Source organism: Sphingomonas sp. DG1-23 (assembly GCF_030730875.1).
GTDB lineage: Bacteria > Pseudomonadota > Alphaproteobacteria > Sphingomonadales > Sphingomonadaceae > Sphingomonas.
Map to the genome: position 1 here is coordinate 171,432 of NZ_JAVAMA010000009.1, position 57,259 is coordinate 228,690.

Genomic DNA, 57,259 nt, shown 5'->3' on the forward strand with positions numbered 1-57,259 from the left:
CGCCGGCTGGATGGCCGCGGCGGCGCTGTCGGCGCATCTCGCCGGCACGGGTGTCTCGATCACCCTGATCGAGAGTTCGGACATCGGCACGATCGGCGTCGGCGAGGCGACGATTCCCACCATCCGCCGCTTCTACGGCCAGCTCGGCATGTCCGATGCCGAAGTGATGCAGGCGTGTCAGGCGACCGCCAAGTTCGGCATCCGCTTCGTCGACTGGCTCCGTCCCGGGCATGATTTCGTCCATCCCTTCGGCCGCTTCGGGCAGGATCTGAAGGGCGTCGACTTCCATCATTATTGGCTCGCGGCGCACGCGGCGGGCGATCCTGCGCCACTCGGCGACTATTCGCTCGGGAGCCTGCTCGCGGGCGAGGGGCATGCCACCCTGCCGGTGCCCGACCCCGGCTCGCAGCTCGGCATCTTCGATTGGGCGCTGCATTTCGACGCCGCATTGTTCGCGCAGCATATGCGCCGCTTTGCCGAGCGGATGGGCGTGGCGCGCGTCGATGCGCGGATCACCGATGTGGCGCTGCGTGGCGAAGACGGCTTCATCGAAGCGCTGGCGCTCGACAGCGGCGCGCGCGTCGAGGGCGACCTGTTCGTCGATTGTTCGGGCTTTCGTTCGCTGTTGCTCGGCGAGGCGCTGGGCGTCGGCTATGCGGATTGGTCGCACTGGCTGCTCTGCGACGGCGCCTTCGCGCTGCAGAGCGAGCGCGTGGGGCCGCCGCCTTCGTGCACCACCGTGACGGCGCGCAGCGCCGGCTGGCAATGGCGCATCCCGCTGCGCGTCCGCGAGGGTAACGGCCTAGTCTTTTCGAGCCGCTTCCAGAGCGATGATGAAGCGCGGGAAGAGTTGCTCGCACAGGTGCCGGGCAAGCCGGTGATGGAGCCGCGCCGCCTGCGCTTCGCCCCCGGCCGGCGCCAGGTCGCCTGGGCGAAGAACTGTGTCGCGCTCGGGCTCGCCTCGGGCTTTCTCGAACCCCTCGAATCGACCAGCATCGCGCTGATCGAGACCGGCATCGAACGGCTCAAGCAGCTGTTCCCGGACAAGGATTTCGATCCCGCCGTGATCGCCGAATATAACGCGCAATCGGCGGAGGAGATCGAGCGCGTCCGCGACTTCCTCATCCTCCACTACAAGCTCAACGGCCGATCGGGCGCGTTCTGGCAGGCCTGCCGCGAGATGGCCGTGCCCGACACGCTGAACGCCAAACTGGCGCTCTGGCGCGCCCGCGGCGCGTTCGTTCGCTATCGCTGGGAAATGTTCTCGCCCGCCAGCTGGCTCGCAATCTATGCCGGCTTCGAGAATCTGCCACACCGTATCGATCCCGCGGCCGCCGCAGTCGCACCCGATCAACTCGCTCGCTCGCTGGCGGCGATGCGCCGTTCGCTCCGCGAGACCGTCGCCGACACTCCGATGCATCAGGAATTCCTCGAGATCATGGACGCCGCGGCCGCGGAAGGAAGGGCAGCATGAGAGCAGCCGACGCGCTCCGCAAAGTCTGCATCGTCGGCGGCGGCACCGCCGGGTGGATCGCCGCGGCGGTGATGGCGCACCATTTCAAGGGCAAATTGTTCGAAATCGAACTGGTCGAGAGCGACGATATCGGAACGATCGGCGTCGGCGAATCGACCATCCCGCCTTTCATGGAGCTGATCGCGAGGCTCGACATCAACGAACAGGATTTCGTCCGCGCGACGCAGGCCAGCTTCAAGCTCGGCATCGAATTCGAGGACTGGCACCGCAAGGGCGAGCGCTATTTCCATCCGTTCGGTTCGATCGGTCAGCAAGTCGAGCTCAGCGAATTCTATCAATGCTGGCTCAAGGCGCGGAAGGCCGGGCAGCCCTTCGAGCTGATGGACTTCGCGCCAGCTGCGGCAATGGCGCGCGAAGGGCGGTTCATGCTGCCGTTCAAGGCGCAGAAGACGCCGATCGGCGGCGCTGCCTATGCGCTCCACGTCGACGCGAAGCGGGTCGCCCGGTTTCTCCGCGCCCATGCCGAGGAGCGGGGCGTGAAGCGCACCGAAGGCATCGTCGGCGACGTGCGGCTCGACGATCGCGGTTTCGTCGAGACCTTGGTGCTCAAGGACGGTCGCGAAGTCGCCGCCGACTTTTTCATCGATTGCTCGGGCTTTCGCGCGCTGTTGATCGAGAAGGCGCTCGGTGTGGGCTATGAGGATTGGTCCGAATGGCTGTTCTGCGACCGCGCTATCGCCGCGCAGACGCAGAATGTCGGCCCGCCGCGGCCTTACACGCTGGCCCAGGCGCAGGATTTTGGCTGGCGCTGGCGCATTCCGCTCCAGCACCGCACCGGCAACGGTCACGTCTTTTGCAGCGAGTTCCTGTCCGACGAGGAGGCGACCCGGGGCCTGCTCGATCAGGTCGAAGGCGAAGTGGTTGCAGGGCCGATGGTGGTGCCGTTCAAGACCGGCATGCGCGACAAGATCTGGCACAGGAACGTGCTGTCGCTCGGGCTCGCCTCGGGGTTCATCGAACCGCTCGAATCGACGGCGATCCATCTCGTCTATCGCGGCATGGACTTCTTCTTCCGCTATCTGCCCGACCGGAATTGCGATCCGCGCCTCGCGGCGGAATATAATCGCCGCATGGCTGCGGATTATGTCGAGATCCGCGACTTCATCGTTCTGCACTACGCCGCGACGCAGCGCGACGACACGCCGTTCTGGCGCAAATGCCGCGACATGAAATTGCCCGACAGCCTGCACGAGCGGATCGAGCTGTTTCGCGCCAATGGCGTGCTGCGCGAAGGCCATGACGAGCTGTTCCGCGCGGTCAGCTGGCATTCGGTGCTCGAGGGTATGGGAATCCATCCTGCGACGTACCACCCGCTGGTCGATCGTATCGACGAGGCGTGGCTGTTCGAGGGAATGGGTCAGGTGCGTGCGCAGCTGGCGCAGGTCGCGGCCACCTTGCCGACCCATCAGGAATTCATCGACGCGCATTGCCGCGCCGACGCGGTCGATCTCGGCAATCCGGTCCGCTGATGCAGAAGAAAGGCGCGATCACGATCAAGCACGTCGCGGCCGAGGCGGGAGTCTCGTTCCAGACGGTGTCGCGCGTGATCAACGACGGCCCAAACGTCACGCCGGCGATGCGCGAGCGGGTGATGAACGCTGTCAACAAGCTCGGCTATGTCCCGAGCCTCGCCGCGCGGCGGCTGGGAGGGTCGCGTTCCTATCTGATCCTCGCCTTCAACGATCGCCGTCCGACTCTCGATGGCTGGCAGTCGCGGCGCGGCAACGACTGGGTCGATCAGATGCTGTATGGCGGCATGCTCAAATGCGCCGAGCATGGCTATCGCATGCTGTTCGAATTGGTCGATTCGCATTCGGACCAGCTCGAGGCGCAGGTCCAGGCGGCGCTCTCGGCGCTGCATCCCGACGGGGTGATCCTGACTCCGCCGCACAGCGACGACGAGCGGATCACCCAGTTGCTCCATCGCAATGGACTGATCTTCGCCCGGCTTGGCTCGCGCCGCGAAGGCGAGGGGTGCGCGGTCTATATGGACGATGAGGCCGCGGCGCGGGCGGCGACCAAATATCTTCTGGACCAGGGCCATACCCGCATCGCCTATGTCGAGGGGCATCCCGAATATGCGATCAGCGGCGATCGCCTGCGCGGCTTCCGCGGCGCTATGGAGAGCAGGAGCCTCGCGGTGCGCCCGGAATATCTTCAGCCCGGCGACTTCACCTACGAAGCCGGCACGCGCGCGATGACAGCGTTGGCGCGGCTCGATCAGCCGCCCAGCGCGATCCTGGCGAGCAGCGACGAGATGGCGCTGGGGGTGCTCCACGCCGCCGCGCCGCTCGGCCTGTCGGTCCCGCGGGATTTGTCGATCGTCAGCTTCGACGATACGCCGACGGTGCGGATGAGCGTACCTTCGCTAACCGCGATCCGCCAGCCGATCGCGGAGATGACCGCCAAGGCCGCCGACCTGCTGATCGAGGCCAAGGCCAAGAGCCTCGACGGCAATAGCCGGCACCTGCTGCCGTTCGATTTCATCGTCCGCGATTCGACCGCGCCGCCGCGTTGACTCGGCGCAAGGGCGCGACGATGCTCGCGCGTCCATGCATTTCACCTCGCCCGGCCGCGGCTTCATCCTGCTCTATGCACTTGCGTATGCGGGGCTTTTCGTCAGCTTCATTCCGTTCGTCTCGGTGCTGCTGCCGCTCAAGGTCACTGCGGTCGCCGACCCCGAGCACCGCGTCGCACTGCTCAGCGCGGCGGCTCTGGGCGGCGCGGCAATGGCGAGCGTCGCCAATCTGATCTTCGGCGCGCTCAGTGACCGGACCTATCGTATGCGCGGCACCAGGCGCCCGTGGATCCTCGCCGGGCTCGCCTTGCTGGTCCTTGCCTATGCGCTGTTCCACTGGAGCGAGGACGGGGCATCGATGCTCGTGGCGGTGGGCTTGCTGCAAATCGCGATCAACATGATGTTCGCGCCCGTCGGGGCGATCATGGCGGATGAAATCCCCGACGCGCAGAAGGGGCTCGTAGCCGGTCTGATCGGCGCGGCGCATCCGTTTTCCTCGCTCGTCGCTGTCGGCGTGACGCTTCACGCGCTCGGATCCGAGGGGATGCGCTACACTCTGCTTTGCGCAGTCATCGCCATCCTCGTTTTTCCGCTATTGCTATTCATTAGCGAGCGTCGCGACCCGCTTCCCGAGCCGCCGGCGGAATTGCGCGTGCGTCGCCGTGCTGATTTCGCGCGGATCTGGATCGCGCGGATGCTCGTCCAGATCGCCGGCAACGGGCTGTCGACCTATGGGCTGTTCTACTTCCTCGCGGTGCTGGGCCAGAAGATCCCCGACAAGCATCATGCCGAGGCGGCGAGCGAAGGCGTCGCAACCATCTTCGCAGGGGTGACGATCATCGCCTTGCTGCTGACGATCGCGGCGGGGCGGCTGTCGGACCTGACGATGCGGCGCAAGCCTTTCCTCGCGGCGGCGGCGCTGGTGATGGCGGCGGGACTCGCGATCATGGCCGCAGCGCCGAACTGGGCGGTGGCGGCGCTCGGCTTCGGCGCCGCGACCTCGGGGATGTCGGTGTTCCTCGCGCTGCAATCGGCACTGGCGATGCAATTGTTGCCCTCGCCGCAACATCGCGGGCGCGACCTGGGGATCCTCAACCTCACCAATACGCTGCCAGCGATGGTCGCGCCTTTGCTCGCGCTGGCGCTCAGTCCCGACAAAGCGGGCTATGCCACGTGGCTGCTGATCCTCGCGCTCGGCGTACTCGCGGGCGGTGGCGCCGCGATGACGATCAGGACCCAGAATTGAGCGTGCGGCCCTTGTCGGAAAGGCTGCGGAAGGTGATCGACCAGCGCGGCACCTCCATCGGCGCGATGCTGTGCTCCCATTGGTGCCGCGCCTCGCCCGAGAGATGATAGATCGAGCGCGGGGCCAGCGGCGCGGCGAAGCGATCGAACCCGCCGGGCCGCCGCTTGCGGAAGCGCATCGTCGTGGGGCTGCCCAGCGAGATGCCGATCACATGCTCGAACACCGGGCGATCTCTGTGCCAGCCGATCCCAGCGCCGGGATCGTAGCGGATCAGCAGCGCATGTTCGAGATCGCCGGGCACGAGGCCGGCGAAGGTCGCGGCCCTGTCGCGAGTCGGGAGCAGCCAGTCGGGGAGCGGCATTCCCTGCGTGAAGCTGGCGTCGTCGAAATCGTAGCGCCAGCCGAAGCTGGTGGTCAGGCGCTTGCCGAGCCATCCCTGAAACCGGAACGGACGTAGTTCGAGGCCATCGATCGCGGCGATCAGCCGAAGCTCCTCCTCGGGCGTGACGATCGCCTCGCGATAAGCGAGACCGGGAAGCGCGGGAGCGCCGAACAGGTCAGGAGCGGAGAGCGGAGGGGGCACGATTGTCTCGGAGTGGGCCGACGAAATTGGGGACTGCCGGAGCGCTTTCCAACCCCTGCGGCGCAGCGGTTGCGTTTCATGCAACAGCGATTTCTTGTTAAAATCCGTTCCGATTCCGCCTCATAGCGGTTGCAACGAACGCATTACCGGCATAGCGGTGCGCGCCGTGAAAGACCAAATGATTGCCGAAATCGACCGCGCGTCGTTGTTCCTGAAAGCACTGTCCGGTCGTAGCCGCCTGTTGCTGTTGTGCCATTTATGGGACGGCGAGAAGTCCGTCGGCGAGCTGGCGAGGCTCACCGGCGCGCGCGACACTGCCGTGTCGCAGCAACTCGCCTTGCTCCGCCGCGAGGGGATGGTCGCTGCACGCCGCGCCGGCCAGATGATTTTCTATTCGCTGGCGAGCCCCGAAGCGAAGCGCATGCTCGAATCGCTTCACGACCTGTTCTGCTCCGAGCCCCTCGCCAAGGCCGCCGAGTAGAGTCGCTCGACGTCCTCGCGGCGTGCCAGCTCGCTGCCGGGGGTGATCAAGGCCGCGGCGCCAGCGGCAATTCCATAGCGCAGGGCTTCTTCGAGGCTCTTGTCGGCTGCAAGCGCCAGAGTGAGCCCGGCGACCATCGAATCGCCCGCACCGACCGCGCTGCCGGCGGGAACTTCGATCGCGGGCATGCGCAGTTCGGTCTCCTGGGCGACCAACAGTGCGCCGCGTTCGGCGAGCGAGACCACCACCACTTCGGCGAACCCACGATCGCGCAATTCGCGCGCGGCGGCGCATTCATCGGCTTCGCTGGCGAGATCGCGGCCGACCAGCTCCTGCACTTCGCGCAGGCTGGGCTTGATCAGCCACGCGCAGCCGCCCTCCAGCGCGGCGAGCGCCGGGCCGGAAGTATCGACCACCAGCCGCGCGCCGATCTTTCCGCACAGTCCGCACAATTTGTGGAAGATCGCGGGATCGCATCCCGGCGGCAGGCTTCCGCTCGCCACGACATAAGCAGGCGGCCCCTCCATGCCGATCACGGTCTGCAGGAGTTCTTCGATCTCGGCCTCGGCGAGCGTCGGGCCCGGGAGGACGAAGCGATATTGCTCGCCGCTATCGCTCTCATCGACGGTGAAGCTCTCGCGCGTCGCGCCGGCGATCGGCACCGGCGCGATCGGCACGCCAGTGTCGCGCAGCAGCTTTTCGAAGGTCGCGCCTGTGGGGCCGCCGCAAGGAAAGACCGCAATGACCTCGCCGCCAAGAGCATGGGCTACGCGTGCCACGTTGATCCCGCCGCCGCCAGGTTCGAGGCGGGGCTCGGCGCAGCGCAATTTGTGCGTCGGGCGAACCTTGTCAGTGCTGGTCGACAGATCGAGCGCAGGATTGAGAGTCAGCGTGGCGATCCTCGCCATCAGCGCCGCCGTTCGAGCACGGCGCGTGCAGCAGGAACGATGAGGTCGAGCGGGCGATTCACCCGCATCCGGTGCCAGCCGGCAAGTTCGCCCACCGACAGCCGAGATTGCTCGCGGACCACCTCCGGCGTGGCATCCGAAGCGTCGTCGTTGCGCGCGCCGACCCGGGCGATCCGGTCGCGCTCGGGCGCTTCGAGCCAGATCCCGGTGAACGGCACGTTGATGCGAAAGGCGATCGCCTCTGCGACGTCGCGTTCGCTGCGGCTCATGAAGACCGCGTCGAGGATCACCGCGCCGCCGCAGGCGAGATGGTCGTAGGCCGATTCGAACAATGCCTCATAAGTCTCCTCGTCGCTGTGCCGTGTGTAATGCGCGGGTGGCAGCCGGGTTTCCGGCGCGAGCCCGGCGAGGCGCTTGCGGAACACGTCGGAACGCAGCACCCGCGCGCCGGCGCCGCGGCCCAGCCGCGCCCCGAGCAAGCGGGCGAGCGTCGATTTGCCGGTGCCGGACAGGCCGCCGATCACGACGAGGCGGGACGGGGCGGGGGCGAGCACGGCGTCGGCGAGCGCCGCATCGCCGGCTTCGGCGGCGTGCAGCGACAGGAACAGGGGCAAAGTCGCCCAGCCGGTAGCGCCCTGCGGCGCCACGTCGAGATAGCGATTGGCGACGATATTGGCTTCGGCCGCGCGGCCGTGCCGCAACATTGCGATCAGATGCGCGGCGAGATCGAACAATATGTCCTGGTCGCCGCCGGGCAGCCGCCGCAAGCGGTGCGCCCGGCTCCTGCGCTCGAGATGCGGCAGCTGGCGCGACCATTCGCGGCGCTGCTTCTCTCCGGTCGCCAAACGCTCGATCCGGGCGAGAAAGGCCGCACCGTCGCCGATCGGAGCGGCGGCATGGCTGGAGACGATGCTGTCGGTGAAGCGGTGGAGAGCGGATGCGTCCAGCCCGCCCTGTTCGAGCAGCACCTCCGGCGAATCATTTCCCGTTGCAGCCACCGCAGCCATTACCGGCTCTCCCTGGCGCTCCCCTTACTGGCGCTTCGCCGGGCTAGCACCGCTTTTCTGAACGGTAGCCGACAATTGCGAATTTTGCCGGGGCTATCGGGCAGCTCGTCGGGCCGGCCGCGCCGCTGCCGCGGCGAAACGGCGCGCGAAGACTTCGCGGAGCGGCTTGGGCCGGAATGTCGCATCATACGGCGTGGCGCGCTTGATGCTGCCGTCGGCGCGCGGGCTGAAGCCATTGAGCCAGCCATATTTGTCGCACATTCCCCAGACCAGTACGTCCTCGAGCTGCGGATAGTCGAACAGGATCGAGAGATAGGCGTCGGCATAGGCGGCGACAGCGGCGTCGCGAACCTTGGCATCGCTGGGCAGGTCCCGGTCGTTGACGTCGAACTCGGTGATCAGCAATTTATAGCCCATCGCGACCACCTGATCGAGGAAGCTCCGCCATTCGGCTTCCTGGCGTGCCGCCGTCTGCCCTGGATCGCCATAAACGCCGATGTGGGACTGGACGCCGAGCGCGTCGACGGGGACGCCGCGCTTACGGAAGCCCTCGAGCAATTTGAGCACGCCGGCGCGGTGCTTCTCGTTGCCGGGCTCGCAGCTCATATAATCGTTGTAGACGAGTTCGGCCTTGGGTGCGTGCTCGCGCGCGGTGTGGAAGGCGAAATCGACCATCGCATCGGCGTCGCCGAACGCCTTCGAAAGCGAGGTCTCGCGCTGGAGGCCGGTCTTCTCGTCGATCGTCTCGTTGACCACGTCGAAACTCCGGACCCGATCACCATAGCGGCGGCAGAGGGTGCGGATATGGTCGGTGAGCAGCGTTTCGGCTCTGGCGCGCGGCTTCGGCCCGAAATCATAGCTGTTCAGCCATTTGGGGAAATATTGCGCCTTGTGCCAAAGCAAGGTGTGGCCGCGCATCGCCATGTCCTTGGCCTCGGCATAATCCAGAATATCGGCGAAGCGGCTGACGTCGAACCTGACCGGATCGGGGCGCAGCCGCTGCCATTTGAACTCGTTCTCGGGGACGAGGATGCCGCATTCGCGCTCGAGGAGCGCGGCGTAGGTGGGGTTGGCGAAGGAGCCGGCGTCGGCGCCGGGCGCGCTCCATGCGACGCACGAGCCGAAGCGCATGCCTTTGGCTTTGGCGAGCGCGTTGAGCGAGGACCCGTCCGTGGCGAAGGCGGGGCCAGCGGCCGCGCAGGCCGCAGCGGCTGCGAGCATTTCGCGGCGGGTCAGTCGCGTCATTTCCGTCTCCTCACCAGTTGAAGACCGTGCCGTCTTCGAGCCGCGCGACAGGGAGATAGGCGCGCTTATATTCGTAGCGGGCGGCGAGCGTCTCATCGATCTCGACCCCGAGCCCCGGCGCGTCGCCCGGATGCATCGTCCCGTCGGCGAAGCGATAGGCGTGGGGGAAGACGGCGTCGGTTTCCGCGGTGTGCGGCATGAGCTCCTGGATCCCGAAATTGGGCACCGACAGGCCGAAATGGAGCGCCGCGGCCATCGTGATCGGCGAAAGATCGGTGGCGCCGTGGCAACCGGTACGGATCTGATGGAGGTCGGCGAGCGCAGCGATCCGGCGGACATGCGTGAGACCGCCGGCATGGACGATCGTCGCGCGGACATAATCGATCAGTTGCTCCTCGATCAGCTGCTTGGCGTCCCAGATCGAATTGAAGATCTCGCCGACCGCGAGCGGGGTGGTGGTGTGCTGACGGATCAGCCGGAAGCCCGCCTGGTTCTCGGCCGGAGTGGGATCCTCGAGCCAGAAGGGGCGGAAGGGCTCGAGTTCCTTGCCGAGCCGGCCGGCCTCGATCGGGGTCAGGCGGTGGTGGACGTCGTGAAGCAGATGCATGTCCCAGCCGAGCGCGTCGCGCGCCTTCTCGAACAGGGGCGCGACCGAGCGGAGATATTTCTCGGTCGACCACAGGCTTTCCTTGGGGAGCGCACCGTCGGCGGGCTCGTAACGCTCGCCGGGCTTCGCCACACCATAGGTCGCGTTGAGGCCAGGGACGCCCGACTGAAGGCGGATCGCCTTATAGCCCCGCTCGCGATGTTCGATCGCGCGTTCGATCGTCTCCTCGATCGTCGCGCCATTGGCGTGGCCATAGACCATACAGCCTTCGCGGCTGGCGCCACCGAGCAATTGATAGACCGGCAGGCCCGCGATCTTGCCCTTGATGTCCCAGAGCGCGGTATCGACGGCCGAGATGGCGCTCATCGTCACCGGGCCGCGTCGCCAATAGGCCCCCTTGTAGAGATATTGCCAAATGTCCTCGATACGGTGCGCATCGCGGCCGATCAGGCAAGGGATGACATGGTCCGTGAGATAGCTCGCCACCGCCAGCTCGCGGCCGTTGAGCGTCGCATCGCCCAAGCCGTATACGCCGTCGCGGGTCTCGATGCGAAGGGTGACGAAATTGCGGCCGGGGCAAGTGACGATCACGCGCGCGGAAACGATCTCGGCGCGTTGCGCACCCATTTGGCTCTCCTGCTTGTGCGCGTCGGGCGCGCGGTGTCTGGTAGCGCTACCATGAACAAGCTGCTATCGACTTGTCAACGCACGGCGTGAGACCGGGTGCACGAGAGGATCAAAATGCGTCGTTTGCTTGCTTTTCTGATATTGGTGTTGAGCCTCGCGCTGCCGCCGGGCGCTCGCGCGGAGACGGGCTACGACCTGTGGTTGCGCTACCGCCCGGTCGAAGCGCCTTGGCAGGAGCGCTACGCGGCGCGGGTGACGCACTATACCGTCGCTGCGCGTCCCACGGTGATAGCGGCCGCCAACGAGCTGCGGCGTGGCGTCGAGGGCATGCTCGGCTATGATCCGGTGTGGCGCGAAACGGTGATGGGCGACGGCGCGGTGGTGCTGGGCACGGGGACGTCGCCGCTGATCGCGCCGCTGGGGCTGCCGCTCACGCAGCTCGGGCCCGAGGGCTACCTGATCCGTAGTGCGACGATTCAGGGCAAGCAGGTCACGGTGATCGCGGCCAATGGCGATGTCGGCGTGCTCTACGGGGTGTTCCGCTTCCTGAAGCTGATGCAGATGCGCCAGCCGATCGACAATCTCGACATTTCCGAGGCGCCGAAGCTCAAGCTGCGCGTGCTCAACCATTGGGACAATCTCGATCGCTATGTCGAGCGCGGCTATGCCGGGGAGTCGATCTGGGACTGGCAGAAACTGCCGGGCTACAAGGACCCGCGCTACGTGGATTACGCGCGAGCGAACGCCTCGATCGGGATCAACGGCACGGTGCTGACCAACGTCAATGCCAATGCCGATGCGCTGCGGCCCGAATGGCTGGCCAAGGTCAAGGCACTGGCTGAGATATTCCGGCCGTACGGGATCCGGGTCTATCTGACCGCGCGTTTCTCGGCGCCGATCGAATTGGGCGGGCTCAAGACCGCCGATCCGCTCGATCCGCAGGTAGCCGGCTGGTGGAAGGCCAAGGTCGACGAGATTTACCGGGTGATCCCTGATTTTGGCGGATTCCTCGTCAAGGCCAATTCGGAAGGGCAGCCGGGGCCGTCGGACTACAAGCGCAGCCATGCCGAGGGCGCCAACATGCTCGCCGATGCGCTGGCGCCGCATAATGGCACGCTGATGTGGCGGGCGTTCGTCTATGCCGCGGAGAATCCGGACGATCGGCACAAGCAGGCCTATGCCGAGTTCCACCCGCTGGACGGCAAGTTCCGCGACAACGTGCTGGTCCAGGTCAAGAACGGCGCGATCGACTTCCAGCCGCGCGAGCCATTCCATCCGCTGTTCGGCGCGATGCCCAAAACGCCGCTGATGATGGAATTCCAGATCACCAAGGAATATCTCGGCTTCGCGACCCACCTGGCTTATCTCGGCACGATGTGGGAGGAAGCACTGCAGGCCGACACCTTCCGTCCGCACAAGGGGAGCACCGTCGCCGAACTGCTCGAAGCGCCGGTCGACGCAAAGGCGGCGACGGGGATGGCGGGGGTCGCCAATATCGGCAGCGATCTGAACTGGTCGGGATCGCAATTCGATCAGGCGAACTGGTACGCGTTCGGGCGTTTCGCCTGGGATCCCGAAGCAAAGGCCGAACCGGTCGCGCGCGACTGGGCGGCGATGACATGGGGCAGCGATCCCGCGGTGACCGGGCCGATCGTCGCAATGATGATGGGCTCGCGCGAAGCGGTGGTCGATTACATGACTCCGCTCGGGCTCGGGCATCTGATGGCGACGGGACATCATTATGGGCCGGGGCCGTGGATTGCGGACCTCGCGCGGCCCGAATGGAACCCGGTTTACTACCACAAGGCCGACGCCGCCGGGATCGGCTTCGATCGCACCGCGCGGGGGACGAATGCGGTCGGCCAATATGCGCCGGCGGTGGCAGCGATCTTCGGCGACCGCAAACGCGTGCCCGAGCAATTCCTGCTCTGGTTCCACCATTTGCCGTGGGACTATCGCACCCGTTCGGGCCGCATTTTGTGGGACGAGCTCGTCACGCGCTACGATCGGGGGGTCGATGCGGTGAAGACGATGCAGGCGGAGTGGGACGGGCTGAAGGACAAGGTTGACGAAAGGCGCTGGGCAGAGGTGCGCGATTTCCTCGCGATCCAGCGTGACGAGGCGCAATGGTGGCGCGACGCGTCGGTCGCCTATTTCCAGTCGGTGTCGAAGCGGCCGCTGCCCGCCGGCCATGCCGCCCCGGCGCATGATCTCGATTGGTACAAGGCGATCAAGACACCTTACGCACCCGGCAACGGCAAGTAGCGACGGCCTTGCCTCGGCGAACGCCGGGCCTCGGGCTGCGAGCGCGGCGCCCTGCCACGAGATCCCGGCTCGCCGGGATGACGACGGACTAGGGCCGGCCGAGCCCACGCATCAGATAGGCCTTGATGTACTGGCGCAACTGCCGGGTCGGCGCGCCGAGGACGCCGCGGCGCTCGGGGGGCAAATGCGCAGCGGGATCGCCGTGGCGCTGGAACACGAAGGTGTCGAACATCGCCGCCCAGGCGTCACGGCGCGCGGGCGGCAGATGGCTGACGGTCAGCACCGCATGAACCATCGCGTCGAATCGCGCCGAGGCGTCGGGGGAATCGTTCCACCAGTAATTGACGAGGCAATTGAACGGCGCCAGCGCCTCGACCTGATGCCACCACAAAGCCGGGATGTAGATCGCGTCGCCGGGCCCAAGCTCGGCCGTCTGCGCCGCCGCCAGCGCTTCGCGGAAGCGCGGGAAGCGTTCCAAATCCGGCGCGTTCAGCGCGACCATGCTCGTCGGCTGCCCCGCGACGGTGTGATCGAGCGGGCCGACATAGAGATTGTGGATCTGATCCGGCGGGAAGAGCGTGAAGCGGCGCCGCCCTGCCGCGACACAGGCGACATTGTCCGATGCATCGAAATGGGTACTGATGATCGAGCGAGTACCCAGCCAGATCCGCGGCGGCGCGTCGATTTCGGCGAGCAAAGGCAGGGGATTGGCCTCGGCGAATCCGGGGAGCGTCTCGGCGGTCTCGAGCGCCCCGGCATAGATCGAAGACGCTGGTTCCTTGCCGATCACGCCCTGCAGATAGCGGAGCAACTCCGCGAATCCGCCGCGGCGGCGCTCGAAATTGAATCCTTTCAGGTCGGGCGAATAGAAGAAGCGCCCGCCGATTTCGGGCGCGCCGACGAACGCCTCCGCGCTGGCGCCACGATCGAAGCGGAGCAGATGCGCCGCCATCGCCTCGACCGATTCCCCGCCCGCCGCCACTACGGGCCAGTCGCGTACCAGCCCGCGGATGACGACGGGCGCATAGCCGGCGACGATTTCGCGCTGGAAGGTGGCAACGTCGGGCGCGGCGATCTCGCGGATGGGAGAGAGGAGCGCGGTCATGATAGGTATCTAGAGCCTTTCCGGACCGGCTCGCCATAGCGCACACCGTCGCAGGACCTTCGGCCCGCCTCTTCCCGCTCACGCAAGTGATAGAGTGAAAAAAATGGCGTCGCGAGGGAGACCCGCGACGCCAAGGCAGGGTGTTGGGGAGAGATCAGAAGCTGAAGCGCATGATACCCGCGATGCGGCGGTCGTTCATGTACCAGCCGCGCGGCACTTCGGTGTTCTCGCCGTCGAGGCCGGTGACCACCGCACTGGTCTTGACCACTTCGTTGAGCAGGTTCGAGCCCTGGATGCCGATCTTCACATTGTCCGACAGCGCATAGAAGATCGACGCGTCGAGCTGACCGGTCGCCTTGTTGATGATCGGGTCGTTGGGCACGATCACGTCGCGGATGGTCAGCAGGAAGTCCGACCGCCACGAATAGGTCGCGCGCAGCGAGAGCGGGCCGATGTCGAGGAAGGGCGTGACGTTGACATTGTGCTTCGACAGACCCTGCAGCGGCAGGCTCGCCAGGTCCACGGTGGTCACACGGCCAGCGCCCACATCCGGATCCGTTTCGGAAAGCGTGCTCTGCGGCACGCCCGACGAATCGATATAGGTGTAATTGGCCTGCAGGCCGAGGCCCTTGAGCACGCCCGGCAAAAAGTCGAAGGTTTGCTGATAGGCGACTTCCACGCCTTTGATCTTGCCGGTTTCCGAAGCGTTGACCGGGGTGGTGACGACGGCCGGGAAGGTCGCGTTATTGTTGGTGAAGTCGATGCGAAGCGTGCTGTTGGTCAGCACGTTGTGGAGTCGTTTGTAGAAGGCCGATACAGTGAGCTGACCGACGCTCGAGAAATACCATTCCGCGGTCAGGTCGAAATTGTCGCCGGTAGTGGGCTTCAGATAGGGATTGCCCGCCGTGATCGTGCCCTGCAGCGTGAAGCTGTTCGTGATCGCGTTGCCGTTCGCGTCCACGTTCTGGACCGGCGCCAGATTCACGTTGAAATAATTGCGGGTCAGGCCGGTGGCGGGCGGCGCGACGCCTTTGAAATAGGCGGCGCGGAACTGGAGCCCGCCGCCCACTTCGAGCTTCACGTTCGCGCTCGGCAGCCAATATTCGTAGCTGGTCTTCACGTTGTTGGGGATGAGCGCCCCATTGAGGAAACCGCGGGCGGCATTCCGCGTCGCGGCCGGGAAGGTGCAGAAGGGTGGCGGATTCTGGCCCGCCGGCACGGCCGCGCAATCCGCTTCGCTCGCGAACGGCGTGCCCGGTTGCGGGAAGGACAGGAAGCCGCCCGCAGTACGATCGGTCCTGGTGTAGCGAACCCCCGCATTGCCGCTCAGGCGCAGTCCGTTGCCGAACTCGCTGTCGAAGCGCGCCATGAAATAGGCGGCCTTGTTCGTCTCCCGGATCGGATTGATTTCACCGGGAAGGAACGGCGTGCCGGCAACTACGCCGCAACGCTGGGCGAGCGGGTTCCAGCCGTCGTTGCGCACCACGCCGTCGCCGCACGCCGTGGTCGGCGGACGCCACTCGCGGTTAATCGCCGTGGCATAGGCTGCATATTGGTCGTAATTCTTGATGATGTTCGAGCCGTAGAACAGCCGTCCCTGGCCCGCCAGCGGGTTGGGGGCCTGGCCCTGAAAGAAATTGTCGAAATAATAAGGCACATTGGCCGCGATGCCGATCGGCGTGCCACCCGTTCCGCCGGAGATGCCGTCGACCGGATCGTCGAGCCATACCGGCCCGCCGCTGCCCCATTGCTCGGTGATCACACCCCAATTGTAGGTCGAGAAGCGTGCCGTCTGGTCGCGATCGGCGTAGCGGACGCCGGCCTTGATCGATTTGAGGAAGCCGCTCTCGGGAAAGGCATATTCGAGATCGAGCCGCGCAGCATCCGAATTGCCGTTGCTGTCCTCGATATGATCCATCGCGGCGCGCGGGAAGCTGTTGAACGGATCGGTAAAGCTGGTGTGCCCGGCGGTAAAATAGGATGGGGAGAACTGCGATCCCGGAACCGTCGAGGCCCCTGCGCGCGCGCCGAAGCCTGCGCAGTCGGTGTTGTTTGCAGGATCGGTGTCGGGCGGATTTTGCGAGTTGGCCGCCGGCCCCGAGCAAACTTGCGGCGGCAGAAACTGCACGATCGGATAATCGCTGCCGCGCAGCTGGATCGACGCATTCTGATAAGTCGAGTTCCACAGCGTGTGGTCGGCGACGTAGGTGGTCGAATCGACATGCTGATAGTCGAGCGACAGGTTCAGCCGCTCGTTGACGTCCCATTTGAAGTTGAAGCCGTAATCGTCGGTGACGAGTCTCTCGTCATGGTAGCGCGCGATATTGTTGCTCTGCAGACCCATCATGGGCGTGCGCGCGTCGCCGGGCGTATTCTGATCGGCGCGCCAGCCGGTAATGCCGGTGATCGTGCCGCTGGCGAACAGTCCGTCTTCGTCGAATTCCAGCGTCGTGCCGGGCACCCGGCGCGAGTCACCATTGTTGGTGACGTTGTCGGTCGCGATCTCGACCGTATGCTCGCTCCATGCCTGCCGCGCGTCGGAGCGCAGGAACTGGAACACCGCTTCCATCGAGCCGTCGCTGCTGCGCCACTGCGCGGCGGCCGAATAGCCGTAACGGGTGCGGTCGAATTCCTGGCTGCCGAGCACCGCGCCGCGCGGGAAAAGCACGCGGCCTGCCGGCGTCGCCCCCGGGTTCTGGACGACGTCGCCGTCGGAATACAGGTTGCGAATGCGGAAGCTCGACACCTGCAGGCGATCGGCGCGGCTCTTGAGGTTCGAATAAGACGCACTGGCGAGGAAGCCGATCTCGCCGATCCCCGTATCCCAGCGATTGCTGATGATAGCGTTGAGGTTGGCGCTGGGCTCCTTCTGGAAGTCGCCATAATTCATCTCCGCCGAGGCGGCGAGGACGAATCCCTTCGCGTCGAACGGCGTGCGCGTGCGTAGATTGACCACGCCGGCGATGCCGCCCTCGATGCGATCGGCCGAGGGCGACTTGAACACGTCGACGCCGCCCATCAGCTCTGAGGGCACATCGGCGAAACTCAGCGAGCGCCCGTTATTGGCGCTGAACGCCTCGCGGCCGTTGAACTCCGAGCGGACATAAGTGAGGCCGCGCACCACCACGCCCGATCCTTCGACCGAGAAGTGATCGGGATCGACGCCGGCGGCGAAGCGATTGATCGCGACGCCCGGAATGCGCTGGAGCGTCTCGGTGACCGATCGGTCAGGAAGGGCGCCGATGTCTTCGGCGGTGACCGAGTCGACGATCACGTCCGAATTGCGCTTGAGCTGCTGCGCGCTCTGCAGCGACTGGCGATAGCCCTGAACGACGATTTCGTCGCCGGCCGGTGTCTCCTGGACCGCCGCGTCGCCGGTATCTTGGGCGGCAGGCGGCATGGCCAGCGGCGAAGCCTCGGTCTGCGCCCAGGCCGAACCTGCCCCGAACAGGCACAAAGCCGCGGCGGACACGCCCGCCCGAAGCATTCCCGACCCAATTTTCGCGGCATTTTCAGATGCATGAATAGCGTGCTGCTTGCGCATCAAGCGTCCCCCTCCCGTGTTAGCGCTACCATTTGCTGGCGCGAATTGTTGTAGTTATGTGACATGGGTAGAATAGGTTCGTAGCAAAGATCAAGACACATAGTGACACGGCCGCGCTTATGTGCTGATTTTGCAACGCTTTTGCTGCGATGCAACGAGGAATGGTCTCACCGGACGCATGAAGCGCCCAGAATGTGGGAGCGCTAACATCGCGGAGAGGGGAAGATGCTGAATTTGTTGCGATGGCGTCAGAAAGGTCGATGAGCGGCCCGATTCGGAGCGTCGTCATCGTCGGTGGCGGCACGGCGGGCTGGATGACCGCGTCGGCACTGGCGCGAATGGCACGCGCCGGGGTTCAGATTACCTTGGTCGAATCGGAGGCGATCGGCACCGTTGGCGTCGGCGAGGCGACGATTCCGCCGATCCGCACCTTCAATGCGATGCTCGGAATCGACGAGAATGATTTCCTCGCCCACACGCAGGGATCGATGAAGCTCGGGATCGAGTTCGTCGACTGGAACGCCGCCGGCCACCGCTATCTTCATCCGTTCGGGGAATATGGCTTCGATATCGAAGCGGTGAAATTCCATCAGGTTTGGCGCAGGCTCCATGCAGCAGGGCGGGCGGGCGTGCTCGACGACTATAGCCTTTGCGCGCTTGCGGCGCGGCTGAACCGCTACGCGGCGCCCGATGGTAATCCTGCGTCGCCGCTTTCGCGGCTGGTTCAGGCTTATCATTTCGACGCTTCGCTCTACGCTTGCTATCTGCGCGGCTACGCCGAGGCGCGGGGCGTGGTCCGGCGCGAGGGCAGGATCACGCAGGTCGTGCTGCGCGGCGCGGACGGTTTCATCGAAGCGGTGACGCTCGAGGACGGGACGCGGATCGAGGGGGAATTGTTCGTCGACTGCTCCGGTTTTCGCGGGTTGCTGATCGAGGAGGCGCTCCACACCGGCTATGAGGAATGGACGCATTGGCTGCCGTGCGACCGAGCGCTCGCGGTTCCGACGGTCAGCGCGTCGCCGCTAGCGCCGTATACGCGCGCGACCGCGCGTACCGCAGGATGGCAGTGGCGGATCCCGCTCCAGCACCGCACCGGGAACGGCCATGTCTATTCGAGCGCGCATGTCTCGGACGACGAGGCGGCAGCAACCCTGCTCGCCAATCTCGACGGCGAACCCTTGGGCGATCCGCGGCAATTGCGCTTCACCGCCGGGCGGCGGAAGCTGGCGTGGAACCGCAACTGCGTCGCGATCGGGCTGTCGGGCGGGTTTCTCGAGCCGCTCGAATCGACCAGCATCCATTTGATCCAGGCAGGCATCTCGCGGCTGCTCGCCTTGTTTCCCGACCAAGGCTGGGGCGCGGCCGAGCGCGACAGCTACAATGATTTCACGCGCGTCCAATATGAGCAGGTCCGCGACTTCGTCATCCTTCATTACAAGGCGAACGGGCGCGACGAGCCCTTGTGGCGGCAGGTCCGCGAGATGGCGGTGCCCGAAAGCCTGACCCGCCGCATCGCGCTGTTCCGCAACCGTGGCCGCGTATTCCGGCGCGACGACGAATTGTTCGCCGAGACGAGCTGGATCGCCGTGATGTTGGGGCAGGGGATCACCCCGGCCGGCTGGGATCCGCTCGCCGACGCGCTCGATATGGATCAGCTCGCCGCGATGCTCGAACGAATCCGCTCGACTTTCCACCGCGCCGCCGAGGCGATGCCCGATCATGCGGCATATCTGGCGCGCCATTGTCCTGCCCGGGGAACCGCATGACCGACAATCGCATCCGCAACATCGTCATCGTCGGCGGCGGCACCGCCGGCTGGATGAGCGCCGCGACCTTCGCCCGCATCCTCGGCCCCGATTACGCACAGGTCACGCTGATCGAATCGGACGATATCGGCATCATCGGGGTGGGCGAGGCGACCATCCCGCAAATGGCGACCTTCAACCGGATGCTCGGTATCGACGAGAACGCATTCATGCGGGCGACAAGGGGCAGCTTCAAGCTGGGCATCCAGTTCGTCGATTGGGGTCGGCAGGGACACACCTATTTTCACCCGTTCGGCAAATATGGCGTGGACATGAAGGGCGTGTCGTTCCACGCCTTCTTCCTGCGGCTTCATCAGATGGGCGAGGCGCCCGATGTCGATGCCTGGTCGCTTCAGGCCACGGCGTCGCGAAGCAACAAGTTCATGCGGCCGATCGACGCCGGGAATTCGCCGCTTTCCGAAATTCCCTATGCCTTTCACTTCGACGCGGGGCTCTATGCGCGCTTCCTGCGCGGCTATGCCGAGGAGCGCGGCGTCGTCCGGCGCGAGGGCAAGATCGTCGATGTGAAGCTGCGCGGCGAGGACGGCTTCGTCCAGTCGGTGGTGATGGAGGACGGGAGCGAGATCCACGGCGATCTGTTCGTCGATTGCTCGGGTTTTCGCGGGTTGATCATCGAGAAGGCGTTACAGGCGGGGTTTACCGACTGGTCGCACCATCTGCCGTGCGACCGGGCGATCGCAGTGCCGTGCGAGAGCGTCGACGAGTGGACGCCGTATACCCGCTCGACCGCGCACGCCGCCGGCTGGCAATGGCGCATCCCGCTCCAGCATCGCATCGGCAACGGCCATGTCTTCTGCTCGGAATATATGTCCGACGACGAGGCGACTGCGATCCTCCTTTCCAATCTGGACGGCAAGCCGCTCGCGGAGCCGCGCACCGTCCCGTTCAAGACCGGGCACCGCAACAAGTTCTGGATCAGGAATTGCGTCGCGATGGGGTTGGCGGGGGGCTTTATCGAGCCGCTCGAATCGACGGCGATCTGGCTGATCCAGAGCGGGCTTTCACGCTTCCTGACGATGTTTCCCGACAAGCATTGCAATCAGGCAGACATAGACCGCTACAATCGCATCATGGCGACCGATTATGAGGAGATACGTGACTTCATCATCCTCCATTACCACGCCACCGAACGCGCAGATTCGCCTTTCTGGGACCGCTGCCGGACGATGGAGATCCCGGAACGGTTGGCGGAGAAGATGCGGGTATTCCGCAGTCATGGCCGGGCATTTCGCGAGAATGAGGAATTGTTCAACGATACCAGCTGGTTTGCGGTGATGTATGGCCAGCTGATGCAGCCGCAGGGTTTCGATCCGGTGGCGGAAGTGTTGAGCCTCGATGAGACACGGTCGCGGCTGGCGCATATCCGCGAGGCGATTGCCAATTCAGCCGACTATATGCCGAAGCACCGCGACTTCATTCGGGAAAATTGTGCGGCATGAAATCGTTGGCCCCCCTCGCGCTCTTCCTCGCGACCCCCGCCGTCGCCCAGCCGGTGGCGAGCTTCGACTGGTTCGAATATCGCGGCGAGGACCCGGTCGACCGCGCCAATCCGCCGGGCCCCGACCAGTATCGCAATCCGGTCCTGCAGGGCTTCTATCCCGACCCGAGCGTCACCCGCGTAGGCAAGGATTTCTATCTCGTCACCTCGACCTTCGGCTATTTCCCGGGGATCCCGATATTCCACAGCCGCGATCTCGTCAGCTGGGCCCAGATCGGCAATGCGATCGACCGGCCGGACCAGCTCGATTTCAAGCAGCTCGGACTGTCGCGCGGCGTGTTCGCGCCGACGATCCAGGCGAAGGCAGGGACTTTCTACATCCTCAACACCTGTGTCGATTGCGGCGGCAATTTCGTGGTCACCGCGAGAAATCCGGCGGGGCCGTGGTCGGATCCGACATGGTTGCCCGATCTCGAAGGGGGGATCGACCCCTCGCTTTTCTTCGATACCGACGGCCGGACGTGGATCCTCAACAACGGACCGCCCGAAGGCACGCCGCAATATCAGGGCCATCGTGCAATCTGGATTCAGGAGTTCGACCTCAAGGCGCTCAGGACGATCGGCCCCCGGACGGTGCTGGTGAACGGCGGCGTCGACTTCGCGAAGCAGCCGATCTGGATCGAGGGACCGCACATCTTCAAGAAGGACGGCTATTACTATCTCAGCTGCGCCGAGGGCGGCACCGCCGAGGGGCACAGCCAGGTCATCCTGCGCTCGAAGAGCGTCACCGGACCGTACGAAGCCAGCCCGGACAATCCGATCCTCACCCAGCGTGATCTGCCACGCGACCGCGCGAATCCGATCACTTCGGCGGGACACGCGCAGCTCGTCACCACACCCGACGGTCAATGGTGGGCGACCTTCCTCGCAGTGCGGCCCTATGCCGACGATTTCTACTCGACCGGGCGCGAGACCTTCCTGATGCCGGTACGCTGGGAGAATGGCTGGCCGCGGATCACCGATCCGGGGCAGGCGATCCCGTGGACCCATCCGCGTCCCGCGCTGCCGGCACAGCCCGCCCCTCCGTTCCCGACCAATGGCGGATTCACCGTGCGTGACGATTTCGACGGCGCGAAACTGCCGCCATACTGGATGATGCTGCGCAATCCGCGGAGCAGCTGGTTCACGCTGGCAGATGGCACGCTGCGGGTCCAGGCGCGGGCCGTCGGGCTCGGCGACAATGGCAACCCGTCCTTCCTTGCCCGGCGCCAGCAGCATCGCGACGCGACCGTCGAGACGGTGGTCCACTTCACGCCCGGCAAGAATGGCGATCGCGCCGGGATCGCCGTGCTCCAGAACGACGATTATTGGCTCTTCCTCGGGCTCAAGCAGATCGAAGGCAGGCTGGTGGTGGCGGTCGACCGTCGCGAGGGACCCGGCACGCCCGCGGCGGGCGAGACGGTGACCACGCTCGATGCCGGAACTTTCGGCATCGCGCCTGGCAATCCGTTGGCTCTGCGCATCGAAGTGCGCGGCAATCGCTATGCTTTTTCCTATGCGCGCGTGCTGGGCAGTCCCGATCTACCGATGATGGCGTGGCGGCCGCTGACCGAGCTCACCACCGATGCGCTGACCACCAAGGCCGCGGGCGGCTTTGTCGGCTCGGTGTTCGGAGTGTTCGCGGGGACCGAGAAACAGTGACGCCGATGCGCCCGATCCTCGCCGTTGCTGTCGCGCTCCTCGCCGGTTCGGCTGTGGCGATCCCGCCGCCGCTGCCGATCCATCTCAACCAGATCGGCTTCACGCCCGGCGACACCAAGACCGCGATCGTATGGGGCGGTTCGGCGCCGCTCGAATGGGTGCTGGTCGATGCGGGCGGGCGCGAAGTAAAGCGCGGCAAGGCGCGGGTCTTTGGCCCCGATGCGGCATCGGGCGCCGAGGTGCAGCGGATCGACTTCAGCGATGTCCGCTTGCCGGGGGAGGGCTATCGCCTCGTGGTCGGGGGGTCGAGGAGCGACCCGTTCGCGATTCGCGACGGCATTTACGCGTCGCTGGCGAAGGATGCGCTCGCCTTCTTCTATCATCAGCGCGCCGGCGTGCCGATCGACGCGCGGCTGGTCGGCGCCGCATGGGCGCGCCCGGCGGGGCATCCGAGAGAAGTCGCGAAATGCTTCGCCGGCCGCGACGAGCGCGGGAGCGAATGGCCGGGCTGCGGCTATGCGCTCGACGTAACCGGCGGCTGGTACGATGCCGGCGATCACGGCAAATATGTCGTCAATGGCGGGATCTCGCTATGGACTCTGCTCAACGCGCATGAGCGACGGCCGGCTGCGTTCGGCGATGGCAGCCTGAAGCTTCCCGCGGCCGGCAACCGCGTCGGTGATCTGCTCGACGAAGCGCGGTTCGAGATGGACTTCCTGCTCCGGATGCAGATCGCCGACGAGGTGCGGGCCCGCGTCCCGGCCGGGGCGCCGAAACCCGCGAAGGCTGGAAAGCCGGCATGGGAGACCGAGCCCGCCGATTTCGCCGATATCGATGCCGGCGGAATGGCGCATCAGAAGGTCGCCGACCGCAACTGGACCGGATTGCCGATGCCGCCGCAGGACGATCCCGAGGAACGGCTGCTCTATCCGCCGACCACCGCGGCGACGCTCAATCTCGCCGCCACCGCGGCACAATGCGCGCGGATCTGGCGCGAGGTGGACCAGGCATTTGCGGCGCGCTGCCGCGCTGCCGCCGAACGCGCATGGCGGGCGGCGAAGCGCAACCCGCAAATCTATGCGACCAACAGCTTCACCGGCAGCGGCGGCTATGGCGACGGCGATGTCTCGGACGAATTCTACTGGGCCGCGGCCGAGCTGTTCGCGACCACCGGCGCGGCGGAATATCGCGATGCGGTGCTCCAGTCACCGCATTTCCATACCGAGCTGCGCGAACCGGGCTGGCCGAGCACCGCGACCTTGGGGACGATCACGCTGGCGACCGCGCGCAACGGCTTGCCCAAGGCGGAGGTGGATCGGTTGCGCAGCGCCATCGTTGCGGCGGCGGATCGCTTCCTCGCCGACGAGAAGGATAATGGCTACGGCATTCCCTATGTCGCGAGCGGCTATCCGTGGGGGTCGAATTCGTCATTGCTGAACCGCGCGATGCTGCTCGGGCTGGCGCACGATTTCACCGGCGTGGCGAAATATCGCGCCGGCGTCGTCGCGGCGATGGACTATGTCCTCGGGCGCAATCCGCTCGGCCAATCCTATGTCAGTGGCTATGGCGCGCGGCCGCTGATGCACCCGCATCATCGCTTCTGGGCGCCTTCGCTCGATCCGAAGCTTCCGGGACCGCCGCCCGGAGTGCTCTCGGGCGGCCCCAATTCGACTGCGATGAGCGACGATGTGGCGAAGAAGATGCGGGGCTGCGCGCCGCAGCGCTGCTGGGTCGACGACATCCATGCCTATTCGATGAACGAAGTCGCGATCAACTGGAACGCGCCGCTGTTCTGGGTGGCGGCGTGGCTGGATAGCTGAGCAGATCCCCCCTCGCGGAGCGGGGGAGGGGGCCACGAAGTGGTGGAGGGGCCTCTCCGCAAGCGCCGAGTTGCGGCGACACCCCCTCCGTCAGCCTTCGGCTGCCACCTCCCTCGCTGCGCGAGGGAGGATTTGACTATTTCACCGTTAGCGTAGTGCTCTTGAGCTTGGCCGAATCCGGGCCCGACGAGATCGTGAAGGTGCCGGGCTCGACCACGCGCTTCATGTCGATGTTCCACAGCGAGAGGTCGCGCGGGGTGAGCTCGAACTGCACCGTCTTCTTTTCGCCGGGCTGCAGGCTGACGCGCTCGAAGCGCTTCAATTCCTTGACCGGTCGAGTGACGCTGGCGAGATCGTCGCGGACATAGAGCTGGACGACTTCGTCGCCGGCGCGAGCCCCGGTGTTGGTCACGTCGACGGTCACCTTGACGTTGTTGTAGCGCCCGATCGTCGGGGTCGCGAGCACCGGCGCGGCGATCTCGAAGCTGGTGTAGGACAGGCCATAGCCGAACGGGTAAAGCGGGCTGGTCTCGGCGAAGAGATAGCCGCGCCGGGCGCTCGGCTTGTGGTTGTAGAACATCGGCAGCTGGCCGACGTCGCGCGCGATCGTCACCGGCAGCTTGCCGCCCGGATTGGCCCGGCCGAAAAGCACGTCGGCGACTGCGTTGCCGGTCTCCTGCCCGAGATACCAGCCCTCGATCAGCGCGGGGGCGTTCTCCGACAGATATTTTACGGAGAGCGGGCGCCCGTTGAGCAGCAGCACCACCACCGGCTTGCCGAGCGCGAAGATCTCCTTTGCCAGCTGGTTCTGCGGGCCGATCAGTTCGAGACTGTTGCGGTCGCCGAGATGATTGTCGGCCCAGGCTTCGCGGCTGAGCTGCTCATTGTCGCCGAGCACGAGGACGATCGTGTCGGCATTCTTGGCGGTCTCGATCGCTTCGACGCGCAGTCGATCGTTGGTGGCGTCATCGACCAGTTCGACTGCGTCGGCGGCCCAGGCGCGGCTCTTGGTGAGCTTCACGCCGTCGGCGAAGTCGACTTCGAACCTGCCCTTGGCTTCGGTCTTGAGGCCCTCGAGCACGCTGACGACGTGGCGGGGGACGTCGCTATAGCCGCCGATCGGGGTGTCGCTGGCATGAGTGCCGATTACCGCGAGACGCTTGATCTTGCCGGCGTCGAGCGGGAGCAGGCCCTTGTCGTTCTTGAGCAGCACGATCGCCTGCCGTGCGGCCTCGCGGGCAAGCGCAATCGCGTCGGGCGTCTCGGTCTTCTTCGCGGCTGCCTTCGCGTCGACATAGGGGCTCTCGAACAGCCCGGCGTTGAACTTGAGCTTGAGGATGCGGCGGACGGATTCGTCGATCTGCGCCTGGCTCACTTTCCCTTCGCGGACGAGCTGGGGCAGCAGCGCATAGGCTTCGCCGTCGGGAGTCTCGAAATCGACCGTCGCGTCGAGAGCGCGGACCGCGGCGTCGCCGAGATTGTCGAACAGATGGTGACGGGTGTTGAGCTCGCGGATCGCGAAATAATCGCTGAGCACCACGCCCTTGAAGCCCCATTCCTGGCGCAGCACGTCGTGGAGCAGCCAGCGATTGGCGTGGCTCGGGATGCCGTCGATCTCGTTATATGAGGGCATCACCGACATCACCGGCAACTCGGTGACCGCGCGCTCGAACGGCGGGAAGAAATTCTCGCGCAAGGTCCGCTCGGAGACCGTCGCGGGGCTGATATTGGTGCCGCTCTCGGGCGCGCCGTGGCCGGTCATGTGCTTGAGTGTGACATAGACCTTGTCCTTGGCCAGCGGCAGCGTGGTGCCCTGGAAGCCGCGGATCGCGGCGAGGCCCATCTCGCCGACCAGATAGGGATCCTCGCCATAGGTCTCCTCGATCCGGCCCCAGCGTGGATCGCGCGCGACATCGACCACCGGAGCGAGCGCGAGATTGGCACCACGGGCGCGCATCTCGCGCGCGGCGACCGCGAAGATCTGTTCCTGCAGCTTCGGGTTCCAGGTGCTGGCGAGCGCGATCGCCTGCGGAAAGCTGGTCGCGCCGGGGGCGACATAGCCGTGCAGCGCCTCCTCGTGCATGATCAGCGGGATGCCGAGCCGGGTGTTCTCAACTGCCCATTTCTGCGCGGCGTTGATGTAGCGCGCGGTGTCCTCGGCGCTGCGGTTGACCGTGCCGGCGGCGGCGCCTGCGGCCGGGCCCTGGGTAATCGCGCGTCGATCATAGGGACGCGAGATCTGGCCGAGGCCATTGGGAAAATTCCGGCTCGCTTTGGCACCGTCGAATTCGCCTTCGGGGGTCTGGATCTTCTCCTTCTGGAGCCAGATCGCGACCATCTGCTGGACCTTTTCCTCGAGCGTCATGCGACCGAGCAGATCTTCGACGCGCGCGTCGATCGGCTGGGAAGCGTCCTTGTAGAGCGGTTTGTCGGCCCTGGCCGCCTGCGCGTGCGCGGCGGGCGCGAGCGACGGGGCAAAGGCGATCGCGGCGACGGCGGCAAGCGCCGCGAAGCGGAACCGGCGGGAAACGGTCATGTACCTCTCCTGGACTGGCGTTGGCGCCATTTGTACGTGTTTTGGTAGCGCTATCAGCTATCGTCCGGCGGTTGCGGGGTCAACCATGACGCAACCGGTTTCATGCCGATTGCATTCCGCGAAACCGCATCTTATGCCTCGGGCGCAAAGGACAGGGATGAGCAAGCCTAGCCGAAGAAGTCGCGGGTCGGTCACCGTGCAAGACGTCGCACGCGCCGCTGGCGTGTCGGCGATGACCGTGTCGCGCGTCGTGAATGGCGGCACCAATGTGCGCGAGACCACGCGCGAGGCCGTGCTCGCCGCGATCGCGCAGCTCAATTATTCGCCGAACAGCGCGGCGCGCAGCCTCGCCGCGGGCGACGCGACCCAGATCGGGCTGCTTTATTCGAATCCTTCGGCGGCATATCTGTCGCAATTCCTGATCGGCGCGCTGGCGGCGGCGCGGCGCGCGGGCTGCCATCTGGTGCTCGAGGCGTGCGAGAGCGAGCGGCCCGACGAGCAGGCCGAAGCGACGCGCAGCTTCGCCTCGACCAGCGTCGAAGGCGTGATCCTGCCGCCGCCGCTTTCCGAGGCGGCGCCGGTGCGCGCCGAGCTCGAGGCCGCGGGAATCCCGTGGGTCTCGGTGGCGATGGGCCTGCCGCCGGCGCGCAGCCTCAACGTGCGGATCGATGATTTCGAAGGCGCCGCGGCGATGACCCGGCATCTGCTCGACCTCGGACACCGCAAGATCGGCTTCATTCGCGGCAATCCCAACCAGACGTCGAGCGCCGAGCGCTATCGCGGTTTCGCCGCCGCGCTCGAAGAAGCGGGGATCGACATCAGCTCGGCGGCGGTGGAGCAGGGCTATTTCACTTTCCGTTCGGGCATCGTCGCCGCCGAACGGCTGCTCGACCGGTCGGAGCCGCCGACGGCGATCTTCGCGAGCAACGACGATATGGCCGCGGCCGCGGTGGGCGTGGCGCATCGCCGCGGGCTCCACGTGCCGCAGGATTTGAGCGTGGTCGGGTTCGACGATACCTCGCTCGCCACCACCGTCTGGCCCGAGCTCACCACGGTGCGCCAGCCGATCTCGACAATGGCCGAGGAGGCGCTGACCCTGCTACTCGCGCGAATCCGCGCGCATCGCGCGTCGGAGGCCGACAAGCTCGAGGAGCAGGTGCTCGATCACGAACTGATCGTCCGCGAATCCTCGGCGCCGCCCAAAGGCGCGGCACCGGTGCGCGGCAGCGGCGGTCGTCGCGGCGCGAGCAGCGTGAGCAATTCCGGCCTGCGTTAGAGACGCTTGCTTTTCCTGAGCGACCGGGCCACCGTTACCGCTAACACGCCGTGCCGGGTCGCGCACGGGTGACCAGGAGAGGAAGTGGGGATGAACCAGACCGCCGAGAGGGCCAATATCGGCCTGATCAGCGCCATCGTCGCAGTCGCGACGATCGGCGGGTTGCTTTTCGGATATGACAGCGGCGCCGTGAACGGCACCCAGCCGGGGCTCAAGGCAGCGTTCGCGCTCGACGATGCCGGATTGGGCTTCACCGTCGGCTCGCTGCTGATCGGCTGCTTCATCGGCGCGTTCTTCGCGGGCACGCTGGCGGACCGCATGGGCCGTCGCAACGTGATGCGGCTGGCGGCTATCCTGTTCCTCGTCGGTGCTTTGGTCCAGGGGCTAGCGCACGACCACACTATCTTCGTCGTCGCGCGTATCCTCGGCGGCATGGCGGTGGGCGCGGCCTCGGTGCTGTCGCCGACCTATATCTCCGAAGTCGCGCCGGCGAACATCCGCGGGCGGATGACCACGGTCCAGCAGATCATGATCATCTCGGGCCTCACCGCCGCGTTCGTGGTCAATTACTATCTCGCCGCCGCCGCGGGCGTGTCGACCAATCCGTTCTGGGGCGGGATCGAGGCGTGGCGCTGGATGTATCTGATGCAGGCGCTGCCGGCCGCAGTGTTCCTGATCGCTCTGTTCTTCATCCCGGAGAGCCCGCGCTACCTCGTCTCCAAGGGACGCAACCCCGAGGCGCTCGCCGTGCTGACGTCGCTGTTCGGCGCCACCGAGGGCGGGCTCAAGCTCGCCGAGATCCAGGCGAGCTTCTCGACCGATCACCGTCCGCGCCTCAGCGACGTGCTGACGCCCAGGGGTGGGCGCGGCTTTCTCGGCATCCGCGCGATCGTCTGGGCGGGGCTGCTGCTCGCGGTGTTCCAGCAGCTCGTCGGCATCAACGTGATCTTCTATTATGGCTCGACTTTGTGGCAGGCCGCCGGCTTCACCGAGGCAGATTCGCTGCTGATCAACATCGTCTCGGGCGCGGTCTCGATCGCGGCGTGCTTCGTCACCATCGCAGTGATCGACAAGATTGGCCGCAAGCCGCTGCTGCTGATCGGCTCGGCGGGGATGGCGATCACCTTGTTCGTGATGGTCTATGCCTTTGCGCAGGGCTCGCTGGTCGACGGCAAGCTGGTCCTTTCAACCCAGAACGGCACGATCGCCGTGATCGCCGCCAACCTGTATGTGATCTTCTTCAACGTCAGCTGGGGTCCGGTGATGTGGGTGATGCTCGGCGAGATGTTCCCGAACCAGATCCGCGGCTCGGCGCTGGCGGTGTGCGGCTTCGCGCAATGGTTCGCCAATTACCTGATCGCGCAGAGCTTCCCGGTGATGCTCACCGGCTGGGGTCTCGCCGCCAGCTACAGCTTCTATGGCGTCTGCGCGGTGATCAGCTTCTTCCTCGTCCAGCGGTTCATCCAGGAGACCAAGGGCAAGGAACTGGAGGCGATGGAAGGCTAGCCAATTCCTCCCCGAGCTTGCTCGGGGAGGGGGACCGCGCCCGCAGGGCGTGGTGGAGGGGCCGCCGCGCAGACGGCGGTTTCACCGCCGCCCCTCCACCAGCCTTCGGCTGGTCCCCCTCCCCGAGACGAGCTCGGGGAGGAATTTGTTCGGAGTGACCGATGACGACCCGCACCCCCGCCCGCCCGTTCCGCTCGCGCGAATGGTTCGCCGCGCCCGGCCGCAGCGACATGGCGGCGCTCTATCTCGAGCGCTTCATGAACTATGGCATCACGCCGGACGAGCTGCGCAGCGGCCGGCCGATCATCGGGATCGCGCAATCGGGGAGCGACATCGCGCCGTGCAACCGCATCCACCTCGAGACGGTCAAGCGGGCGCGCGAGGGGATTCTCGCCGCGGGGGGCGTGCCGATGGAGTTTCCGCTTCATCCGATCTTCGAGAATTGCCGGCGGCCGACCGCGGCGCTCGACCGCAACCTTGCCTATCTCGGTCTCGTCGAGATCCTCAACGGCTATCCGATCGACGCGGTGATCCTGACCACCGGCTGCGACAAGACCACGCCGAGCTCGCTGATGGCCGCCTCGACGGTCGACATCCCGGCGATCGTGCTGTCGGGCGGGCCGATGCTCGACGGCTGGCACGAAGGCGAACTGGTCGGATCGGGCACTGTGATCTGGCGGAGCCGGCGCAAGATGGCGGCGGGGGAGATCGACGAGGAGGAATTCCTCCAGCGCGCGATGGAGAGCGCGCCCTCCTCGGGCCATTGCAACACGATGGGCACTGCATCGACGATGAACTCGATCGCCGAAGGGCTGGGGATGAGCCTGCCCGGCTGCGCGATGATCCCGGCGCCGTATCGCGAGCGCGGCCAGATCGCCTATGAGACCGGCAAGCGCATCGTCGAGATGGCCTATGAGGATCTGCGGCCGTCGAACATCCTCAGCAAGGCGAGCTTCCTCAACGCGATCAAATTGCTCACCGCGATCGGCGGGTCGACCAATGCCCAGCCGCACCTCGTCGCGATGGCACGGCATGCCGGAATCGAGATCACCCCGGACGACTGGCGCAGCGGCTATGACCTGCCGCTGGTCGTCAACATGCAGCCTGCGGGCGAATTCCTCTCCGAGCGCTTCCACCGCGCCGGGGGCATTCCCGCGGTGCTCACCGAAATGCTGGCCAATGGCGCGCTAGACGGGTCGGTGCTCACCTGCACCGGCAAGACGCTGGCCGAGAATGTCGCCGCCGCGAAGGTGCGCGATCGCGACGTGATCCTGCCTTGGGATGCGCCGCTCAAGGACAAAGCCGGGTTCCTCGTGCTCTCTGGCAATCTGTTCGACATGGCGATCATGAAGACCAGCGTGATCTCGGACGATTTCCGCGCGCGCTATCTGTCGCGGCCCGGCGCCGAAGGCGTGTTCGAGGGGCGGGCGATCGTGTTCGACGGGTCGGACGATTACCACCACCGGATCAACGATCCGGCGCTCGACATCGACGCCAGTTGCATCCTCGTCATCCGCGGCTCGGGGCCGATCGGCTGGCCCGGATCGGCCGAGGTGGTCAACATGCAGCCGCCCGATCACCTCATCCAGCAGGGGATCATGAGCCTGCCGACGCTCGGCGACGGGCGGCAATCGGGCACTTCGGACAGCCCCTCGATCCTCAATGCCTCGCCGGAGAGCGCAGCGGGCGGCGGGCTGGCGTGGCTGCGCACCGGAGACATGATCCGCATCGACCTCGATGCCGGGACCTGCGACGCGCTGGTCGCGCCCGACGAGATCGCGCGGCGGAAAGCCGAGCCGGCGCCGCCGATCCCCGAGAGCAATACGCCGTGGGAAGAATTGTACCGCGAGAAAGTCGGGCAATTGGGCGAGGGCGGGGTGCTCGACTTCGCGCTCAAATATCGGCGGACCAGCGAGAAGGTGCCGCGGCACAACCACTGAGTCGCGGGCCCGAAATAGGATTTGCGGCGACAAGATTCACGGTTTGCACGGCAATCACGCAATTCCGTTACAAAGTTGCGTACGTTTGTTGCGTGGTCCGGGGAGGGGATTCTCGACGGGTTCAAAGAGCGCGGCGAAGAGTCGCACGCGAAATCCTATTTTGAAAGCGCGATGCGGGATTTCCTGACGGAGGGAGCAAGATGCGAGATATGACACAGGTGCATCCGCTCGACCGGCCGGCATGGACTGCGCTGCAGACGACGCAATCGCAACTCGCGCGCGGCGACGGCGCGGCGCTGCGCTACGACCCGGACTATGCGATCTTCGCGGCCACTGCCGATCACGAACCTGCTTCGCTGGCGGCGCTCGGGGCGCTGATCGGCGCGACCGGGCCGGCGATCGTGCTACAGAAGGACCCGCTGCCGCCGGTGCCCGGAACGACGGTGGCGAAGCATCGCATGGGCGTGCAGATGGCGGCGGAGACGCTGACCGGCGAGCGCGATCTCGACTTCCTCGAACTCGGTGACGCGGATGCGGCGGAGATGCTCACGCTGGCGACTTTGACCGAGCCGGGGCCATTCTTCGCGCGGACGCATCGACTGGGCGGGTTTATCGGCATTCGGGACCAGGGACGGCTGGTGGCGATGGCTGGCGAGCGGATGAAGCCCGAGGGGTTCACCGAAGTCAGCGGGGTCTGCACCCATCCCGACCAGCGCGGGCGGGGCTATGCCGGCGGATTGATGCGGGTGGCGGCGGCGCGGGTCCTCGCGCGCGGCGAAACGCCGTTCCTCCATGCTTATGCCGACAACCGCGGCGCGATTGCCTTGTACGAGAGTTTGGGCTTCAGGGTGCGCTGCGAGGTCAATGTGACGGTGCTCGAGCCGGACGGGTAGCGCTCGGTCGCGAAGGTTGATTCAGCTCGCGACCTGATCGAACGAAGTCAGGATCGGACACGGTCCGGCCAACCTGCCGCCGCACTCCTGCGCGAGCTTTCGAAGCGAAGCGCGGGCTTTGTCCAGTTCCTCGATCCGGGCATCCAGCGCTGCGATCCGCTCGCGAGCGAGTTCGCGGGCCCGCGCCCGATCGTCGGTCGCATCCAGCGCAAGTAGCTCGCCGATCTGCTCGAGCGTGAACCCTGCCGTCTGCGCCGAACGAATGAACCTGAGGCGGCGCACATCGGCACTGTCATAGCGCCGAATGCCACCCGTATGCCCCGCGCCGCCGGGGCGATCCGGCGTCTGCAACAGGCCACGTCGCTGATAATAGCGCACTGTCTCGACGCCGACTTCACCCGCGCGGGCCAGCCCGGCAATCGTCAATCCCGACACCGCTTGACTCCGTACCATGGTACGGAGCTTATATGGGCGGCAGCCAGATGAAAACTAGTCGAAAGCTGCCGCAATGACCTCGCACCCCGAACCCCGTCGCGCCGTCCTCTACCGCATGGTGATGGACAAGCATGTCTGCCCCTATGGGCTGAAGGCCAAACACCTCCTGCGGCGCGAAGGCTATGTGGTCGAGGATCATTGGCTCCGCACGCGCGCCGAAACGGACGCATTCAAAGCGGAACATCGGGTCGAGACAACCCCGCAGATCTTCATCGGAGACGAGCGCGTCGGAGGATATGACGATCTGCGCCGGCATTTCGGCAAGACCGTTTCCGACCCTGCGGCGACTACCTACAAGCCGGTGGCGGTGCTGTTCGCGATGACGGCCTCGATGGCACTGGGCGTCAGCTACGCCGTTTACGGCACGCCGATCACCGTGCGTGCCGGCGAATGGTTCGTCGGTTTCAGCATGGTCGTGCTGGCGCTCCTGAAGCTCCAGAATGTCGAGAGCTTCGCCACAATGTTTCTCAACTACGATATACTCGCGAAGCGCTGGGTGCCCTATTCCTACATCTACCCGTTTGCCGAGGGGCTGGCGGGCCTGCTGATGGTTGCCGGTGCGCTGCCTTGGCTTTCGGTGCCCGCCGCGCTCTTCATCGGGATGGTCGGCGCAATGTCCGTCTTCAAGGCCGTCTATGTCGACAAGCGCGCGTTGAAATGTGCCTGCGTCGGCGGCAACAGCAACGTACCGCTCGGCTTCGTGTCGCTGACCGAAAACCTGATGATGATCGCGATGGCGGCGTGGATGGGACTTTCTGCTCCTGGCTTCCTCGGGGGCAACGCGCATGCGACCCCGACATTGGTTCCCGGCGCGGGGTAGGTGTCGGCAGCCGGCTAGCGGGCAGGCCGGCAGGGCTTGCCTTCATATTGGTGGCGGTGGAGGACATAGGCCTTGCCGTTCCAGCGCTGGACCGGGAAGCAGAAGCCCTGGCCGCCGATTTCGAGATCGGGCCAGCCGGCGACACCCTTGGTCGCGAGAATTGCGAGAATTCCCGTGCCGCTGGCGATCGACTTCCAAGATCGATCGGCTTGCTTGCTGACGAGGGTGTAGCCCATCTCGTCGCCGCCGAAACAGGCGGTGCTGCCCTCGGTGATCACCGCTTCGGGGCGGCCGTCGCCGTCGAGGTCACGGACGGTCTCGATCGCGCCGGGGGTGTAGCTGGCGGTGCCCGGATCGCCGCAGCCATGCCACGCAGCGCCGTGCTTCTCGAAGCCCGCCGCCTTGAACGCCGCAGCCTGATCGGCGGGCGAGAGGGTGACCTGTGCCGCTGCCGGCGTCGCGCCGATCATCAGCGAAAGCAGAGCATGTTGGATCATCATGACGAGCCCCTCCCGGCGCGGCGATCGTATCACGTCGGCTGCACGATCGTGCAGCAAATCTCGCCCTCGCGCGGCCTCACTCCTGATCGGCTGCGAACAGGTCCATGAAGTTGCGGGCGGCTTCGCGGTCGGCCTCGTCCTCGAACGCCACGTCGAGAGCGGGGGCGCTGCCGAGGATGTGGAGCAGCGCCCAGAGCGCGAAGCGGCGGTTGCGATCACGCTCGAGGCCGAGATCGACGCGGATGCGATCGGTGCCGTCGGCGAGCGCGTCGGGGCTGAGCGTGGCAAGATCGGCGGTGCCGAAATAGCGGCGGAGCTGGTCGTCAAAGTCCATGGCTGCTGACTAGGCCAAAGTCGCGGCGAGGCAAGTCCGTCGATGCCGCGCACGCCGCGCGGATCATGCACCAATTCGGTAACGATTAGAGAAGGATATATGCTTGCGAGCAGATCGGGGCATGAATATCCTCGATCAACTATCTGGGGGGGAAGTAGAATGCAGTTGCGGAGCGGCTTTGTACTGCTCGCGCTCGGTGCGCTTGTCGCGACACCGGCGCTGGCTTCGGACAAGCAGGATTTCGAGACCTGCGACGGGCGCGTTCATCCCGGCAAGCAGAGCGACGGGATGCGCGGCGAGGCGCGCGAGAGCGGCTATTCCTTCGGATTGTCGCGGAACCAGCTGCCCGCGGTGGTGATCGGCGCGTGCACGCGCGCGCTCGCCAGCCCGCGGCTGTTGCCCGGCCAGACGCTTCGCCGGGTGCATCTGCTGCGCGCGCGGGCGGCGGCGCAGCTCGAGAGCGGCGATGCGGCCAAGGCGCTCGCCGATCTCGACCTCGCCCGGGCAGCCGCGGGCGGGCTCGCGGCGGACCGCTTCTATCACCGCAGCATGGGCGTGTCGCTCGATCTGCTGCGCGCACTGGCGCTGGCCGGCTCGGGCGACGTGGCGGGGGCGCTGCCGCTCGCACAGGCGGCGCAGGCGGCGCGGCCCTATTCGGTCGACGTCCAGCGCGTGGCCGCGACCGTGCTGCAGGCCGGTCGGCCATTGGGGACCGCTTCGCCCTCGCCCTGGCTCGCCGGCACCCGGCTGACTCCGAAATCCGGCATGCTCGCTTTGGTCAAGGAGGCCGAGATCGGCAATTTCGCCGGCGTCGTGGCCCAGGCTCCCGGCGTCAAGATCGACTGGCCGGCCGCGCCGCTCGCCTCGGACAAGTTCGTGGTGCTGAACGTCGGTTCGGAGATGATCGTCGGCACGATGGTGACGCTGCACGTCGCTTATGCGCGCGCCGCCACCGGCGATCCCGCCGGCGCCCGCCGCGAGCTCGCCGCGCTGCGCAGCCGGGTCACCGCGGCACGCCCGGCAGCGACGCCGCAATCGGCGACGCGGTTCAGCTTCGGCGGCATGACGTGGGAGGCGCTCGACCGCTATATCGACACGCGCGGGCGGCAGGTCGAGGCGCGGATCGCCGTCGCCGAAGCGCGGGTCCCCGAAGCGATTGCGGCGCTCGTCGCGGCGCAGATGCCGAACGATGCCGCCACGATCGAATTGATGGGCGCGCTCAAGGCGGCGGTCCCGGCGAAGGATGCGGCTTTGGTGCCCGACGTGACGAGCTTCTCGAAGGCGCTGGCCGAGGAGCGGCAAAAGGCATTGCGCGGGATGGCCTCGGAGGCGCTGCTGGCGCCCGAGACGCCGCGGGCGGTGGTCGATTATGAGCGCGCGCGGCCCAATATCCTCGGAGCGCTGGTCGGCGGGGCGCTCAGCCTCGGCACCAGCCTGCTCGGCGGGATCGACCGGACCGACGGCTTCCGCACCAAGGCGAATCCCGACGGGACCACCAAGGTCGAGTTCATCGGCAACACCCCGTCCTCGGCGCTGGTGCAGGAGATGACCCTGTTGCGCGCGGCCGAAGTGGCGCGTGCGGCGGGCAAGCCGGCCTTCGTGATCGTCGATCGCAATGATTATACCCGGCGGCTGACCACGTCGCGCGGGGGCGTGCCGATCAGCAGCGTCGCACAGGGTTTCAAGACCGAGCTGACGATCCGTCCGGTCGACGCCGGAGTCGAGCCGGAGCGGGCGCTGGACGCCGTGACGATCATCGACGCGCTGGGGCCGCTCTACTACGAGGAAAAGCAGAAGGTGTGACGGCTGCCGCCACCGGCATCATTTGCCGGCGGGGAGGCGCGTCACCTGGATGTGGACCGCCTGCCAGCGCCCGTGGCTCCAGCGGAACGTGTCGGTGAAGCGGAAGGCGCTGGCGAAGCGCTTTCCGTCCGAGCTGCCGGTGAGCGTGGTTTCGGCGGTGACGAGAAAGGCCTCGCGGCCGAGCGACACGATGCGGCGATCGACGAGGGTGACCGGATCGAAGCGGTCGCCCGCGGCGGTCCAGCCGGCGATGAAGGCGTGTTTTCCCGAACGCTTGCCGCTCGCTTCGATGAAGATGAGGTCGTCGGCGACCATCTTGTCGAGCGTCGCGGCGTCCTTGGTCAGCTGGGCCCGATCGAACGCGTCGGCGACGGCGAGGAGCTGCTGCGGGGCGTTGGTTTGCGCGGCGGGGGCGGCGATGACGGAACTCGCGAGCATAAGGCCGTGCACGAGAAATTGGGACATTCGTCGCCTTCCTGTTGTCCGGGCGGGAGCCTAGCGCGCGGGGGAAGCGTGGCAAGCCCCGCGACTCGCCTCGGCCGGCACGCGCCCGCGGCGAAAGTGCTTGCAAAACCGTTAAAAATTGCGCGAATATCGCCGTGTCGAGGGGTTCTTACCCACGAGTTGCGGCTCGGCAAATTTCTTGCCTTCGAGATAAATAACTTGACTTCGAGATAAGTATCTTGTCTTGGAGGCATGTATCTTTTCACCGAGTTTCTCGGCGTCGAGATATATGTCTTGATGACGAGATGATATGGCCGAGACCGATCCTGTCGACCAATTGATCACGCTCTGGTCCGCGGCGATGCCCGATGTCGATACGCGCGGGCTTTCGGTGCTCGGACGGGTGCGGCGGATCGCGCTCAAGGCGCGAGCCGCGGCCGAGCCGCTGCTCGCACGGCACGGGATCGACGGCGGCGGCTATGACGTGCTCGCCACCCTGCGCGCTGCGCCGCCGCCGCATCGGCTGCGGCCGACCGAACTCTATCGCGCGCTGGGCATTTCCTCGGGCGGGCTGACTGCGCGGCTCAACAAGCTCGAAGTGGCGCGGATGATCCGCCGGCCCGCCGCAAGTGACGATAAACGCAGTGTTTTCGTCGAGCTCTCGCCCAAGGGCAGAGGGCTGGTCGAGCAGGCGTTTCGCGAGGAGATGGCGCTCCAGGCGCAGCTACTGACCGGGCTCGCCGACAAGGAGCAATGGGTGCTTTCGACTCTGCTCAAGAAGCTGGAAGCGACGATGGAGCAGGGGGCGGAGGCGTCCTGAAGCCTCGGCTATTGCTAAACGTTCGCAACTTTGTTGCGACTCTATCGCAACAAGCCGGGTTCAGACGCCCTCGCGGATGAGCATGCCGCTCTGGCCGGCAACGCTGACCTCGAAGCGGAACAGGTCGCCGGCATGGGGCTCCTTGCCGAGATCGGCGGGGGCGAGGTGCTTGTTGGCGGTGGTGGCGAAGACGGTCTTCAGGTCCGGGCCCCCGAACGCGATCTTGGTGATCGCGCTGACCGGGAACTTGACCGTCTCGAGCAGCTCGCCTTCGGGCGAATAGCGGCGCACGCCCCAGCCATTATACAGGCCGACCCAGATGCAGCCTTCGCTGTCGACGGTCGGGCCGTCGGGATGGCCTTCCGCGTTGGGGATGCGGACGAATTCGCGGCGATTGGCCAAGCTGCCGTCCCCGGCGATGTCGCAGGCATAGATCACGCCGACGAGCGTATCGACATGGTAGAGCGTCTTGCCGTCGGGCGAGACCGCGGGGCCGTTGGTGATCGCGACGTGCGGGCTCACCGCGACGCAGCTGCCGTCGCTGCCGAGGCGGTAGATCGCGCCGGTGATGTCGCTCTCGCCATCGTCCATGCTGCCGAACCACAAGCGGCCCTGCGGATCGACGGTGGCGTCGTTGAGACGGTTGCCGGGCTTTTCGGGCTCGGGCGCGCAGATATGGGTGAAGCTGCCGTCGCGCTCGTCGAACTTGCTGAGACCGGTCTGGAGCCCGGCGACGAAGCCGCCGCTTTCGATCGGCAGGATGAAGCCGACCTGGCCGGGGGCGTCCCAACTGCGCGTCGCGCCGTTCGCCGGATCGTAGCGGTGGATCTTGTGGCTCTTGATGTCGACGAACCAGAGCGCCTGATCGCGCTCGACCCAGACCGGGCCCTCGCCGAGCGGCGCCCCGAGCTGCCAGATGCTGACCGGCTCGGAAATCGCCACCTTGCTCATCTTATCGCCACCCTGCGTCCACGAAATATTCGTGGCCCGTTACCAGCCGGGCGTCGTCCGAGGCAAGGAACAAAGCCATCGCGGCGATGTCGTCGGGGACGAGGCGGCCCTTGAGGCATTGCGCCGCGACGATCTCGGCCTCGCCCTCGGGGGTGTACCATTTCATCTGGCGCGGCGTCTTGACGTTGCCGGGGACGATGCAGACCGAGCGGATATTGTGCGGGCCTAGCTCGCGCGCGAAGCTGCGGGTGAGGCCTTCGATACCGGCCTTGCAGGTCTGGTAGAGGGTGAGCTCCTCGAGCGCGAGGTGCCACGAGATCGAGCCGAGATTGACGATCACCCCGCCGCCCTGCGCCTTCATGCCGGGAACCACCGATTGCGCGGCGAAGAACAGGTGGCGCAGGTTCACGGCGATGCGGTTGTCCCAATATTCGGGAGTGACCTGGTCGATCGTGTGACGATCGTCGTTGGCGGCGTTGTTGATCAGAATGTCGAACGCGCCATGCTCCTCGATCAAAGCGGTGATCGCGGACTGGACGGCGGCGACGTCGGTGAGATCGAGGCGCTGAAATACCGGGACGATCTCGGCACCTTTCAGGCTCTCGACCAAGGCCGTTGAATCTTCCTCGGCAATGTCGAAGAAGGTGACGCGCGCGCCCTGGCGGACGAAACCCTCGACCATGCCGGCGCCGATGCCCGAGCCGCCGCCGGTGACGAGCACGCGCTTGCCGCGGAGGCTGGGATAGGTGGCCCGCTGATCGCGTGCGAGCGGCGCCTGGTTGGGATCAGCTTCGAACATGGAGCAAGCGGGTTCCTGAGAGCGCGCGGAGCGCGTGAGCATGGTTGCCATGAAAGTAGGGAATCGATTCGCTAATGAAAGGAGTTTTCACCCGAGCAAGCCGCGTGCGGCGAGATTGCGCATCAGATCGCGGATCCCGAATTCCCACGGCGCGGCCGCCTTCGAAGTGGTGACGCGGTTGACCAATGCGCCGAGCTTCGGCGTGGCGATGCGAACCACATCGCCTTGCTTGTGCGTGAAACCGCGGCCCGGATGGTCGCGATCCTGCACCGGCGCAAAGAGAGTGCCGAGGAAGAGGGCGAAGCCGTCGGGATATTGGTGCTCGCTCAGCGCCTGGCGGACGAGATCGGTGGGGTCGCGGCTGATCTCGCTCATCTTGTTGGTACCGGCGAGCGTATAGCCCTCGGGCCCGGTGATCGCGAGGTCGACCACTGCCGAGCGGACGTCGTCCATCGTGAAATGCGCGTCAAACAGCCGGATGAAGGGGCCCAGCGCGGTCGAGGCGTTGTTGTCCTTGGCCTTGCCGAGCAGCAATGCGCTGCGACCCTCGAAATCGCGCAGGTTCACGTCGTTGCCGAGCGTCGCACCGCGCGGATTTCCGTGGCGATCGACGAGCAGCACGACTTCGGGCTCGGGATTGTTCCAGTCGCTGTCCGAGCGGATGCCGACATCGTCGCCCCAGCCGACTGCGGAAAGCACCGGGGCCTTGGTGAACACCTCGGCATCGGGACCGATCGCGACTTCGAGATATTGCGACCACATGCCGGCGTCGATCAACGCCGCCTTGAGGCTCGCCGCCTCGGCGCTGCCCGGGACGACTGCGCGGATGCCCGAGCCGACCCTTGCCTCGAGGTCGCCGCGGATCTCGGCGGCCTTGTCGGCATCGCCGCGGGCACGCTCCTCGATCACGCGTTCGATCGCCGAGAGCGCGAAGGTGACGCCGCAGGCCTTGATCACCTGAAGATCGACCGGAGCGAGCAGGCGCGGGGCGGCTGGCGTGCCGAGTATCTCGACCGCACAGATCCGTGGGCCGGTGACGCTTGCGATATCGTCGCGTTCGAGAAGGTCTGCGACGGTGGGCGCGGTGCCCGAGACGTCGAGAACTTCGCCACCGCGAATCAATACCGGAGTGGGGCCGGCATCGAGCAGCATGCGGCCGACCAGCATGGCCTGCGCATGATCGGCGGGCAGCAATTCAACTATAGACGCTTCCAAGATCACTCGCCCTGACGGTTCTGGTTCTGATAGCGCTACCATTGGGTCGCGACGGGAGCGCTGTCAAGCCGGGGACCGCCGCTGGAGGCGTAGAAAATCATACAAATCGCCTGCGCCGCTTCGCGCAAGGGGTGCTATTGATAGTGACTAGCAACATTGTTGATCCTATTGCTTGGGCGAATCGATGCGACGGCGAGTTCGGGAGCGCGAACACGCCGCGGCATCGCTGGGCAACATATTCGGAGGACGCAATGAAGCGACTGATATTGGCGGCGCTGATGCTGGGTGCGTGCGGCGCAGCCCAGGCCCATGAGGTGTGGATCGAGCGCGACGGCAACGGCGCTGCGCGCATCTATCTGGGCGAGCCCGGCGATGTGCTCCCCGAGGGCGGCGATCCCGAATTCGCCAAATTGACGGCACCGAAGCTGCTGGCAGGCGCCGACGCGGCGATGGTGCGCAAGGCCGGCTATCTCGAGGTCAAGACACCTGCGGGCGACGTGCGGGCGTGGGACGACAATGTCTTCGCGCCCTGGGATTCCGAGGGAAAGAAAGAAGGCGTGGTCTATTATGCCCGCGCCGGGCGCAACGATCCGCGCGCGCTGCTGCCGTTCGAGATCGTGCCCGCCACTGCCGGGGCGAGCCGCTTCGTGGTGATACGCGACGGCAAGCCGGTCGCGGGGGCCAAGGTCGTGGTGATCACGCCGGAGAAATGGTCGAAGACGATGGTCGCCGATGCTGCCGGCGCGCTTGAGGTCCCGGTGCGCGAGAAGGGGCGCTACATCCTGTCGGCAACGCAGAAGGAAGGCGCGGCGACGCTGCCCGGCGGGGCCGTGGATGCCGTGCACCGGATCACCACGACGACGTTCGTGGCGGGGTGAGAGCAGGGCAGGATTCTCTGCCTCAGCCGGAATGTTTGGCTCTTTCGTCATCCCGGATGTCAGGCTTTCCCGGACAACCGAAGGTTTTACGCCGGAAAGCCTTGCAGTCCGGGATCCACCGCCCCCCCGGATACGCGCCTCACGGTCGATCCCGGACAGCTCGATCTTCTATCCAAATCAGAGATTTGGATAAAACCGGCTTTCGGGATGACAGTCATTTTCGGGCCGCTCGCCACATTTCGATCGCGTCGATCGCCCGCGCGCGGACCTCGTCCGGCGTGCCGAGCGCGTCGATCACGACATGCCGCGCGGGGGTCTTTGCGGCCTGATCGAGAAAGGACTGGCGGATGCGGCGGTGGAAATCCAGATCGAGGGTCTCGAAGCGGCCCTCGTCGATCGCGCCGGCGCTGAGCCGCTGCCGGCTCCGCGCGAGGCCGATCTCGGGGTCGAGATCGAGGATCACGACCAGATCGGGCCAGACGTCGCCGACCGCTTCCTTGTGGAGATGGCGGATATAGCTTTCGGACATGCCGCGGCCGGCGCCCTGATAGGCGATGGTCGATCCGACATAGCGATCCGACACCACCGAGATGCCGCGCTCGAGCGTGGGCAGGATGATACGCCGGACATGCTCGACGCGCGCCGCGGTCATCATCAGCAATTCGGATTGCTGATCCCACGCATGGTCGGCGCCCGACAGCAGCAGCGACCGGATTTTCTCGCCCTGCGGGGTGCCCCCGGGCTCGCGCGTGGCGATCGCGGGAGCGCCGCTATCGGCGAGATGCGCGACGATGCCGGCCACCATGCCCGACTTGCCGGATCCGTCGACTCCCTCGACTGCGAAGAAGGAAGCTTTGTGCATGCGCCCGCCTTAGCAGGGCGGCGCGCGATGTCACGGCGTGGCGCGGCGGATCGCGTGCGGCGCGTCGGGCGCTTCCGCGGCGTTGAGGCCGAGATAATGCGCCGCGCACGCCATTTCGAGCGCCTCTCCGGCCTCGACCGCGCGGCTGTAGAGGAATCCCTGGCCGTATTCGCACCCGAGGCGAGTGAGCAGCTCGGCATTCTCGCCGGTCTCGATGCCTTCGGCGGTGACGGGGAGGCCGAGGCCTTCGCTGAGGCTCAGGATCGCGCGGACGATCTGGCCGTTCTCGTCGTCGCGCATATTCTGGACGAAGCCGCGATCGATCTTGATCCGGTTGAACTGCAACTCGCGCAGATGCTTGAGGCTGGCATAGCCGGTGCCGAAATCGTCGAGCGCGATCTGAATGCCGGCGCTGCGCAGCGAAACCAGAATGACGCGCGCGGCCTCGATGTCCTGGACGAGGCGGGTCTCGGTGATCTCGACGATCAGGCGTCCGGGAGCGAAGCCGGTGCTGCACAGCACCTGGAGAATGCGCTGGGGCAGCCACGGATCGTTGAGCTGGAGCGGCGAGATGTTGACCGACAAAGTGAGATGCTGCGGCCATTGCCGCGCTTCGATACAGGCGCGGCGCAGCACCGCGAAGCCGAGGTCCTGGATCATCCCCGCATCCTCGGCGATCGGGATGAACAGATCGGGCGCGATCAGGCCGCGGGTCGGATGATTCCAGCGGGCAAGGGCTTCGAAGCCGATCATCTCGCCCGAAGCGAGCGCGACGATCGGCTGGAAATAAGGGACGAACTCGCCGCGATGGATGCCGGCGTGCATGTCGAGCTCGAGCTGGGCGCGTTCGCCCATTTCGGCCTCGATCTCGGCGGCGAAGACGCAATAGCTCGAACGGCCCGATTTCTTGGCGCGGTACATCGCGAAGTCGGCGGCGCGCAGCATCTCTTCGGCTTCGGATCCGCCGGGGGGGCAGGTGACGAGGCCGATCGAGGCGCTGACTTCAGCGAGCCCGCCGCGCAGCTGGACGGGCCTCGCGACGAGGGCGAGGAGCGCCTCGGCCGTCTCGATCGGGATTTGCGACCCTGCCGGATGCTCGAGCACGCAGGCGAATTCGTCGCCGCCGAGCCGCGCGACCAATCCGGTTGCGCCGATCTGCTGCTCGATCCGGCGGGCGATGGTGACCAGAACCGCGTCGCCGCCTTCATGGCCGTAGGTGTCGTTGACCGGCTTGAAGCGATCGAGATCGAGCATGAACAGGCTGATCTCGGTCCCGAGCCTGATCGCGGCGCCGCGCGTGGCGATATGCGCGACCAGAGCGCGGCGATTGACGAGACCGGTGAGCGAATCGAACCGGGCGAGCTGGTTGGCTTCACTCTCCGCGCGACGACGGCGGCGCAACTCGCGCCGCAGCCCGCGGGTCCGGCCGACGAGCAGCACCATGTAGAGCAAGCCGGCGATGCAGAAGGCCGGGAACAGTTCGTCGAGCTGCCAGTGCTCGTGCCGGGTGGCGAAGGCCTGCAGGCGTTCGCTCAGATCGAACAGCGCGCCGAGCAGCAGCATCGCCGCCACGGGCGCGACGATGAGCAGGTAATCCCGATAGCTGACGAACAAGCGACGCAGCCGGCCCTTCATTGCCCAACTCCCTGCAGCGCAATGCCTCAAACATGCTTTATAGGAGATTATTCAGAGTGTTGGGCGGATGGGCCGGGCTTCAGGGGAAGATGGCGCTGACCAGTGCGGCGAGTCGGGACGGATCGCAATCGTCGAGCACGACCTCGAGTTCGGGATTGCTGCTATAGCCGATCATCCGCCCCTCGCGATCGGACCCGACGGAGAGCAGCCGCCAGCCGGCTTCCTCGCGCAGCGCCGCGAGGCTGCCCGAAGAGGGGAGGCGATCGGGATCGACGATCACCACCGCCTGGCCCGGAAGTCCGCCGCCCAGCGTGGCGCGACAGACCTTCAGCCCGAAGGCGCGGGGGCCCGCGGCATGCGGCGCCTCGGCCTTTTCGGAGGTGGGCGTGTCGGCAATCAGCCCCTGCGCGAGCGGCGCGCCGAGCACGGGAACCAGCCGGATCGATACCGCGCCGCTCACCGGAAGCGGCGCCACGACCGGCGCGGCGACGGCGTCTCCGGCCTGCAGCGCGGCCGAAATCTCGGCGATCCGGGCGCGGGTGCGCTCGTGGCGGGCGGCAGGGCTGGCGATATAAGCGAGGAAAGCGTCGAGCCCGCCGGCGGCGTGCAGCCCCGCGATATGATCGCGGAGCTCGGCCTCATCGGCGACGCGGAGAAGCTGGTACAATGCGTGTCGTGTCGCGGCATTCCAGCGATCGAACGTTTTCTGGGCGTTTTCGATGCGTGACAAATTGACCGGGGCGAGACCGTAGTCGCGCTCGATCGCGGCGATGGTCAGCGCGGGATCGCCGGTGCGGCGCGCGCGGAGCGCCGCTGCGAGCAATACCGCGAAGCGTTCCTCGGCGAGATCGACGGGCGCGCCGTCGAGAAAGGGCTCGGCCCACAGGCCGATATCGAAGCCCGGCGCGTCGACGTCGAGCAGCAGATCGGCGGGGGCGATGTTCAGCGCCGCGGCGATGCGGCGCAACTCCTCGGGCCGCGGCACGACTTCGCCGCGCTCGATCTTGGACAGGCGGATATAGGGAATGTCGGGAAGGAGCGACGCGAGGCGGAGCAGCCTGGCATGGCCGGCGGCATGCCGCTGCTCGCGCATTCGATTGGGGAAGACGAAGCAGCGATGCAGATCGACCGGCACCTCGCCGGGCGCTGCACGGGCACCGCCCTGCCGCCTTCCGTTCCCCTTTGCCATCGCCATGTCGATCCTCCGCGGGCTAATGCCGCTTGCGACCTTCATGAAGCGTAACAAGAATAATGCAAGGTTAACGCTGCATCCTTTAATAGAATGAGCGTCCCGTTTAGTGGAACTGGCATCCAAACTTAATGGAGCGAACGTTCCTGCCGCTGGGCGAGCAATGCACAAGGGCCCGACGGATCGAGCGCGACGATCGCGAGCAAGGGGGCGCTGCCGGTCACCTGACGCAGCAGCCAGCCCGATGCGGATGGAGCGGGGTGATCGGGCGCGAAGGCGACGCCGGTGCCGTCGGTGATCACGCCAAAGCCCGCGGGCGGGCTCGGCCAGCGGCCGGCGAGATAGTCGAGCAACTCGGCAGCGGCTTCCTGAAGGGCGCCCTCCTCGGTGTCGATCGCGCAAAAGCCTTCGGGCGATGCGCTGATCTCGGCGACCTTGGCGAAATCGTCCGAGCGCCACCAGAGCAAGTGAATGGCGCCGGCGGCATCGGTTTCGAGACCCATGAACAGTCCCGCGCCTTCGGGCAGCAGCGGCTGCGCGTGGCGCGCAACCTCGCGGGCCAGCGCGGTCAGGCGGCGATTGGGACGCGGCATCATCGCCCAGCCGCCCTGCGTGCCTTCGCTCATCTCGATCTCGCCGTACATTGGCCCTCTCCAGCTATCTGCCTACATTATAGGAAGAATACGGATGCGCGGGTGGTCCGGCGAAATTAGTGCAGCACGGCGCTCGACGGAGCGGCGGCCTGGGCGAGGAGCAGCGTTTCGATGCGCTCGACGCTCTCAACCGGGGCGGCAATCGCGACGTTCAGCTCGGCCGGCTGGATGGCGCGGACGGTGGCGAGGCGGTTGTGCGGCTGATCGGCATCGGGGAGCAGCGAAGTCGCCGGAGCCGGCTGGCGGCGCTTGGTCGCGGGGCGATCATATTCTGCCATCACGGCGAAGCGCGGATCGGCAGCGGCGATCTCGGCGAGCGTCTTGGCGGCGCGCTTGGTGATCTGGCGGACGCGCTCCTTGGTGACGCCGGTCTCGAGCGACAGATCGTCGAGGGTCGACGCCTGGAACACCCGGCGAACGACGATGTCGCGGTCACGGGCGAGCTTGGCTTCGAGCTTTTCGAGCTCGGCGGGATCGATGCCGTAGGTGGCGGTGCGGAGACGCGGGCCCTCGCGGCGCAGCGCGGCTTCTTCCCGCTTCGGACGGGGGCGGCGACGGAGCGCCTCGATGCCGACCTTGCGGAGATGATCGACATAGGCGTCGACCAGCGAGGTGATCGCGCCGTCGGCCAGATAGTCGGAAGCGGCGGCCTCGGTGCGGGCGAGAGCGTCCTCGTCCTCGATCAGCGTCTCGGGCGACATTTCCTCGCCGTCGGCGCTGGTGGAGAGCGCATTGAGCGACACCGTGGTCGCCTCGACCTTCTTCGCCGAGGGGCGCTGATCGGTCATCAGGCGGAAGCGGAGGCTCTGGAGCTCGCCGCGGATCTGCCAGTTCACGAAGGTGGTGAACTGCGCCTTGGCGGGGTCATAGGCTTCGATCGCGCGGTGAACCGCGATCGCGCAGCACTGCTCGGCATCGTCCCAATGGGCGACGAGGCCGTACTGGCGGATGAAGTGGCGGATGCGCGGCGCGATCAGCTTGAGGATCTGGGCGAAGGCACGATCGACATAGACGCGCTGGCGGTTGGAGCGGTTGCCATCGGCGGGCGTGTTTTCGATGACGGTGGCAACGGCGGCTTCGAGCGCGATCGTGATCTTCGACATTTGCAATCCCCTGTTTCGTGAGCCGCCGTGAGGCCGCCCTTTCGACAGGGAGATGAATGCCACCTAATCCTTTAACGGATGTAAACCAGTCCTATATGTAGAAATACGCAGTGGGGATCGTCCGTAGGTGGGCGAAAACCCGCGGAAAGTCGCGATATACAATGGTTTACGAGCCGGTAACCGTGCCGCAGCGAGTGGTAAACCGTGCTTTCGTTATAGGAATAAATTTAAGCCGCGAATGTTTCGGGGCGAATTTTCAGGTCGATGAAGCCCAACAGCCACTGGCGATGCGCCTGGGTGGCGTCGCCGGTGCTGGCGATGCGCTGCTGCGCCGCCGACGACCCGATCTGGGCGGAGAGCAGCATGCGGGCGCGGCCCGCCTCGATCCCGCCGCTGAGGAACTTCTTGGCGTCGCCCAGCCCGAGATGGTGGCCGAGATAGGCAGCCTTGGCGAGCGTCTCGGCGTCGGTGCGGACGCGCACCCCGGCTTTCTCGAGCCGGTCGAGATTGGTCTTGGCGAGATCCGCGACGCCGAGGATCGACGCCTTGGGATCGTAGCGCAAGGCGAGCAATTCGGCGCGGTTGCCGGTCTGCAGCCGGCCGCGGCCGTCGAGCCAGCCGCGATCGGCGGCATAGCTGTTGAGCCAGGTGCCCTGGGTCTGCGCGAGATCCTGCCACGTGCCGCTGAGGAACTGGCCGAGCCCGGCGGCGCTCGACCGCGGATTGCGCGAATGGGTGTTCCAGCTGCCGTCGCCGGTCTTGGCGGCTTCGGCGTCGACGATCGCGGCGAGCGCGGAGGCCGGGATGCCGGTGCGCGCCTCGGCGGCGGCGAAGGTGGCGGCGTAGCGGGCGTTGGGACCGAGCTGAAGACTGCCACTTTCCGCAGCGCCCCCGCCGCCAATCGACAAGGTCACCGGGGTATAGGCAGCGCGCGGCTCGTCGGGATCGATCGTGCCGGCGCCGGTGGTGCCGGCGCGCTTGATCGCGGTCTCGCCGCCGCCCGCGGCGGTCGCGGCAGGCTTATGGCAGCTGCAGGCGCAGTGGCAGGCGCATCCCGCCTGCGCGCCGGCAAGGGGCTCGCGCCCGCCGAGCAGGCCGAGCAGCGAATCCATGTTCATGTTCTTGCCGCCGAACGGCGAGGCTTCGCTGGTGTCCTTGCTGTCGCCGTCGCCGAGCGCGGCGCGCCACAGCCGGCTCGAAAGCTGCGACTGCGCCTCGGCATAGATGACCTGCGCGCGCTTCTGCGGGCTGAGCGCGGCGAGCTGGGTCGGGTTGATCATGCCGAACGCTTCCGGACCACGGCGCGGGCGCGCAGGAAGCGCGCGGCGGCGATGTCGTCGATCGCATTCTGTTCGGCGAGCGCGATCGTGCGCTCGGCTTCGTCCTCATAGCGTTCGGCGGCGCCTTCGATCGCGCGCATCGTGCCATAGGCCTCGACGGCCTGGGCGCGCAGCCGGCCGAGCCGGGCCTGCGCCAGATAGGCGGCCTCGTCGAGCCGGGCGCGTTCGGCCTTCATCCGCGCGGTCCAGGCGTCGCTGGCAAAAGGCAGCGAATAAGCGAGCGCGCGCTCCTGCAACATCCGCGCGTCGTGCGACCGGGTCTGGGTCTCGAGCGTGTTGATGCGCTCGACCTCGACGCTGATCGATACCTTTACGGCGTCGACTTCGCGGCGCTGGACGCGAAGCGCAGTGTCGAACGGAGTCATGCGGCGATCCCGATGGGCTCGGCGGCGAGCACATCACCGGCGACGATCCCGGCCAATGCAGCGAAGCCGGCATCGGCATGGCCCTGGTCATGCTTGCCCTGATTGATCAGCGCCTCGATCTGCGGCGCGAGCGCGACGGCACGGTCGACCTCTTCGGACGAGCCGGCCTTGTATGCGCCGAGACGGACCATTTCTTCCATGTCGGCATAGGTCGACAGCAGTTTGCGGGCGGCAAGGCGCGTCGCGTTCTGATCGTCGTTCATGCAATGGGGCAGGGTGCGCGACACCGATTTGAGCACGTCGATCGCGGGATAGCGGCCGCGCTCGGCAATCGCGCGGCGCATCACGATATGGCCGTCGAGGATGCCGCGGACGGCGTCGGCGACGGGTTCGTTATGGTCGTCGCCGTCGACGAGGACGGTGAACAGCCCGGTGATCATGCCCTTGCCGGGCTCGCCGGGGCCGGCGCGCTCGAGCAAGCGCGGCAATTCGGCGAAGACGGTAGGGGTATAGCCCTTGGTCGCGGGCGGCTCGCCGCTGGCGAGGCCGATCTCGCGCTGCGCCATCGCGAAGCGCGTGACCGAATCCATCAGGCACAGCACGTTGAGGCCCTGATCGCGAAAATGCTCGGCGACGGCGAGGGTGGTCCATGCGGCCTGGCGGCGCATCAGCGCAGGCTCGTCCGAGGTGGCGACGACGACGACCGAGCGCGCCATGCCTTCGGGGCCGAGATCGTCCTCGATAAATTCCTGAACTTCGCGGCCGCGTTCGCCGATCAGGCCGATCACCGCGACGTCGCACTGGGTCCAGCGCGCGAGCATCGAGAGCAGGACCGACTTGCCGACGCCCGAGCCGGCGAACAAGCCGAGCCGCTGGCCGATGCAGAGCGGCGCGAACAGATCGAGCGTGCGCACGCCGGTTTCGATGCGGTGGCCGACGCGCGCGCGATTGGCGGCGGCGGGCGGGGCCGCCTTGATCGGCTGGGGATCGGCGCCGTTGGGAAGCGCGCCGAGGCCGTCGACCGGGCGGCCGAGGCCGTCGATCATCCGGCCGAGCCACGCTTGCGAGGGACGGATGCTGAACTGGCCGGCGGCGAGCTCGGCACGCGAGCCGAGGCCGACGCCCTGCGGATCGACGAAGGGCAGACAGAGCGCGACGTTGCGATCGAGCGCGGTGACTTCGGCCTCGACTTTGCCGTTGGCGCCCTGGATCTCGACGCGACTGCCGATCTGCGCGACGCCGGCGAGCCCTTCCACTTCGATCAGCGCGCCGCGGACCGCGACGACGCTGCCGAAGCGGCGATCGGGCACCATAGTGCGGATCGCGCGGGCGGCGCTGGCGAGAGTCTGCACGCGCGGCGTTCCTTACGCGGCTTGCGCTTCGGTGACGACGTTCTCGAAGCCGATCAGCTCGCGCGCGGCAGAGAGCGCCTTGTAATAGTCGCCCTGCGCCATGTCGTGGGCGAAGGCGATGCACGCGGTGCGCGCTTCGGGGGCGGTGAGCGTGGCGACCAGATTGCCGATCAATGCGACGACATTGTCGTGGTGCTGATCGCGGTTGGCCGGATCGATATAAGCGAGCATCGCCGCGAAATAGAGCTGGCGCGCGGGGGTGGTGGCTTCCTCGGGCTGCATGACTTCGCGGCCGCGCAGGATCGATACCTGGTTCTCGACCGCGATCTGCGTGCGGCCGACCGCGCGCAGGACCGCGCCGTTTACGATCGCCTTCTCGCCGTCGCGAAGCGTGATGCGGAGCATTGGGACAAACCTTTCGAGTGCGTTTGCTTCTCTTATAGGATGATGTTGCAGGCGGGGGTGGTGCACCCGGCAAATTTTGCCGAGTGGTTCGCCGATTTCGCGTTGCCAGCTTTGAGATCTTCGAAATGCGAGAAGTGACGGTTTTCCGCCAGACCATTTTGGGAGCGCTCGGGATGCGGCGCAGAGGCTAAGCTCGATGTTGACAGCTTCGCAACCCAGTGGGGCTATCCATTTTCGCTGATGGAGGTCCTTAAAAAAAAGTTGATGACGGCTTAACAAGCCTAGATGAGAGCAATTGGCCATCCTTCCTTGAGTTTGCAGAAATCCTGCGTTGGCAGATGGCATCAAGCTTGAGTCGTCAGCTTGACTTAGATGTAGCTAGGATGCCCTAAGTTCCACCGTTGATCATGTTCAGAAAAATTAGTATATTGAAATCGAGTAAATTGACGAGTCGGTGCGTATGGGCAAGGTGGGAGGATCAAATGAAAATGTATATCAAGATAGTTGGCATGATCGTTGGCGCTAGCGTAGCGCAACCAGCTTGGTCGGCCGGAAGTTGTTCAAATATATTGGGAAAATGGACGAACGAGCTGCAATCTATCATGACAATCACGTCAGTGGACGCGGCCACGGGGCGAATCGACGGCACGTATTCCTCGCCTTCGGGAACAGCTGGAGAGACATTCAATTTGATTGGTTGGCTGAACACCACCGCGCCCGATCCGAAGAAGGACGTGGTACCTGTGCTGACCTTCTCCGTCAGATGGACGCCTTATGGGAGCGCAACTGCATGGACCGGCACATGTCGGGAAATAGCAGGCAAAACCGTGATCAAGACCGTTTGGCATCTCGCGAGGCCGAAAGCCGATTTCCCCTTCGAGCACGTACTGGTCGGGGCTGACGTCTTCACCGCGGCTCCGTAACGCCGTTCGCTATGCTGTAAGCGGGTAGTCGCTGTTGGCGCCTAGAAGCAGTATCTGAACCAGAGTTCTTTCTGGGATTACGGAGCCACTCTAAAGATCTGCCTCGGGCGCGTTGGCGGTTCGTTACCACGATCGTCGAGCCGGAAATGGAACAAACGGCTGGGACCGTCCTCGGGATGACGCATAGCTCATCGCCCTCGTCGCCATGCCTTCGCCGGTATAGGGCCCGCCCCGGCCTAGGGGCCTGACGGGTCCGATCGCGCCGGCCTGCAACGTCCGGCTGAGCTTCATCGACGGCCAGCCGATCCAGTCGACCGTACCGCTCCACAGATTCAGCGACCCGCCCGCCACGAGCTGTCCGTCGACGAACTTCATATCCTGATAGCGAGTCAAAGAGGGTTCGGCACGGTGCGCACCTGCGCGTTGCTGCGCAGATCGAATATATAGAGCGTCTCGCTATCCCAATTGCCCGCCACTAGCGTGTCGCCCGAGGCGGCCACGCACCCGAGATGATCCGGTACGTGGATCTTTCGGCGTATCTCGAGACTGTCTGCGTCGACTTCGACCAGTACCGCGGAGCTCTTCGCTTTCATCTCGGCGACCGGAATCCAGATCGAACGGCCGGAAAGCGATATCCCGCCGGGATGATAGCGTGCCCCGCCGGTCAGTTCGAGGCGGCACAGGAGCTTACCGCCACGCCGGTCGAATTCATGGATATAGCCCTGCGGTTGCCCTGATCGACCGAGGTGACCCAGATGCGCCGAGCATCGAGTTCGAGACCCTGGACATGAAACAGTTGCCCACGAGCTCGATAGTGCGAGGAGATGCGCGTTCTCGATCGCGTGATCGAGCGGATCGGGAGCCGCGGCCACCGACAGGCTCGACAAAACAAGGATGAAACTTGGCAAGCTGGATCGCAGGATCTTGCGGAGCATCGGTTTTACCTCGCGCTTTGCGTGTCCGGGCTCCATGGCAAAGTTGTGCATCACAAAAGCTGCAAGCCACTGATACCTCTGTGACTTGGCCTGTGCTCTTCGCGTCCGTCCGCTGAGGATCTTGCAGGTTCGCATCCGCCGGTGCGGCGGGTGGCCGAGGTCAGTCGCGCAATTTCTTCCGACCGACGCCAGCCCCGGCGGATTTCATCCTAAAAAGCACCTGTGGCCTGCGCGATCGATCCGCGGGCGTCGTCAGGAGTAATGACTTGAGCCTCTATTCCGCTCTCTACGCCGGCGTGTCCGGCCTCAGCGCTCAAGCGAGCGCAATGGCGACCGTCGCCGACAACATCACCAACATCAACACCGTCGGCTACAAGGGCGTCGAAGCCCAGTTCCGCACCATGGTCACCGACGGCCGCGCCAAGAGCAACTATTCGGCCGGCGGCGTCGCCGCGGCGCCGGTTTCGACGATTTCGAAGCAGGGCCTGCTCCAGGCTTCGGGCAGCAGCACCGATCTCGCGATCGACGGCGGCGGCTTCTTCGTGACGCGTGCCAGCTCGGATTCGAGCGGCGACGTCGCCTATACCCGCGCCGGCGCGTTCCGCCCCGACGAGGAAGGCTTCCTGCGCAACCCGGCAGGTCTCTATCTCTATGGCTGGCGTCTCGATGCCACGGGCGACTACACCAACACCGGCAGCATCGAAGCACTCGAGCCGGTGCGCGTGAGCGACCTCGTCGGCACCGCTTCGCCGACCACGCGCATCCAGGCGCGCATGAACCTGCAGTCGACCACCGCGAACTATGTCGGTGCCTATACTGCCGGCAACATGGCCTCGGGCGCCGTCACCCCGCAATTCTCGCGTTCGTTCGACGTGTCGGACGCGCAGGGCGGCACGCACCGCGTGACGATGGGCTTCATCAAGACCGGCCCGAACACCTGGCAGAGCGAAGTCTATGCGAACCCGGCGAGCGACGTGACCGCAGCGGGCGGCGTGCTCGCCAGCGGCACGATCAGGTTCAACGGCGACGGCAGCCTCGACCGGGCGGGTTCGTCCGCGGCGCTGTTCAATCCGCTCGGCGTCACCTGGACCAACAATGCCGGCTCGGTTCCGATCACGCTCGCGATCGGCAGCGACGATGGCATCGACGGCATCACCCAGTCCGGTTCGGAGAGCTCGCTGATCTCGTCGAACGTCGACGGCGGCATGCTCGGCAACCTTTCCACCGTCGAAATCAGCAAGGAGGGCGTGGTCAACGCGATCTTCTCGGACGGTTCGACCCGCTCGGTGTTCCAGCTGCCGATCGCGACCTTCCAGAACCCGGACGGTCTCACCCGCCTGTCGGGCAACGCCTATACGATCAGCCGCGCCTCGGGCGGCATGACGCTCAACGCACCGGGCGAGCTCGGCGCGGGCGCGATCGCTTCGAACTCGCTCGAAGCCTCGACCGTCGATCTGGCGGGCGAGTTCACCAACATGATCCGCTTCCAGCGCGCCTACAGCGCCTCGTCGAAGATCATCACCACCGTGGACGACATGCTCCGCGAAGTGAGCGACCTGAAGCGTTAATCCTCAAAGATCCGGGACTTTAGGCGATGTCGCTCAATCACATCCTCGGATCCGCGGTTTCCGGCCTGGCAGCAGCCCAGGCCGGACTCCGCTCGGTTTCGAACAACATCGCCAATGTCGGCGTGTCGGGTTATGCGCGCGAGCGCGTCAACCTGACCACCGGCGTGGTCTCGGGCCAGATCGCCGGCGTGGTGGTAGGCGAGCCTTCGCGCGTCGCCGACCGCTTCCTCGAGGCCAATGTCTATCGCCGCGCGGGCGATTATGGCCGCGCGGACGTAACCGCCGGCTATCTCGACCGGCTCCAGTCGCTGCTCGGCCAGCCCGGCGCGGCGTCGGGACTTCCGGCGCGGCTCGATTCGATCACTGCCTCGGCAGTGGCGATGACCGGTTCGCAATCCTCGGCGCAGACCGTCGCGGTGTTCACCTCGGACGTGCAGGACGCGATCGATTCGATGCAGCAGCTGCAGACCGACGTGAGCGGGCTGCGCGGCGATGTCGAATCCGAGGTCGGCTACTCGGTCGACAAGATCAACAGCCTGCTCAAGCGCATCCACGACCTCAACGGCACCGTCGCCTCGGCGACCGGGCAGGGCCGGAATGTCGGCGGCGCCGCCGATCAGCGGATGAGCGCGATCGAGGAACTGAGCGGCCTGATCGCCGTCAATGTCCGCGATCAGCCGGACGGCCGCGTCACGATCGAGACGGCCAATGGCGGCGTGCTGCTCGACAAGAAATTGCGCCAGCTTTCCTATCCCAATGGCGGCGCCGGCACTTCGCAGCCCACTTACCCCAATATCGAGATCCGCTTCGCCGAAGACAGCGGTGCGATGGGTGCGGCGACAGGCGAGAAGCTCGATTCCGCGGCGGTCGGCGGCAAGCTCGGCGGCCTGCTCGATCTGCGCGATCGCGCATTGCCCGCGTTCAGCGAGCAGATGGGGGTGCTGTTCTCGGGGCTTTCCGAGGCGCTCAATTCGGTTTCCAACGCCGGCAGCACCGTGCCGCCGCCCGCAACCCTCGACGGCCGCCAGACCGGTCTGGTCGGCGGCGACCGGCTCGGCTTCACTGGTGCCGCGACCTTTGCGGTGACCAAGGCCGACGGGACTCTGGTCGCCAAGACCAGCGTGGACTTCAGCGCGATGCCCGCCGGCGCGACGATCAACGACATGGTGACGGCGATCAATGCCGGCCTCGGCGGCGCCGCGACCGCGAGCTTCACCGACGGCAAATTGAGCATCAAGGCGAACGGTGCCGGCAACGGCGTGGTCGTCGCGCAGAATGCAGCCAATCCGAGCGACCGCGCCGGCGTCGGCGTCTCGCAATATTTCGGCCTCAACGACATGGTTCGCAGCGATTCGAGTTCGCTGGTCCCCCCGGGTTTCGTGGCCAGCGACCCGCATGGCTTTGCCACCGGCGAAACCGCGCAGATCACGCTGCGCGATGCCACCGGGCGTGCGCTGACCAGCTATACGCTGACTCCGACATCGGGCGGCGACGTCGGCGATCTGGTGTCCGAGCTCAACGCCAGCCCTCTGGGCGATTTCGGCGATTTCAGCCTCGACGATCGCGGCCGCATGCGCTTCGAGCCGACCGGCTCGCTGTCGGGCGCGACGCTTTCGGTTCCGTCGGATTCGACCGACCGCTTCGGCACCGGGCGCGGTTTCGCAGCGATGCTCGGCCTCACCGGCGCTTCGAGCGGGCTCGAGAATGCGCAGGTGCGCCCCGAAGTGCTCGCCAGCCCGGCGAAGCTGCCGTTGGCACGCTTTCAGGAGAATGCCGCGGTGGGCGCCAAGGCGCTCGGCGCGGGCGACACCCGCGGCGCGACTGCGTTCGTCGACAAGCTGGCCAGTGCGATCGACATGGGCAAGGACGGCACGACCACGATCGAGCGCTTCTCGAGCCTGCTGCTCGGCCGCGCCGGTCTCGAGGCGAGCCAGGCCGAGGGCAATCTGCTCGACGCCTCGGCGCGACGCGACGATGCAGTCAACCGCCGCGACAGCTTCTCGGGCGTCAATATCGACGAGGAACTGGCGCAGATGGTGATCCTGCAGAACAGCTATTCGGCCGCCGCCCGGGTCATCTCCACGGCGTCGGAAATGTACGACACCCTGCTCAACATGGTCTGATCGGAACCCTTATGACCCGCGTAGCCACCATTCCGCTCCAGCGCACGATGTCGAGCGCGATCCAGCGCTCGCAGGAAGCGCTGGCGCTCACCCAGGAGCGCCTGTCCACCGGCAAGAAGGCGTCGGACTTCGCCGATCTCGGCACCGAGACGGTCCGCAACCTCTCGGCGCACAGCCTGCTCGCGCGGCAGGACGCGCAGTCGACCGTGTCGAAGCGCGTCGGGACGACGCTGTCGCTGTATCAGGGGCATCTCGAAGGCATCGAGGACGCCGTCGGCGACCTCAAGACCGACATCCTCAACGCGATCGGCACCGGCGACGTCGCTGGCCTGCAGGAAGCGATCGAGACGGCGTTCAGCCAGTATCGCACGTCGCTCAACAGCAGCGAGGGCGGCGCGCCGCTGTTCGCCGGTTCGCAGACCGACGGCCATCCGTTCACGCCGGATACGCTCGCCCAGGTCGCGACGACCAGCGTCGCCGACGCCTTCAAGGACGACGGGGTCCGGTCGACCGCGCGCGTCGCCGATGGCGTCGACGTGACCTATGGCATCACCGCGAGCGCGGTGGGCAAGGATCTGTACGCGGCTTTCCAGACGCTCGCCCAGGCCGGCACGATCGGCGGCAAGGCAACCCCCGCGCAGATGGACGCGCTCAAGCAGGCGGTGGGCCAGCTCGGCGCCGGCATCGACAGCCTGCGGGTGGTGAACGCCGACAATGGCCGCAAGCAGAACCAGGTCGAGACGCTGACCACGCGCGGCGAGCAGCGCTCGCTGCTGCTGGAGAGCGTGATCGAGACCAACGAGGACGCCGATCTCGGCCAGGTCGCGCTCGATCTCGCCCAGCAGAAGACGATGCTGCAGGCGAGCTATTCGGTGTTCTCGCAGCTCTCCGACCTCAGCCTGGTCAGCTATATCCGCTGATCCGCCCGGGCGTTCGAAAATAGCGAAGGGCCTGCCGCACGCGCGGTGGGCCCTTTGTCTTTTGCGGCAAAGGCGGTCTTGGTCGGTCTCGAATCCTCCCCTGCAAGAGGTGGCATGCACAGCATGAAGGAGGGGGAGGAAGCACATCGGCGAGCGATGCGCTTCCTCCCCCTCCGTCGCCTGCGGCGACACCGCCCTCTTGCGGGGGAGGATCGGGAATG

The 57,259-nt window shown here is 66.1% G+C and carries 47 protein-coding genes (1 of these 47 running past the window's edge); 22 read left to right on the forward strand and 25 right to left on the reverse strand.

From position 1 onward, the window contains the following. The 4 genes in view from Q9Q95_RS15310 to Q9Q95_RS15325 are tightly spaced (at most 34 nt apart) and all read left to right on the forward strand, a layout consistent with a single transcriptional unit that may run on beyond the window. On the forward strand, positions 1 to 1,474 hold the 3' portion of the coding sequence (locus Q9Q95_RS15310; RefSeq protein ID WP_306098005.1) for a tryptophan halogenase family protein. The gene continues 62 nt to the left of window position 1, outside the view; the window shows 1,474 of its 1,536 coding nt (coding positions 63-1,536); the start codon falls outside the window, past its left edge; the stop codon is at positions 1,472 to 1,474. After that, entirely contained in the window at positions 1,471 to 3,003 is a 1,533-nt protein-coding gene (locus Q9Q95_RS15315; protein ID WP_306098006.1) for a tryptophan halogenase family protein, read from the forward strand. Before Q9Q95_RS15310 ends, Q9Q95_RS15315 begins: the two co-directional genes overlap by 4 nt. Beyond that, positions 3,003 to 4,052, forward strand: coding sequence for a LacI family DNA-binding transcriptional regulator (locus Q9Q95_RS15320; RefSeq protein ID WP_306098007.1), 1,050 nt, complete (start codon positions 3,003 to 3,005; stop codon positions 4,050 to 4,052). Before Q9Q95_RS15315 ends, Q9Q95_RS15320 begins: the two co-directional genes overlap by 1 nt. Before the next feature lie 34 nt (positions 4,053 to 4,086). Continuing rightward, complete coding sequence (locus Q9Q95_RS15325) at positions 4,087 to 5,298, forward strand: MFS transporter (RefSeq protein WP_306098008.1); 1,212 nt, start codon at positions 4,087 to 4,089, stop codon at positions 5,296 to 5,298. Here Q9Q95_RS15325 and Q9Q95_RS15330 read toward each other — a convergent pair. Next, positions 5,282 to 5,881, reverse strand: a complete 600-nt coding sequence (locus Q9Q95_RS15330; protein WP_306098009.1) for an alpha-ketoglutarate-dependent dioxygenase AlkB — start codon at positions 5,879 to 5,881, stop codon at positions 5,282 to 5,284. The genes Q9Q95_RS15325 and Q9Q95_RS15330 overlap by 17 nt on opposite strands. Positions 5,882 to 6,059: 178 nt before the next feature. On the opposite strand from Q9Q95_RS15330, the gene Q9Q95_RS15335 reads away from it, so the two are divergent. Continuing rightward, positions 6,060 to 6,362: a helix-turn-helix transcriptional regulator gene (locus Q9Q95_RS15335; RefSeq protein WP_306098010.1), complete on the forward strand. Its 303-nt coding sequence runs from the start codon at positions 6,060 to 6,062 to the stop codon at positions 6,360 to 6,362. Here the strand turns inward: Q9Q95_RS15335 and Q9Q95_RS15340 are convergent. The 4 genes from Q9Q95_RS15340 to manD form a co-directional block, all read right to left on the reverse strand. Beyond that, positions 6,317 to 7,270: a 1-phosphofructokinase family hexose kinase gene (locus tag Q9Q95_RS15340; protein ID WP_306098011.1), complete on the reverse strand. Its 954-nt coding sequence runs from the start codon at positions 7,268 to 7,270 to the stop codon at positions 6,317 to 6,319. The two genes, Q9Q95_RS15335 and Q9Q95_RS15340, sit on opposite strands and share 46 nt — an antisense overlap. After that, positions 7,270 to 8,277 (reverse strand): AAA family ATPase, encoded by a 1,008-nt coding sequence (locus tag Q9Q95_RS15345; RefSeq protein WP_306098012.1) that lies wholly within the window; start codon positions 8,275 to 8,277, stop codon positions 7,270 to 7,272. The genes Q9Q95_RS15340 and Q9Q95_RS15345 overlap by 1 nt, the downstream gene beginning before the upstream one ends. 93 nt (positions 8,278 to 8,370) lie before the next feature. Then, entirely contained in the window at positions 8,371 to 9,522 is a 1,152-nt protein-coding gene (locus Q9Q95_RS15350; RefSeq protein WP_306098013.1) for an endo-1,4-beta-xylanase, read from the reverse strand. Positions 9,523 to 9,532: 10 nt separating this feature from the next. Then, positions 9,533 to 10,756: a D-mannonate dehydratase ManD gene (manD, locus tag Q9Q95_RS15355; protein ID WP_306098014.1), complete on the reverse strand. Its 1,224-nt coding sequence runs from the start codon at positions 10,754 to 10,756 to the stop codon at positions 9,533 to 9,535. Between the two features lie 114 nt (positions 10,757 to 10,870). Between manD and Q9Q95_RS15360 the strand changes: the two genes are divergently transcribed. Then, complete coding sequence (locus Q9Q95_RS15360) at positions 10,871 to 13,021, forward strand: alpha-glucuronidase family glycosyl hydrolase (protein WP_306098015.1); 2,151 nt, start codon at positions 10,871 to 10,873, stop codon at positions 13,019 to 13,021. An 88-nt stretch (positions 13,022 to 13,109) separates the two neighbouring features. Here Q9Q95_RS15360 and Q9Q95_RS15365 read toward each other — a convergent pair whose 3' ends face one another. Then, a complete protein-coding gene (locus Q9Q95_RS15365; protein ID WP_306098016.1) occupies positions 13,110 to 14,126 on the reverse strand; it encodes a cupin-like domain-containing protein in 1,017 nt (338 codons plus the stop codon). A gap of 154 nt (positions 14,127 to 14,280) precedes the next feature. Next, positions 14,281 to 17,613 (reverse strand): TonB-dependent receptor, encoded by a 3,333-nt coding sequence (locus tag Q9Q95_RS15370; RefSeq protein WP_306098017.1) that lies wholly within the window; start codon positions 17,611 to 17,613, stop codon positions 14,281 to 14,283. Positions 17,614 to 17,930: 317 nt separating this feature from the next. Here Q9Q95_RS15370 and Q9Q95_RS15375 point away from each other — a divergent pair, with 317 nt between their 5' ends. The 4 genes from Q9Q95_RS15375 to Q9Q95_RS15390 are packed head-to-tail and all read left to right on the forward strand — an operon-like array spanning position 17,931 to position 24,455. Further along, the gene (locus tag Q9Q95_RS15375; protein ID WP_306098018.1) at positions 17,931 to 19,436 is read left to right on the forward strand and encodes a tryptophan halogenase family protein; all 1,506 of its coding nucleotides are present in this window, start codon (positions 17,931 to 17,933) and stop codon (positions 19,434 to 19,436) included. Beyond that, a complete protein-coding gene (locus Q9Q95_RS15380; protein ID WP_306098019.1) occupies positions 19,433 to 20,935 on the forward strand; it encodes a tryptophan halogenase family protein in 1,503 nt (500 codons plus the stop codon). Before Q9Q95_RS15375 ends, Q9Q95_RS15380 begins: the two co-directional genes overlap by 4 nt. Continuing rightward, positions 20,932 to 22,635: a glycoside hydrolase family 43 protein gene (locus Q9Q95_RS15385; protein WP_306098020.1), complete on the forward strand. Its 1,704-nt coding sequence runs from the start codon at positions 20,932 to 20,934 to the stop codon at positions 22,633 to 22,635. Before Q9Q95_RS15380 ends, Q9Q95_RS15385 begins: the two co-directional genes overlap by 4 nt. Before the next feature lie 5 nt (positions 22,636 to 22,640). After that, the gene (locus tag Q9Q95_RS15390) at positions 22,641 to 24,455 is read left to right on the forward strand and encodes a glycoside hydrolase family 9 protein (protein WP_306098068.1); all 1,815 of its coding nucleotides are present in this window, start codon (positions 22,641 to 22,643) and stop codon (positions 24,453 to 24,455) included. A 136-nt stretch (positions 24,456 to 24,591) separates the two neighbouring features. Here the strand turns inward: Q9Q95_RS15390 and Q9Q95_RS15395 are convergent, their stop codons facing one another. Beyond that, complete coding sequence (locus Q9Q95_RS15395) at positions 24,592 to 26,991, reverse strand: glycoside hydrolase family 3 N-terminal domain-containing protein (RefSeq protein WP_306098021.1); 2,400 nt, start codon at positions 26,989 to 26,991, stop codon at positions 24,592 to 24,594. A 157-nt stretch (positions 26,992 to 27,148) separates the two neighbouring features. On the opposite strand from Q9Q95_RS15395, the gene Q9Q95_RS15400 reads away from it, so the two are divergent. From Q9Q95_RS15400 to Q9Q95_RS15415, 4 genes are all read left to right on the forward strand, one after another. Continuing rightward, positions 27,149 to 28,267, forward strand: a complete 1,119-nt coding sequence (locus Q9Q95_RS15400; RefSeq protein ID WP_306098022.1) for a LacI family DNA-binding transcriptional regulator — start codon at positions 27,149 to 27,151, stop codon at positions 28,265 to 28,267. Between the two features lie 90 nt (positions 28,268 to 28,357). Next, the gene (locus Q9Q95_RS15405; protein WP_306098023.1) at positions 28,358 to 29,773 is read left to right on the forward strand and encodes a sugar porter family MFS transporter; all 1,416 of its coding nucleotides are present in this window, start codon (positions 28,358 to 28,360) and stop codon (positions 29,771 to 29,773) included. Between the two features lie 161 nt (positions 29,774 to 29,934). Next, positions 29,935 to 31,713 carry an IlvD/Edd family dehydratase gene (locus tag Q9Q95_RS15410; protein ID WP_306098024.1) on the forward strand — a complete coding sequence of 593 codons (1,779 nt, stop codon included), beginning with the start codon at positions 29,935 to 29,937 and terminating at the stop codon, positions 31,711 to 31,713. A 209-nt stretch (positions 31,714 to 31,922) separates the two neighbouring features. Then, the gene (locus tag Q9Q95_RS15415) at positions 31,923 to 32,606 is read left to right on the forward strand and encodes a GNAT family N-acetyltransferase (RefSeq protein WP_306098025.1); all 684 of its coding nucleotides are present in this window, start codon (positions 31,923 to 31,925) and stop codon (positions 32,604 to 32,606) included. A 21-nt stretch (positions 32,607 to 32,627) separates the two neighbouring features. On the opposite strand, the gene Q9Q95_RS15420 is transcribed toward Q9Q95_RS15415, so the two are convergent. Next, positions 32,628 to 33,059: a MerR family DNA-binding protein gene (locus tag Q9Q95_RS15420; protein WP_306098026.1), complete on the reverse strand. Its 432-nt coding sequence runs from the start codon at positions 33,057 to 33,059 to the stop codon at positions 32,628 to 32,630. Positions 33,060 to 33,114: 55 nt separating this feature from the next. On the opposite strand from Q9Q95_RS15420, the gene Q9Q95_RS15425 reads away from it, so the two are divergent. Further along, a complete protein-coding gene (locus tag Q9Q95_RS15425) occupies positions 33,115 to 33,921 on the forward strand; it encodes a glutaredoxin family protein (protein ID WP_306098027.1) in 807 nt (268 codons plus the stop codon). Positions 33,922 to 33,935: 14 nt separating this feature from the next. Here the strand turns inward: Q9Q95_RS15425 and Q9Q95_RS15430 are convergent, their stop codons facing one another. Next, positions 33,936 to 34,421, reverse strand: a complete 486-nt coding sequence (locus Q9Q95_RS15430; protein ID WP_306098028.1) for a hypothetical protein — start codon at positions 34,419 to 34,421, stop codon at positions 33,936 to 33,938. Positions 34,422 to 34,497: 76 nt separating this feature from the next. Continuing rightward, positions 34,498 to 34,755, reverse strand: coding sequence for a hypothetical protein (locus Q9Q95_RS15435; RefSeq protein ID WP_306098029.1), 258 nt, complete (start codon positions 34,753 to 34,755; stop codon positions 34,498 to 34,500). 159 nt (positions 34,756 to 34,914) lie between these two features. Between Q9Q95_RS15435 and Q9Q95_RS15440 the strand changes: the two genes are divergently transcribed. Next, positions 34,915 to 36,558 (forward strand): hypothetical protein, encoded by a 1,644-nt coding sequence (locus Q9Q95_RS15440; RefSeq protein WP_306098030.1) that lies wholly within the window; start codon positions 34,915 to 34,917, stop codon positions 36,556 to 36,558. Positions 36,559 to 36,576: 18 nt separating this feature from the next. Here Q9Q95_RS15440 and Q9Q95_RS15445 read toward each other — a convergent pair whose 3' ends face one another. Then, the gene (locus tag Q9Q95_RS15445; RefSeq protein WP_306098031.1) at positions 36,577 to 37,023 is read right to left on the reverse strand and encodes a nuclear transport factor 2 family protein; all 447 of its coding nucleotides are present in this window, start codon (positions 37,021 to 37,023) and stop codon (positions 36,577 to 36,579) included. A 289-nt stretch (positions 37,024 to 37,312) separates the two neighbouring features. On the opposite strand from Q9Q95_RS15445, the gene Q9Q95_RS15450 reads away from it, so the two are divergent. Then, a complete protein-coding gene (locus tag Q9Q95_RS15450) occupies positions 37,313 to 37,822 on the forward strand; it encodes a MarR family winged helix-turn-helix transcriptional regulator (protein WP_306098032.1) in 510 nt (169 codons plus the stop codon). A gap of 60 nt (positions 37,823 to 37,882) precedes the next feature. Here Q9Q95_RS15450 and Q9Q95_RS15455 read toward each other — a convergent pair whose 3' ends face one another. From Q9Q95_RS15455 to Q9Q95_RS15465, 3 genes are all read right to left on the reverse strand, one after another. Beyond that, positions 37,883 to 38,773, reverse strand: a complete 891-nt coding sequence (locus Q9Q95_RS15455) for an SMP-30/gluconolactonase/LRE family protein (RefSeq protein ID WP_306098033.1) — start codon at positions 38,771 to 38,773, stop codon at positions 37,883 to 37,885. A 1-nt stretch (position 38,774) separates the two neighbouring features. After that, positions 38,775 to 39,572 (reverse strand): SDR family NAD(P)-dependent oxidoreductase, encoded by a 798-nt coding sequence (locus tag Q9Q95_RS15460; RefSeq protein WP_306098034.1) that lies wholly within the window; start codon positions 39,570 to 39,572, stop codon positions 38,775 to 38,777. Between the two features lie 87 nt (positions 39,573 to 39,659). After that, entirely contained in the window at positions 39,660 to 40,766 is a 1,107-nt protein-coding gene (locus tag Q9Q95_RS15465; protein WP_371876786.1) for a fumarylacetoacetate hydrolase family protein, read from the reverse strand. Between the two features lie 272 nt (positions 40,767 to 41,038). On the opposite strand from Q9Q95_RS15465, the gene Q9Q95_RS15470 reads away from it, so the two are divergent. Then, a complete protein-coding gene (locus Q9Q95_RS15470) occupies positions 41,039 to 41,665 on the forward strand; it encodes a DUF4198 domain-containing protein (protein WP_306098035.1) in 627 nt (208 codons plus the stop codon). A 214-nt stretch (positions 41,666 to 41,879) separates the two neighbouring features. On the opposite strand, the gene tmk is transcribed toward Q9Q95_RS15470, so the two are convergent. From tmk to Q9Q95_RS15515, 9 genes are all read right to left on the reverse strand, one after another. Further along, positions 41,880 to 42,527 carry a dTMP kinase gene (gene tmk, locus Q9Q95_RS15475; protein WP_306098036.1) on the reverse strand — a complete coding sequence of 216 codons (648 nt, stop codon included), beginning with the start codon at positions 42,525 to 42,527 and terminating at the stop codon, positions 41,880 to 41,882. A gap of 30 nt (positions 42,528 to 42,557) precedes the next feature. Further along, positions 42,558 to 44,162: a bifunctional diguanylate cyclase/phosphodiesterase gene (locus tag Q9Q95_RS15480; RefSeq protein WP_306098037.1), complete on the reverse strand. Its 1,605-nt coding sequence runs from the start codon at positions 44,160 to 44,162 to the stop codon at positions 42,558 to 42,560. A gap of 79 nt (positions 44,163 to 44,241) precedes the next feature. Beyond that, a complete protein-coding gene (locus Q9Q95_RS15485) occupies positions 44,242 to 45,351 on the reverse strand; it encodes a helix-turn-helix domain-containing protein (protein WP_306098038.1) in 1,110 nt (369 codons plus the stop codon). 128 nt (positions 45,352 to 45,479) lie between these two features. After that, positions 45,480 to 45,995: a hypothetical protein gene (locus Q9Q95_RS15490; protein WP_306098039.1), complete on the reverse strand. Its 516-nt coding sequence runs from the start codon at positions 45,993 to 45,995 to the stop codon at positions 45,480 to 45,482. 65 nt (positions 45,996 to 46,060) lie between these two features. After that, positions 46,061 to 47,107 (reverse strand): sigma factor-like helix-turn-helix DNA-binding protein, encoded by a 1,047-nt coding sequence (locus tag Q9Q95_RS15495; protein WP_306098040.1) that lies wholly within the window; start codon positions 47,105 to 47,107, stop codon positions 46,061 to 46,063. Positions 47,108 to 47,334: 227 nt separating this feature from the next. After that, entirely contained in the window at positions 47,335 to 48,387 is a 1,053-nt protein-coding gene (locus Q9Q95_RS15500) for a peptidoglycan-binding protein (protein ID WP_306098041.1), read from the reverse strand. Further along, positions 48,384 to 48,812: a hypothetical protein gene (locus Q9Q95_RS15505; protein WP_306098042.1), complete on the reverse strand. Its 429-nt coding sequence runs from the start codon at positions 48,810 to 48,812 to the stop codon at positions 48,384 to 48,386. The genes Q9Q95_RS15500 and Q9Q95_RS15505 overlap by 4 nt, the downstream gene beginning before the upstream one ends. Then, positions 48,809 to 50,164: a flagellar protein export ATPase FliI gene (gene fliI / locus Q9Q95_RS15510; RefSeq protein ID WP_306098043.1), complete on the reverse strand. Its 1,356-nt coding sequence runs from the start codon at positions 50,162 to 50,164 to the stop codon at positions 48,809 to 48,811. The genes Q9Q95_RS15505 and fliI overlap by 4 nt, the downstream gene beginning before the upstream one ends. Before the next feature lie 12 nt (positions 50,165 to 50,176). Further along, positions 50,177 to 50,569 (reverse strand): flagellar biosynthesis repressor FlbT, encoded by a 393-nt coding sequence (locus tag Q9Q95_RS15515; protein WP_306098044.1) that lies wholly within the window; start codon positions 50,567 to 50,569, stop codon positions 50,177 to 50,179. A 482-nt stretch (positions 50,570 to 51,051) separates the two neighbouring features. On the opposite strand from Q9Q95_RS15515, the gene Q9Q95_RS15520 reads away from it, so the two are divergent. Then, entirely contained in the window at positions 51,052 to 51,492 is a 441-nt protein-coding gene (locus Q9Q95_RS15520; protein WP_306098045.1) for an avidin/streptavidin family protein, read from the forward strand. Between the two features lie 389 nt (positions 51,493 to 51,881). Here the strand turns inward: Q9Q95_RS15520 and Q9Q95_RS15525 are convergent, their stop codons facing one another. Further along, positions 51,882 to 52,478 (reverse strand): DUF6454 family protein, encoded by a 597-nt coding sequence (locus Q9Q95_RS15525; RefSeq protein ID WP_306098046.1) that lies wholly within the window; start codon positions 52,476 to 52,478, stop codon positions 51,882 to 51,884. A gap of 215 nt (positions 52,479 to 52,693) precedes the next feature. On the opposite strand from Q9Q95_RS15525, the gene Q9Q95_RS15530 reads away from it, so the two are divergent. Genes Q9Q95_RS15530 through Q9Q95_RS15540 form a run of 3 tightly spaced genes read left to right on the forward strand, consistent with a single transcriptional unit; the run spans position 52,694 to position 57,038 of the window. Continuing rightward, positions 52,694 to 53,995, forward strand: coding sequence for a flagellar hook protein FlgE (locus tag Q9Q95_RS15530; protein ID WP_306098047.1), 1,302 nt, complete (start codon positions 52,694 to 52,696; stop codon positions 53,993 to 53,995). 26 nt (positions 53,996 to 54,021) lie between these two features. Next, the gene (locus Q9Q95_RS15535) at positions 54,022 to 56,118 is read left to right on the forward strand and encodes a flagellar hook-associated protein FlgK (protein WP_306098048.1); all 2,097 of its coding nucleotides are present in this window, start codon (positions 54,022 to 54,024) and stop codon (positions 56,116 to 56,118) included. A gap of 11 nt (positions 56,119 to 56,129) precedes the next feature. Continuing rightward, positions 56,130 to 57,038, forward strand: coding sequence for a flagellin (locus Q9Q95_RS15540; RefSeq protein ID WP_306098049.1), 909 nt, complete (start codon positions 56,130 to 56,132; stop codon positions 57,036 to 57,038). Positions 57,039 to 57,259: the final 221 nt, after the last annotated feature.

Coding starts and splice junctions, on each gene's coding strand:
- Q9Q95_RS15315 (WP_306098006.1), top strand. CDS start 1,471: ATGAGAGCAGCCGACGCGCTCCGCAAAGTCTGCATCGTCGGCGGCGGC.
- Q9Q95_RS15320 (WP_306098007.1), top strand. CDS start 3,003: ATGCAGAAGAAAGGCGCGATCACGATCAAGCACGTCGCGGCCGAGGCG.
- Q9Q95_RS15325 (WP_306098008.1), top strand. CDS start 4,087: ATGCATTTCACCTCGCCCGGCCGCGGCTTCATCCTGCTCTATGCACTT.
- Q9Q95_RS15335 (WP_306098010.1), top strand. CDS start 6,060: ATGATTGCCGAAATCGACCGCGCGTCGTTGTTCCTGAAAGCACTGTCC.
- Q9Q95_RS15340 (WP_306098011.1), bottom strand. CDS start 7,270: ATGGCGAGGATCGCCACGCTGACTCTCAATCCTGCGCTCGATCTGTCG.
- Q9Q95_RS15345 (WP_306098012.1), bottom strand. CDS start 8,277: ATGGCTGCGGTGGCTGCAACGGGAAATGATTCGCCGGAGGTGCTGCTC.
- Q9Q95_RS15350 (WP_306098013.1), bottom strand. CDS start 9,522: ATGACGCGACTGACCCGCCGCGAAATGCTCGCAGCCGCTGCGGCCTGC.
- manD (WP_306098014.1), bottom strand. CDS start 10,756: ATGGGTGCGCAACGCGCCGAGATCGTTTCCGCGCGCGTGATCGTCACT.
- Q9Q95_RS15360 (WP_306098015.1), top strand. CDS start 10,871: ATGCGTCGTTTGCTTGCTTTTCTGATATTGGTGTTGAGCCTCGCGCTG.
- Q9Q95_RS15365 (WP_306098016.1), bottom strand. CDS start 14,126: ATGACCGCGCTCCTCTCTCCCATCCGCGAGATCGCCGCGCCCGACGTT.
- Q9Q95_RS15370 (WP_306098017.1), bottom strand. CDS start 17,613: ATGCTTCGGGCGGGCGTGTCCGCCGCGGCTTTGTGCCTGTTCGGGGCA.
- Q9Q95_RS15375 (WP_306098018.1), top strand. CDS start 17,931: ATGAGCGGCCCGATTCGGAGCGTCGTCATCGTCGGTGGCGGCACGGCG.
- Q9Q95_RS15380 (WP_306098019.1), top strand. CDS start 19,433: ATGACCGACAATCGCATCCGCAACATCGTCATCGTCGGCGGCGGCACC.
- Q9Q95_RS15385 (WP_306098020.1), top strand. CDS start 20,932: ATGAAATCGTTGGCCCCCCTCGCGCTCTTCCTCGCGACCCCCGCCGTC.
- Q9Q95_RS15390 (WP_306098068.1), top strand. CDS start 22,641: ATGCGCCCGATCCTCGCCGTTGCTGTCGCGCTCCTCGCCGGTTCGGCT.
- Q9Q95_RS15395 (WP_306098021.1), bottom strand. CDS start 26,991: ATGACCGTTTCCCGCCGGTTCCGCTTCGCGGCGCTTGCCGCCGTCGCC.
- Q9Q95_RS15400 (WP_306098022.1), top strand. CDS start 27,149: ATGAGCAAGCCTAGCCGAAGAAGTCGCGGGTCGGTCACCGTGCAAGAC.
- Q9Q95_RS15405 (WP_306098023.1), top strand. CDS start 28,358: ATGAACCAGACCGCCGAGAGGGCCAATATCGGCCTGATCAGCGCCATC.
- Q9Q95_RS15410 (WP_306098024.1), top strand. CDS start 29,935: ATGACGACCCGCACCCCCGCCCGCCCGTTCCGCTCGCGCGAATGGTTC.
- Q9Q95_RS15415 (WP_306098025.1), top strand. CDS start 31,923: ATGACACAGGTGCATCCGCTCGACCGGCCGGCATGGACTGCGCTGCAG.
- Q9Q95_RS15420 (WP_306098026.1), bottom strand. CDS start 33,059: ATGGTACGGAGTCAAGCGGTGTCGGGATTGACGATTGCCGGGCTGGCC.
- Q9Q95_RS15425 (WP_306098027.1), top strand. CDS start 33,115: ATGACCTCGCACCCCGAACCCCGTCGCGCCGTCCTCTACCGCATGGTG.
- Q9Q95_RS15430 (WP_306098028.1), bottom strand. CDS start 34,421: ATGATGATCCAACATGCTCTGCTTTCGCTGATGATCGGCGCGACGCCG.
- Q9Q95_RS15435 (WP_306098029.1), bottom strand. CDS start 34,755: ATGGACTTTGACGACCAGCTCCGCCGCTATTTCGGCACCGCCGATCTT.
- Q9Q95_RS15440 (WP_306098030.1), top strand. CDS start 34,915: ATGCAGTTGCGGAGCGGCTTTGTACTGCTCGCGCTCGGTGCGCTTGTC.
- Q9Q95_RS15445 (WP_306098031.1), bottom strand. CDS start 37,023: ATGTCCCAATTTCTCGTGCACGGCCTTATGCTCGCGAGTTCCGTCATC.
- Q9Q95_RS15450 (WP_306098032.1), top strand. CDS start 37,313: ATGGCCGAGACCGATCCTGTCGACCAATTGATCACGCTCTGGTCCGCG.
- Q9Q95_RS15455 (WP_306098033.1), bottom strand. CDS start 38,773: ATGAGCAAGGTGGCGATTTCCGAGCCGGTCAGCATCTGGCAGCTCGGG.
- Q9Q95_RS15460 (WP_306098034.1), bottom strand. CDS start 39,572: ATGTTCGAAGCTGATCCCAACCAGGCGCCGCTCGCACGCGATCAGCGG.
- Q9Q95_RS15470 (WP_306098035.1), top strand. CDS start 41,039: ATGAAGCGACTGATATTGGCGGCGCTGATGCTGGGTGCGTGCGGCGCA.
- tmk (WP_306098036.1), bottom strand. CDS start 42,527: ATGCACAAAGCTTCCTTCTTCGCAGTCGAGGGAGTCGACGGATCCGGC.
- Q9Q95_RS15480 (WP_306098037.1), bottom strand. CDS start 44,162: ATGAAGGGCCGGCTGCGTCGCTTGTTCGTCAGCTATCGGGATTACCTG.
- Q9Q95_RS15485 (WP_306098038.1), bottom strand. CDS start 45,351: ATGGCAAAGGGGAACGGAAGGCGGCAGGGCGGTGCCCGTGCAGCGCCC.
- Q9Q95_RS15490 (WP_306098039.1), bottom strand. CDS start 45,995: ATGTACGGCGAGATCGAGATGAGCGAAGGCACGCAGGGCGGCTGGGCG.
- Q9Q95_RS15495 (WP_306098040.1), bottom strand. CDS start 47,107: ATGTCGAAGATCACGATCGCGCTCGAAGCCGCCGTTGCCACCGTCATC.
- Q9Q95_RS15500 (WP_306098041.1), bottom strand. CDS start 48,387: ATGATCAACCCGACCCAGCTCGCCGCGCTCAGCCCGCAGAAGCGCGCG.
- Q9Q95_RS15505 (WP_306098042.1), bottom strand. CDS start 48,812: ATGACTCCGTTCGACACTGCGCTTCGCGTCCAGCGCCGCGAAGTCGAC.
- Q9Q95_RS15515 (WP_306098044.1), bottom strand. CDS start 50,569: ATGCTCCGCATCACGCTTCGCGACGGCGAGAAGGCGATCGTAAACGGC.
- Q9Q95_RS15520 (WP_306098045.1), top strand. CDS start 51,052: ATGAAAATGTATATCAAGATAGTTGGCATGATCGTTGGCGCTAGCGTA.
- Q9Q95_RS15525 (WP_306098046.1), bottom strand. CDS start 52,478: ATGCACAACTTTGCCATGGAGCCCGGACACGCAAAGCGCGAGGTAAAA.
- Q9Q95_RS15535 (WP_306098048.1), top strand. CDS start 54,022: ATGTCGCTCAATCACATCCTCGGATCCGCGGTTTCCGGCCTGGCAGCA.
- Q9Q95_RS15540 (WP_306098049.1), top strand. CDS start 56,130: ATGACCCGCGTAGCCACCATTCCGCTCCAGCGCACGATGTCGAGCGCG.